This is a genomic window from Parablautia sp. Marseille-Q6255 (assembly GCF_951230155.1).
GTDB lineage: Bacteria > Bacillota > Clostridia > Lachnospirales > Lachnospiraceae > Choladousia.
In genome coordinates this window covers 1-57,671 of the sequence record NZ_CATNVD010000006.1, presented here as the reverse complement: position 1 = coordinate 57,671, position 57,671 = coordinate 1, and the positions used below count along the sequence as shown (strand labels likewise).

Below are 57,671 nucleotides of genomic sequence, written 5' to 3'. Positions count from 1 at the left end.
TTATCTACGATATCCTCATCTTCTACCACAAGCGCAAGCTTTTCTTCCGAGTATGCGTGAAGCTGATTGATCGCTGTATCCAGCGCTTCTACAGTCACATTTGCCATGCTTGCACATACGTCGCGGCACTGTGCCATTGCCAGAGCCGGATTATCCAGGAAGCGGTTATCCAGTGCGCCAAGCTCTGCAAGAGATTTCTCGGTATGGCTTTCCTCGTCCTTTGTATCGCGCACAGTAAGCTTTGCCAGCTTGACCAGCACCTTATTGAATGGAAGCCACAGAAGCGTCGCCAGCACGTTAAATGTCGTATGCACGACCGCAATGCCTGCCGCGTTCGCTGCATCGCCCAGGAAACCAAAGTGTACAAACGCATTGGCTGCATAAAACAGGATCATAAAGATCACTGTACCGATCAGGTTAAAATACAGGTGTACAAACGCCGTACGCTTTGCATTCTTCTTCGCTCCGATCGCAGAGATCAGCGCGGTCACACAGGTACCGATGTTCTGACCCATGATAATCGGGATCGCGGATCCATAGGACACTGCCCCGGTCACACAAAGCGCCTGTAAAATACCGACAGATGCAGAAGAACTCTGGATCACTGCTGTCAGCACAGCGCCGGCGATCAGACCCAATACCGGATTTTCAAACATCAGGAAGAGATTCGTAAATTCCGGCACATCTGCAAGCGGTTTTACTGCAGCGCTCATCGCGTCCATTCCTGTCATCAGCACGGCAAAACCGATCATGATCGTACCGGCGTCTTTTTTCTTATCCTTCTTTGAAAACAGAAGCATCGCCACACCGATGATCGCAAGGATCGGTGAAAACGAAGACGGCTTGAGCATCTGAATAAAGAAATTGTCTCCCTGGATTCCTGAAAGACTCAGGATCCAGGACGTGATCGTTGTACCGATATTCGCGCCCATGATAATGCCGACTGCGCGCTCCAGCGTCATGATACCCGAGTTTACAAAACCTACTACCATTACTGTTGTCGCAGAAGATGACTGGATCACAGCCGTCACGCCCGCTCCAAGCAGTACGCCCTTGAGTGTGCTGGAAGTCAGCTTCTCAAGAATCTTCTCAAGCCTTCCGCCTGATGCCTTTGAAAGTCCTTCACCCATCACATGCATTCCGAACAGGAACAGCGCCAGGCCTCCCACCATCGTCAATACACCAAAAATGTCCATTTTCTTTCCTCCATGGCTTTATCTGCCTATGTAAAAATATTGTAAAATACAGGAGGAATTATAAAGGAACAACGTAAAATCCAAAGACGTTTTATGTAAAATCTAAGTAAAATACCGTGTGCTCCTTATATTTCGTCAGTTTGCTCAGTATTTGTCGAAACCTGCGCCCCATTTTCTGTACACAATTTTCTGCTTTTGTGTGTCAGAAGCCAGCCAGAGCACAGCGCTGTCAGCGGAGCTACGCTCACAAGCCCCATGCTGCCGACGATCGTATCGAGGATCTCCGAGGCTACATACTTATAATTAAAAATATTGTACAGCGGGGTTCCCTGCGCCATAAATACCATCATCAGCGTCACATAGCCGCCAGAATATGCCAGCAGCAGCGTCGTTGTCATGGTGCCCATGGCTGCTCTGCCGACATTCATGCCGGAACGCGCAGCCTCCTTCCAGCCGATCTCCGGCTTCTTGCAGACTACCTCCCAGACCGCGGACGTAATATCAACTGCGAGATCCATGACCGCTCCCGATGCTCCGATAAAGATACTTGCCATAAAGATCTTTGTCAGATTCAGATCTGCAAAACCGCTGTACAAAAGACTCTCGGAGTATGGCATGATCGCGCCGTGGATCTTTAATACGTCCGTAAAGATCACGCCAAGCACTGCCGTCACGATGAGGCCTGCCATCGCACCGCTCACAGCGGCAGCCGTCCTTCTCTCAAATCCATATACGAGGGAAATGATCACCACAGTCAGTATCCCTGTGATCAGCATGCCCGTAATGATCGGATTATATCCATTTAAATAAGTGGGGACAAGCACTTTCCAGATCATCAGCACAGTGATCACAAAAGAAAGGATCGCCCGGATCCCCTGTCTGCCGGCGATCGCTACCAGCACCAGAATGGACAGCGCTGCCAGAGCGATCTCCCATGGAATCCGGTAGTGGTCGATCATATTGACGGACAGAATTTCATCACCGTCATAGCTGACTACTACCTGCGCTTTATCCCCGACGGCAAACAGCTTATCGTTTTCCAGAGAGCCATTTAACATATTGAAGGCATCTGCCTCCTGTCCCTTAAACCTGCCGCCCAAAAGCCGTACGCGGCAGCTCTGTTCCCCGCTTCGCACAAGACCGGTATCAATGATCCGCGACTCGTCTGTTTTCAGTACCTCGGCAGCGCATTTATCCATATCCTGATAGATCTGCGCATCTTCATATCCTGTCGGGATGATCAAAAGAACGATCAGCAAAACGATAGAAACGTATACTGCCGCAAGCTGTCTGGAGCATAATTTTTTTCTGATTTTTTTCGCCATATTCTCTTCTCTGCTTTTCTGATATTTTTTCGGTTCTGTACACAGATCCCCTGTACAGACGCAGGAGGCGGACACCAGCTCCCTTCGTCCGGTGTCCGCCCCATTGCCTGTATCCGGATCAGCCTGTGATCCTCTTATGTGTCTGCTGCTTTACTGAACGCCAAGCAGACCTGCCATTTTGTCGTAAATATCTGTATTGTCATAGTAGCCGGCAAACTGCTCCTGACCGTTCCCCTGCGCAAATACAGCTACCGGAAGTCCTGTATGTGCATAGGATGCAAAATTGATACCGCTCTTGTTATTGAGGATATGGGTCACTGTGACAGAGAGCGGCTCATAGCTGCCGTACAGAAGGTACTCTTCCTGACCGATCTCCTCCTCGCCGGTTCTTGACATCGTTGTCTCATACGCAGCCTTCAGCTTGTCGTATTCATACTGTGTCATGACAAGGCTTCCTGTATCATCAGATTCCGGATGCATATCCTTGCTATCCATTGTCGCCTCTGTCTCCTCCTGCCCTTCTGTTGGCGGAACAAGACCGAAAAGCTCCGTGATATCAGCCATGACCGTATCGAAATCCGTTCCTTCCTCTTTGTACTTTGCAACGTATTCCTCATCAAACTTTGCATAGGAAATTTTCTGGTTGCTCAGATTCGTAAGGAAGGTATCGTAATCTGTGCCTGCAAAGCCGATCGTCAGACCTCCTGTCTCGTGATCGCCCGTTACGAGGATCAGCGTCTCGTCCGGATGCTCGTTGTAAAACTCAACTGCCTGAGCTACCGCATTATCAAGAGCGATCGTATCATTCACTGTAGAGCCCGCATCGTTTGCATGACATGCCCAGTCAATCTTGCCGCCTTCTACCATCATGAAAAATCCAGTTTCATTATCAAGAACCTCGATTCCTTTTTCTACGTAGTCTGCCAGTGCCCATTCTTCCTCTGCACGGTCATTTTCATACGACATGGAATCTCCGTCTGCCAGCGTCTCAGAGATCACGATTGCCTTACCGTCTTCTGCCGTAAGAGCCTCTGCCTCTGCCTGTGTTCTGATCACCTTATAGCCAGCCTCTTGTGCAAGCGTATAGCTGTCCGGCTGATCCTCTTCCTTGCCTGTCGGCTGAAGCAGCGCGCCGCCTGCAAAGTAATCAAACCCGCTCTCGATCATTTCCATAGAAATATCGTAATAGCTGTTCCTGCTCACCTGATGCGCATAGAACGCCGCCGGAGTCGCGTGATTTAAGTTTACAGAGGAAACCACACCGACCTTATAGCCAAGCTGCTCCTTTACCTTCTCTGCGATCGTCTCATACTCCACTGTGCCAGTCTCGTCTACATTGATTGAACCGCTGTATGTCTTATAGCCTGTAGAAATAGACGTTGCTGTAGAAGCAGAATCCGGGCAAAAAGAAGTAGAATCAAATGTCGTGGCAGAGCCTGCTACCGGAAATTCCATCATGGCAAGCTTCTTTGGGCCCTGCAGGATATCTCCCTCTCCTCCCTGCTCCACAGCGCCAAGGTAATCTGCCGTTGCCTGAATCTGCGGATAGCTCATACCGTCTCCGATAAACAAAAAGACGTATTTCGGCACTGCAGGAGCTGCCTCTGAAGCAGACGCCAAAAGTGCCGGAGCTGCTGCGGTAAGTGTCACTGCTGCGGTAAGAAATCCTGCTGCTGCTTTTTTCATTGTATGTTTTTTCATAATCGCTCTCCTATCCTGTCAAACTGTTTACTGTCATTTTTCTCCTGTCTGTTCAGACACTCAGTCCAGTCCGAAGACATCATAGACTTCCTCTCCGTCTCTGTGCCGTCCGGTCAGAGAAAATTCTACCCACTCTGCGATATTCGTTGCGTGGTCCCCGATCCGCTCATAATATTTTGCTATCATCAGCAGGTCAAGTATCTGGTCTGCCGTAAACTGCGGAATATTCTCATTTAATGTCCTGCGCACTTCAAGAAACATCTGATCAAGCGTATCATCGCTTTCGATTACCTCCTGCGCCAGCACAAGATCACGGTTTACATAGGATTCCACACTTTTATTGACCATCTGCATCGTAAATTCTGCCATCTGCGCAATCCTTACTCCCTGGACCGGGACATCCACACTTCCCGTCTGAAGGATCTCCGCAATGTCCGTTGCCTGATCTCCGATCCGCTCCATATCCGTCACCAGTTTAAGCGCTGCCGATATCCTGCGCAGATCCGATGCGATCGGCTGCTGGCGCAGCAAAAGCTGAATGCAGATCGCCTCTACCGCATGTTCCTTCGTATCAATATCTTTTTCCAGAGCGCTGATCTCCTTCACCTGCTGACTGCGGTTCTCACTGGACTTCAGCAGACAGCAGGTTTTCATGATCGCCTTCTCGCAGAGCATTCCGAGCTCCAGCACTTCTCTCTGAAGCTGCTCCAGCTGCTCGATATACCGTTCTCTCATATCACCCGAACCTCCCTGTAATATACTCCTCTGTCTTCTTGTTCTTAGGCATAGAAAACAGAGTCATCGTATCATCATACTCCACGACCTCTCCAAGAAGGAAAAATGCTGTCTTATCTGAGATACGCGCAGCCTGCTGCATATTATGCGTGACCATGACGATCGTATATTTTTCTTTGAGTTCCAGCGCGAGGTCTTCAATCCTCGATGTAGAAATCGGATCAAGCGCAGAGGTCGGTTCATCCATCAAAAGCACCTCCGGTTCTACTGCCAGAGCGCGGGCGATACAAAGCCTCTGCTGCTGCCCGCCCGACATGCCAAGCGCGCTCTTTTTCAGACGATCCTTTACCTCATCCCAGATCGCCGCATCGCGAAGCGCTTTCTCCACAATCGCATCGAGCTTTGCTTTTGAACGGATACCATGTGTCCTCGGTCCGTATGCAATATTGTCATAAATGCTCATCGGGAACGGATTCGGTTTCTGGAATACCATACCTACACGCTTTCTCAAAAGATTGACGTCCATATTTCCATAGATGTCCTCCCCATCCAGAAGCAGTTCCCCCGTGATCTTACACCCTTCTACGAGATCGTTCATTCTGTTTAAGGATTTGAGCAGCGTTGATTTTCCGCATCCGCTCGGTCCGATAAAAGCAGTGATCTTATTCGCCGGGATTTCCAGATTAATGTCCTTCAGCGCATGAAAATCACCATAATACAAATCTGTGTTTCTAATATCTATTTTTCCCATCTTTTATCCTCAATCTCTTTAATTTCCCGTTGAAGCCTTCGATATACGCCGCGCGATCAGCGCAGATACTCCATTGAGCACCAGTACGAATACTAGCAGCACGACTGCTGTCGCATAGGCCTGATCCATATACAGTCCCTCTGTAGAAAGTACATACATATGTACAGCGAGCGACCGTCCGGAACCCATCAGACTGTCCGGTACCTTTGCCACAGAACCTGCCGTGTACAGAAGCGCCGCCGTCTCTCCGACAATCCTTCCTGTCGCAAGCACGACTCCTGAGAGAATACCCGGGATCGCACTCGGCAAAACTACCCGAAAGATCGTACGCAGCTTGCCTGCCCCCAATCCAAAAGAAGCCTCTCTGTACGTATCCGGTACGCCAAGCAGCGCTTCTTCCGTCGTGCGGATGATAAGCGGCAGAATCATGATCACGAGCGTCATAGAACCGGACAGCAAAGACAGTCCCCAGTGGATTGTTGTACAGAAAAACAGCAGTCCGAATAATCCATATATAATAGAAGGAATTCCCTGAAGCGTTTCTGCCGTAATACGGATCAGATTCACCATTTTGCTTCCTTTATTCGCATATTCCACAAGGAATATCGCCGCAAAAATGCCGAGCGGTACTGCAACCAGAAGCGAAAATGCCGTGATGATCAGTGTATTGATAAGCGCCGGAAGCAGCGACACATTGTCTGTATTATACGAAAGCGCGAACAGATCCGGCGTCAGATGACGGACTCCCTTGATCACAATAAAGCTGACAAGAAAGATCAGTACTCCCATTGTAAGAAGCGCTGCAAGCCATACAAGGCTTGCGACAAACGCCGAGCCGGGGTGCCGTTTCCAGAGATTGAGATAAGCTTCGATCCTGCCGGGATTTTTCTTCCCGCCTGTAGTTTTTATTACTTTTTCCCTACTCATAAGCTGATCTCCGTTTCAATGCCGATACGCAAAGATTGATCAGGAGGATAAATACGAACAGGACAACTCCCGTTGCGATCAGTGCGCTCCTGTGAAGGTCTGTCGCATATCCCATCTCCATAACAATATTTGCCGTAAGTGTTCTGATGCCCTTTAAGAGTCCCTGCGGCATCCAGGTCTGGTTTCCTGCTACCATGATCACCGCCATCGTCTCACCGATCGATCTTCCGATCCCCAGTACGATTCCTGCCGCCACACCTGACTTTGCAGCCGGGATCACAGTTCTGAATACGCTGCGTTCGTGTGTCGCGCCAAGTGCGAGCGCTCCCTCGTAATAGCTTGTCGGTACACTGCGAAGCGCAGGCTCTACGACTCCCGTAACGGTCGGCAATATCATGATACCAAGAAGAATGGACGCCGTCAGCATCGTACTTCCGTCTTTTCCGGTCAGATCGCGCATCATCGGAACGATCCATACCAGACCGAAAAATCCATATACAACTGACGGGATACCAGCCATCAGATTTACCATTGCTTTCAAAATCGGATACAGCCTTTTCGGGCAATAAAACGCCAGAAAGATTGCTGTCAAAAGCGCGGTCGGCACTCCGATCACGACAGATCCCGCAGTCACGTAGATGCTGCCGAGGATAAACGGTAAAATACCAAAAATTTTATTGGAAGGCTTCCACTTCTGACCAAACAGAAAATCCGACACACCAATCTCTGTCATTGCCGGAATCCCGTTCGTAAAGAGGAAGATACAGATCAGCGCCACCGCAAGCACTGATGCGCAGGCTGCAACGAAAAACACAGCCTTCATCACGCGCTCTGAAAATTTATGAGTCATTGTCATCCTCCTGACGAGTTTAAACCATCTGCAGCCGCCCTGTATTTGACAGTTTTACCTGTACAGACGGCCGCAGCTCTTTTTCTGAGACGCTGCGTCTTACTGCAGCTCCTCCCATGTTGTGATCTCGCCTGTGTAGATGCCCTTTACCTGCTCTGTTGTCAGATCAGAAAGCTCATTATCTTTGTTTACGATCACTGCAATACCATCCTGTGCAATTACAGTCGGTGTAAGACCTGCCTCAAGCTCGCTGTCCTTGAGTTCACGGGAAGCCATACCGATGTCGCAAAGACCGTCGATTGCATTTGTCATACCTGTTGTAGAATCGCTCTGCTGTACCTCGATCTCCACTTTATCATTTACAGTATTGTAAGCTTCAGCCAGCTTTTCCATAACCGGTGTAACAGAAGAAGAACCGGAAACAACAACCTTTCCTTCTACATCACCGCCTGCGAACGCTTCTGTCTCATCTACTGCAATGTATCCTGCTTCAGAAACAACTTCCTGTCCTTCTGTACTCATGATATAAGCGATAAAATCTGCTGCTGCGTCGCTTACCTCTGCAGTCGTTGCGATATTGAACGGACGTACCACCTTGTAATCACCTGATACGATATTCTCTGCTGTTGCCTCAGCTCCGTCGATCTTTACTGCCTTTACGGTATCTCCAAGAGAACCAAGAGAAATATAACCGATCGCGTTCGGATCCTGCTCAACTGTGCTCATCATTACTGATGTGCTGTTTGTGATCTTTGCTGCCTCTGTTGTATTGTCTACCTTTTCTCCATCAACTTCTTCCTGTACGCCAAACAGTTCGATAAATGCTCCTCTTGTACCGGAACCGTCCTCTCTGGAACAGATCGTGATATCTCCTTCTGCTGCCATTGCTGTCACACCAAGTGCTGCTGTCATCATTGCCGCCATTGCCATTGCTACTGCTTTTTTCATGTTTTTGTTCTCCTTTTCCTCTGCTTCTGTTTACTTTCTACGCGCACACTTCTTTTTTTATTATGTGGCACTTGCTCTCCTGCCACTTGGATATTCTCCTGCGCGATTTCCTGTAACAGCGGATTTCGGTGCGCTATGTGTTTGTCATTCTTTTTTCTCTGACCATTTCCGCCCTGCCGCGATTACAAAAAGCATTCTACAGGTGATATGTAAAATATAAAACATGAGAAAAGTAAATCCTGCGTAAATTGTCCGTAATAAAAACGGAGCGAATGTAAAGCCATTCGCTCCGTCTTTTTCTGACTGTCTTTTGTATTTTGTCCGTATTCTGCGCGCATCCGCAGCCTGTTTCTTTCACTCTGCGCCCGTTTTACAAAACACAGACACTCTTTACATAGTCCCTTTTAGCCCGATCTTATCTGCCATCCTGCCGTTTACTCAAGCGCATAGCCGTTAAAAATCTGTGCGATCGGAGAATCCGCTGACAGGACTACCGTCTTGTCCTCTCCTGTCATAGAGGTTTTCAGTGCGTCAAGGCTTCTTACAAAAGAGTAAAACTCTGTCTTTTCTTCTGTATTATAAGCCTCTGAAAGGATGCGCATATACTCTGCCTCTCCTTCTGCCTCGAGGATCTCTGCCTGCTTCTTCGCTTCCGAAATGCTGATCGCTACCTCTTTATCCGTCGTATTGCGGATCACCTGTGCCTCAGAGTCACCCTCCGCCGTATACGTTGCGGCAATATTATCGCGCTCGGAGATCATACGCTCATAAACAGCTGCCTTATTGTCCTCCGGCAGATCGAGCTGCTTTGTCTCAAACATCATAAGCTCAATCCCGTACTGATCCATACCCTCGTCGATCCTGTCCATCACAAGTGCAGAAAGCTCACCGTCACGGCTCGTGATGACCTCATCCTGTGTCATGCTGCTGATCGCATTTTTCAGCGCATTATACACAGCGGTATTGATACGGCTCTCCGCATTCATCAGTGAACCGTTGAGCGTCTGTGCAAACTTCGTCGGATCTGAAATCCGCCACAGTACATAGCTGTCTGTGATCATGGTCTTTTTGTCACGCGTAATGACCTCTGACGGAACCAGATCATAAAGAAGCGTCTGCTTCGGGAAACTGTCTGCTGTCTGGATAAACGGAACCTTCATGGACAGACCCGGCTTTTCAATAACACGGCTGATCCGTCCAAACTGCCGCACGATACTGTACTCATTCTCCGCCGTCACCACAACGGAAGATGCAAGAAGAATGAGAAGAAGAACTCCGCCAACTGCCGCGATTATTTTCTTTTTCATCTGTACTCCTCCTTATCTTTGTGTACCGCTTCCGGTCTGTGCCGCGGTATCACCGGTCTGCTGTGTCTCACCGGCAGCCTCATCCTGCTGCGGCTGTGTCATCTCGGCAAATGGCTCCAGTGGAAGTACCTTCTGCACGCCATTCCCCTCATCTATGATCACTTTCAGATCCGGAAGTACATCTTCCATTGCTTCAAAGAACATACGCTGCTTTGTGACAGTCGGGTTCTTCTCATATTCCTCATACATGGCATTAAAACGAGCCACCTGAGCTTCTGCTTCATTGATACGCGTCTGCTTCTTCGCCTCTGCATCCTGCACGATCTCGTCCGCCTGTGCCTTTGCAGCCGGAAGCTTCTCATTGCGGTATTTGTTCGCATTATTCAGTGCCGTATCCTTGCCCTGCTTTGCTGTCTCTACCGCCTTAAACGCCTGCATGATCTCCTGTGTCGGCGGCTCAGAATCCTGGATCGTGATATTTACCAGATCCAGACCAATATCCTGTGTCTCCAGCTTGTCGAGGATCATCTCCTTGATCGCTGCCTGGATCTCTGACTTTCCTGTTGTCAGTACGCTGTCCACATCATAGCTTGCGATCACCGTACGGATGCAGCTCTGCGCGATATTTTTCAGGATATCCTCCGGTGAATCTGACGCATACAGATACTTCACCGGATCTGAAATGCGATACTCTACGAAAAAGTCAGCATTGATAAAGTTGTAATCCGAGGTGATCATGACTGCCTCATCATCCACTGTCTCATTGGTCGCCGTATCATAGCCGATCGGGAAGCCCTGGATCGTGGTATTTACCTTATGTACCTGCTGGATCAGAGGCAGCTTAAAATGCAGTCCCTTCTCAGAAACGGCTTTCGCCTCTCCCAGAGTCACAACCACAGCCTCTTCCTGCTCTTCGATCTGATACCACATACCTGTCCCCAGGATCGCTATCACGATCAGTATCCCGATACCGATTGCCACATATTTCGCCCGGGCCAGCGCTTTTCCTTTGTCAAACTTTTTCTCCAAATCGTCCTCCTTCTGCAGAGCCATCGCCTGCTATAATTTTCTGACTCTTTGCAAATTTTGTTTATATTGTAAATATAAACAGTAGGACTACTATACTATACTCGGCACAGTTTTTCAATAGGTGCAAAGCCCGGAAATGCTTAACTTTTTATAAAAAATCCAGCCCCCTCTCACTCTTTCGCCAATACCACAGAAATATCCGCCATATAGGGGAAGCATACACAACTCAGGTCAGAAAGCGGCAACACTTCTTCTGGCAAATTAATGTTAAGGACATCACAAATAAACTGCTTTCTTGCTTCAATACGCTGATAGCATGTTGGAGCAATTCGTTTTACTTCCTCTCTGAGCGCTTTATCCGCAATTACCAGACCATCTTCTACATGAGCACTCATAAATGGTTTCTGTGATGTAACCGTAAAATCACACTGAAATGCCATACCTGATTGAATTTTTACTTTACTGTTTTTCTGGAACGGCGAATTGGTCCACTCATCTGTATGCGTCAAATGCCCCGGATTCAGTCCTATTCCAAATTTCTCAAATCCTAACATGTCTTCTACCATCTGATAGATATCACCGCAGGATGTTCCTATTTTCATCATTTCATACCATTTGATCACACATGCAAAATACGGTTTCAAAAAATTCTTAACATAATCCTTTTGCTCTTCAGGAAGATCTGACTCATCTCTTATGTACATACCACATTTATGAACAAGACTCCCTCTCATTCCATACCCTGCTCCCATTGGCATACCATACTGCAGCTTTACATCATACTTTGGACTATTAAGCCCCGCCGCCACATGGTTCTTTCCAAAATTAATATTTGGATGCATATTCAGCGGTTCTCCATTAAATCTGATTTTTTCCGCAGCTTCTATTTCCCTCATGCCCGGTCTGAGATTTTTCACACAATCATAAATCCCTCTTGAAACTTTTGTCCCAATTACATCAAACTGGACAATTTCCTTCGCACTTACCTGATGTTTCAATCCATACTCACAATCAGTCAGTACATCTGTTGCATTTTCAATCTTTTCAAGCCCAACAATCTTTGCAAGAGTTTCTACTATATAATATGGTACATCCGTAACCAGTTCTGGCAGATCGAACAACTCTTTCTGGTACGTTTTCCATCCGATCAGACCAATGTGAGATTTCACATCAACTCCCGCCTCACAGAAAATATCAGTCAACTTCTTACTCCGCGCATCATTCGGCTGTCCCATCAGACTCAGTGTCTGATACATAGTTACTGTTACATCTGCCTGAAGCTGACTGACATATCCCATGCCTTCATTTCCTACCAAAAGTATTGGTCTCGCTCCTCTTTTCAGAATAAGCAGGGATTCTTCCCACCGCGGATCATAACCTGTGAAATAATAAATATTGGAAAAATGCTCTCTGTCTCCATAAATAATAATAAAATCATATGCCTTTGTCTGTTCCATATTCCAAAGTTTTTGTATTCGTTGCCTATAATCCCAAGCTGTAAGTTCAGGTACTTCCTCATAGGCATACCCGATTGGCTGCTCACAAAGTGTCAGCTCTGTTTTTTTCTCGATAATATTCATACCTTTTCCTCCATTTTGAAAGCAAATTGTTTATTCAAAAGAAACGGACGATAATAACCTGCAAGATCAGACAGCGGAAGTACTTCCTCCTTCAGAGAAATACCAAGCACCTCCTGCATATAGGTCCTCCGTCTGCAAATACGATCCCATACCTGCGGATACTGCTCTTTCAGCTGATCTCTAAGTTCTTTATCTGCCAATGCGATACCATCCTCCGCACCTGCCCTTCCAAATGCTGATGCTCGTGGGATAATGTCTGCCTGAAGCATCATGCCGCTTGTTAATCTGATATCTGAACCAGCGAAAAACGGAGAGGAGAGCCATTCCTCGCTGGATGTTAAATGTCCAGGGTTCAACATCCAGCCATACTGCTCTTTGGGCAAAACTGATTCAATTGCATCATACAACTCTCCTGCAGTAATATCTAAGCCGATTGTTGCGTACCATGTTGCAAGAGCTGCAAAGTATGGTTTAGCACCATACTCGAAATATCCACGTTCTGATACTGGCAGGTCATCCGTACCATTTGCCACATAAGCGGCTCGTGATGTCAGACCTCCTCTTAATCCCATGGTAACCGAAAACCTGTCTCCCCTTACTGTCGGTTTATTTCTCGGCGCAATCACTCCATCGGTAAAACGCTCTCCGGTCGCACAGATTGTCTGCACGTTGACTGGCTGCCCATACGCTGCAAGCGGTTCTGCCAGTGTAAGTTCTGTCTTTCCCACTTCTATTTGCTCCAGACAGGTCATAACACAGTCTGATGCTACTGCTGCTCCAAATTCATAATAAGCCAGTTCATTCGCATTTACCGTCACACGCACTCCATTGCATGGATCAATAAACAGCTTGGTGAGGTTCCTCAGGCTTCCCTGTGAAGTTACCTTTCGTTCTAAGGCATCGATTAAAAAATGAGGCACATCATATATCTGCTCATTTTCTGTAAATATACACGTAAACAATTTCCAACCTACAACGCCTACTTGCATACCTTTTTTAATTCCTGCCTTCTCCAGATATTCCTCCATTTTCTTTTCCTGTAGCATTGGCTGATTCGGAAGTGAAAAATGTGGTACATGAATTGCTCTTGCCGGAATCCTGCAAAATTGTTCCATGGAAAGCATTTCATTTCCAAGCATCAGATACGCTGTTCCATCTATGTGAAGTACAAGCACAGCTTCTTCAAATCGCGGCTCAAAACCAGTGAGGTATGAAAAATTTGCTCCATGCTCCCGATCCGCATAGATAAACAATACATCCACATGAAACTTTTGCATCCTGGCAAGGACATTCTTCCTGCGCTCCTTCACTGTCTTTGCAGTAATAGGAACTGGAAGTTTTATATCCGCATACTGTGGCGGTCTGACTAGCATGTATGCTACCTGTTCTCTGGTATATTTTTTAATTCTTTTCACATATTCTGCTATTTGCATAAAGTATATAACCTTTCAGAGCTCAGTTATTTTGGAACATACTGCAGTGGATATACAGGAGGCTTTATATTATGATATTCCAGGTTTTCCACTAACTGATGTGTCCCTCCCGGTGTCAATGCCAGAATCGCAAGTTTTGCAAGTTTACGCAACTCAGCGAATAAATATCCCTGCTTTACCACTATTACCTGATAGTCATCCATATTCAATCCTGCACCATCTGTAAAATGTCTTACTGAAATAAATGAACCCGCATGACCGCAAAGTACAATATCTACATGCTCTGTCTCAATTGTAACCACGTCTCCTACTTCATCATCTTCGCATCCCATATAACCACGCAGCTTTCCTTTTTTCTTAATCTTTCCTTTTACAAGAACAGCCTTTGTGTTTTCATCATAATCATGGCCAATTGAAATCTCTATCTCATCTCCTTCTTTATGCTCCATACAAACTGCCAGCGCATTTTCATCCCATATCGTTGTCACCAAAATTTTTTTACCGTAGTATTCTCTGAGATTTAAGTACTCACGCAGCATGATTGTATGGTCTCCCACTGCCCCTCCAGTCGTGTTATCTCCAGAATCAGATACATATACTGGCGTCCCTTCAAATCGAACAGAATATCTGGCTGCTTCATGCGGCGAAAGCGGAAGCTGTTCAAAATCAAAACTGTCCCGTAAGCCATACACATAATCTGCCAGTTCCTTTGCCAGAGCTTTACAATAATCTGTATATTCTTCTTTTGATGGTGTCACTGCCACATTCGTTGCAAGTGTCTCACAATCACACCACATCATACCGATCCCAAGTGTCGCGATTGCTACCTCTTGTCTTTCTTCCAGTTTCCATAATTTTTCATAGATTTCACTCAACGGCCAGGTTGCCATAGTCGCTTTCTCCGCATGGATTGCATAAGGCAGTCTGACAAATTGAGGGACGGTCTTTCTTCCCTCCTGTATACATTTTACCATATGCCTTGCTACGGTCTGTTCTGTCACATTCTGATCGGTATGGGGAATCGTTCTGTAATTTCTCACTGCGTTGACCAGTTTGCAGAATTCCGGATGAGTATTCGCATGTGCGTCAAGTGCGATCCCAATGATTACGTCAGGACCTAACAGCTGACGGATTTTTTTCAGAAGATCATATTCACCAGAACCCAAACCTTCGACTTCCATGCTGCCATGCAAATGCAGCATCACGCCATCCACATCCTTATTCTCAGACAGAATCTCCAAAATCCGGTTGGAATAAAAATCATACGCTTCCCGTCTGACAATACCGTTTGGAAGTGTATTACAGTAAATCAACGGCACAAGCTCTGCGTTAGCGTCCTGAAATACCTCACTTGCAAACATACGGTCAATAACCTCTTGCCCTTCCACATACACAAAATCATCCTTTTCCACCATCTTGGGATTGAAAGAATTTGCCTCATGATAAAACATTCCTAATGCAACTTTCATACTTTTTCACCTCATATTCTTAATTTTTATTTTTCTTTTTTATTTAATTTAAATCTAAACTTTGCTTTATTTGTATACAGGTCAATGCAGATTGCCAACAGTAAAATAATTCCTTTAATTACCATCTGTAAATAAGAAGATATATTCATCAGGCTCATTACATTATCAATCGCTGTCAGAATGATGACACCGCAAGCTGCACCAAGAACGGTTCCTACGCCTCCGTTCATGCTGACACCACCAATACATGCTGCCGCCACTGCATCTAGCTCCAGAAGATTACCACCAGTAGAAGCTGCACCTCCCAGGCGCGCCGTCAGAACGATACCGCCAATACCGTACATCAGCCCTTCAAACAGGTATGACTGAAAAATTCTTTTTGATGTATTAATCCCTGCTAGTCTTGCTGCTTCAACATTTCCACCAATTAAATATACATGTCGACCGTATACAGTTTTCGTTGTGATTAAGTGCGCCGCAAATGCTACAACTGTTGCGATCACAACAGCCATCGGGCAGCCACGGTATCCCATAAACATCCAGCTAAGTACTGCCGCTACTGCTGATGCCAAAGCAATATTTTCAATCAGTTTTGTTCTTCCTCCATACCATGCCCCCATTGCCCGATACTTTTTCAGATGACTCACAATAAAAGCAGCTAGAATCACAAGTATAATTGCCACTGATACATACGAGGAAATAAATGTTTCAGAAATCGCTGTAAACTCCGAAGGCATAGGACCTACTGTTGCACAATCTGTTAGCGTATAACCGATGCCCCGGAAAATCTGCTGTGCTGCCAGCGTAACAATAAATGCCGGAAGGCCGAGATAACCAATGAAAAATCCATTGATGCTTCCCATAAATACACCGAGCACCAACGTAACTGGAATGGCTATGTACATACTGATCCCACTTTTTACAATCATCAAAGCACAGATTGTCCCTGCCAGATATACACCGGAACCACCGCTTAAATCAAAGTTTTTCTCAATCAGCAGCATCATAAGGCTGGAAGTGAGGATCATTAAAACAGAAGCCTGCTTTAACAGCATGATCAGGTTTCTCTGTGAACCAAAAGCGTTATCTGTAAGCTGATTAAAAATAATCACAAGTATTCCCAAAGCGGCAATAATTCCCACTTTTTTTAAAATCGCTTTATTTTTTGCTTCCATCCCTATTCCTCCTTATTTCCCACAGTAGCTTCCCATAAAATCTTATTTCTCTGGGCTCTCTTTCCATCTGTTATATTTACAACTTTTCCATGTCGCATAGTCAGAATCCGATCTGAAATTCCCATTACCTCTGATAGATCAGAGGATATAAAAATAATTGCTTTTCCACTTTTAGCTAACTCATCCATAATATGGTAAATCTGTGTTTTTGCTTCCACATCTATCCCCTGAGTCGCTTCATCCAAAATCAAAATCTCTGAATTGGCTGCTATCCACCGACCGAGCACACATTTCTGGGCATTTCCACCACTCATATTACGTACCAATGTTTCCGGGGTAGGTGTTTTAATCGCAAGGCGCTGTATCACATCCTGGATCATCTCTCTTTCTTTCTCATGGTTCAAAACCGAATATCTGGAAAGTTCCGACAAACTTGACATTGTAATGTTGTGACCTACACTTGCAATATCTACAACTCCCTGCCGCTTTCTATCCTCAGGAAGATAACCAATCTTATATTTTACAGCATCACTGGGAGACAATATCCGTATCGGCTTTCCCTTCAATTCCATTTCACATGTCACTGCTCCGTTGTATGCTCCGAGCATTGCAAGAGCTGTCTCACTGCGTCCAGCTCCTACAAGCCCGTAAAGTGAAAGGATTTCACCCTTCCTGACATCAAAGGACACATGATCAACCACTAGCTTATTTTCTGTCCGTGGATCTTTGATCGTGACATTTTTTATAGAAAGAATCACTTCCTCGGGTGTACGATCATGCTCGGGATATACTTCATCCACATCTCGCCCCACCATTAGAGAAACAATACGTTTTTCGTCCATATCTACATTCGGTGCTGTACCTACAATTTCTCCATCTCGCATAACAGTGATAACATCTGAAATTTCTTTCACCTCTTCCAGTCGATGTGAAATATAGATACATGCGATATTTTTCTTCTTCATCTCATCTACCTTCTGAAACAAAATCTTACATTCTTTGTCAGAAAGTGTCGCAGTCGGCTCATCTAGCAGCAATACTTTAACATCGTTATACATGGCTCTCGCGATAACAATCAGCTGCTTTTGTGCAATTCCTATTTCCTTTACTTTTGTCTGCGGGCTGACATGCAGCCCGAACTCATCAATAATCCTCTGCGTTTCACTGTACATTGTACGATAATCCACCATACCATGCTTGACTGGATATTTATCAAGGAACAGATTTTCTGCAACAGACAGCTCTTCCATCATATTCAGATCCTGTGGAATCATAGCAATTCCTTTTTTCTGAGCTTCCAAAATATTTTTAAATTCACACTTCTCTCCATTTAATTCTATCGTCCCCGCAAAAGTATCATACGCATAAACTCCTGCCAGCATTTTCATTAGTGTCGACTTTCCTGCCCCATTACCACCTACGATAGAATGTACTTCCCCCGTTTTTATTTCCAGAGAAGCGTCTGAAACAGCACGAACCCCTGGAAATTCTTTTGTTAAATTTTTCAGGACGAGAATTGTTTTATTTTTTTCCAACTTGTCCACCTCTCTTTTCTCATGACGGGCCGCATATATACAGCCCGCCACATATCCTCTACCTTCTCTGGCTGATTTTCATTACTCCTCTGCCGTAATCTGATCCATCGTAATCCAGCCCTCAGGAGCAATTTCTGTTGCCCATTCTTCCAGATTATCTTTTGTGACTCCTACAATCGGTACAAAAATCTTTGGCACCTCATACTCTCCATTTTTTACCATCTCGTCTGCTTCAATCTCTTCCCCCTTTACAAGTGAGATTGCACACTCTGCAGCCCTCGTTGCGCACTCATCTATCTTAGTCCAGATATCAATACCGATCTTTCCCTGATTAACTGCCTGCATTGCAGCTACTTCACAGTCCATTCCTGTCAGGTAAACATCGCCTGCAATGCCCGCTGATTCAAGTGCGGGAAGAATACCAAGCGTGAGTACATCTGCCGTACATACGATTGCATCAATATCATCATTATTTGCTGAAAGTGCGTTTTCTGCATATTTTAATGCTTTTTCCGCACTGTATGCTTCGCAGTACTGCTCCAGCACAACCTCCACATCTGGATATTCTTTCAACACTTCATCATAGCCTTCCTTCATTCCAAGAACCACACTGGAGGTCGGCTCCCCATGGATAATGGCAATTTTTCCTTTTCCGCCAATCGCATCCATTGCAGACTGCATCTGAAGCTTACCTGCTTCTTTATTATCACGGTCCAGATAAACATCAAGTGGTGCGTCCTGCACAAAATTGTCGTAACATACAACTGGAATTCCTTCTGCTTTTACCTTCTCGACTGTCGATGACATATTGGAGCTGACTGCAATAAAAATCAATGCGTCTATTCCCTGTGTCAGTAGATTATCAATCTGATTTTCCTGTTTTGTCTGATCATAGTTTGCCCACTGAACAAGCGCCTCCCCGCCGGCCGCTTCAATGGTCTCTACCATGAACTTCTCATCGTAATGCCATCTTTGTGCATTTTCATTTGCAAAAGCGATACCAATCTTGAACTCTGGTTCGTCAGCCGATACACCAACCGGAGCCATAACAGAAGTAATCACTGTTGCCGCCGCCAATACTGTTGCTAACCTTCTTTTACTCATACCTTCTACCTCTCTTCTTTTTATTATTAAAGGAATCTTCTCCTTTAATTTCCACATTTTTCCATTTATTTCTTCTGTGATGTTATTAATTACTATGAAAAAAAGTTTAATGAATCTGATATGTAGCTCAGCCTCAAGCTAATGAAGATGCCACACACAAATTCATTAAACTCTATAATTATTCATATGATTCGATAATCTGAAGCACATGCTGCTCATTTGCGGCGCACGCTGCCCCGAGTGCAGCATTGTTCTTCAGCTCTCTTTTCTTTATTACAACTTTTGACGCCAGATTATCATGTATGATGCTTTCCTGTACTTTACTCTGCATCTGCTCAAAAAACACTGGATGTGATGTGATCAGTTCCCCTCCTACCAGCAAGTACTCTGGATTATAAATATAAACCATGTCGGCAATAAATATAGAAAGATATTTTGTATACTGATCTATAATTGGTCTTGTCCATCCTTCTCCTGCATCAATCGCTTTTGCCAGGGCTTCCAAGTTGTCCATCGGGTGCCCACACTTTTTGCACATTTCCAATAACGCCGGGGTTGAGATATAAGTATAAGCACAATCCTTTCTACCACAGACACACTGACGGCCTTCATCTGCAAAATGAGTATGTCCTACTTCCCCAACAGCGTTGTTTCGTCCACGTACCATCTTTCCATCATACATAATAGAAGCTCCGACCCCTGCCCCAATGGATACATATACGCTGTCTGAATTCCGCATATGTGCGAACTGATACGTTGCACCGATCAATGCCATCTTCACATCGTTGTCAATACATGCATCCATGCCAAAAACCTGATACACAAGCAATGCAAGATCCACATCATGCCATCCCATCTGAGATGCAAAATGGCTGTAACCTCTGACGTGATCAACATTTCCTACACATGCTACGCCAAGTGCCTGTACCTTATCTCTCCTGATATGATAGCGCAAAATCAGATGATCCAGCATATCTTTTGCCTTTTTAAGCAACTCTGCAGGATCGTAATAGCGTTCTTCTAACGCCTCCTCAGTTTCCGCCAAAACCTCATCTACGCAATTGATAATACACACTTTTACATAGTCACTGTCGATTGACAGTCCCATACTATAAAATGCGTCAGGATTAATGCTGACCTGAATACCATTACGCCCCACGCCTGTTCCTTTTGAAAAAGCTTCATTCTGGCATACCAGATCCAGATCCAGCAGCTGTCGGATCAAACGTGTGATACTGGTCGGACTCATTTCTGTCTCTTTAGCCAGATCCGCCCGCGAAATCATCTTATGACGATTGTCCCTCAGCAAGCGAAGAACGATTCTGCAATTATTTGATTTTAATCCTGCCTGATGCTGTACTCTTATTGAAGACATCTTTTCTCCTGTGATGTTATTAATTAATCTAACTACAGAGTATCACTATTTCGCTTGCCTGTCAATCACTATTTTTGTATATTTTTATTTTTTTCACACTGTTTTTTCATCCAATAACATAAAACTATCTATTTTATCACTTGTTTTCTTGTCATTTGTGTACATTTTGACTGTGATCTTATTCAGAATACGTCCTGACCACTGGAAAGAAACAAATATACTCCTAACAGACCTATCACGATCCCCACAAGTACTTCGGCTGCTTTCATCATTTCATTATTACGACAGTAAATGAAAGTAGCGATTGTTTACCGATCATTTTTTAATATAAATGGGAAATTTTATTCTGAAACCAATCTTTTTCTCAACCGATCTCCACAATCCTCGTACATATCCGGTCAAGCAGGTCATCACTGTGACTCACAACGACCATGCCGAGGTTTCTGCGCTTCGCTTCCTCCAGCAGGAACGTCCAGATCTGGCTCTGTGTGATCAGATCCAGCATGGTACTGATCTCGTCTGCCAGAAGGATCCTCGTTCTTTTTCCCAGCGCACGCGCAATACAGAAGCGCTGCAGCTCTCCTCCTGAAAGCTCTGCGGGAAAGCGCTGCTTCCACGCCTCCTCGATCCCGAGCTTTGCGGTCATCTCCTGGGGGATGCCATCCCCCTCTTCGAGTACCGTATACATCCGCCTGCGCGGATTGACTGCCTGTTCGGGGTGCTGCCAGACCATCTGCACAGGACAGTAGCCGCGATACTCTGTCACTGGCCTGCCATCCAGAAGGACTTCGCCGCTGTGCGGCTTCTCATATCCTGCCAGAAGCCGGCAGAGCGTTGTCTTTCCAATCCCGCTCTTGCCGCGCAGTCCGACACGCTCCCCTTCTTTTACTTCAAATGATATGTTCTGGAGCACCAGTGGCGCGTTCTCTTTGTATTGAAATGAAACGTTCTTTGCCTGTAATATCATGTCTGTCACTCACTTTCCTGCCATATCCCGCAAACTGTAATCCTCGCTGCCATTTCCGGTGATTTTTTTGTTCACGGTATCTTACTGTGCTTCCTCTGCATGGATACATCGTACCCGTCCGTCCCCGGTCTGACGCCAGGGAATCTTTTCGCTGCATTCCTGTGTGTACTTTGGACAGCGCGGTCCAAATGGACATCCCTGAGGCATTTCTCTGGCATACGGCTGTGTGCCGGGGATCGGCTGAAAACCATGCTTTGGCATCGCATTCCATAATGCTCTGGAATACGGATGATGCAGCGTATCGCACGACTGAAAAGCTAAAGCAGGAACTTCCTCAAGTGTAGAGCCTGCATAAAATACAGCGATGCGATCTGCCGTCTCGACTGCCAGCTCCAGGTCATGCGTGATCAGCAGTACGCCTGCTCCCATATCTGCCAGCTCTCTGAAGTGCTCCATTGCCCGCCGTGTAACAGAAATATGAAGCCCCGGCGTCGGCTCGTCTGCGATCACCAGACGCGGATGCCCCATCAAAGCCGTTGCATTCATAATGCGGCGCGTCATACCTCCGGACAGCTCAAAGGGATACTGCTCCTCCACTTCCTGCTTCAGCTCATACTCGCGAAAAATCTGATGCAGCCTTTCCTTTGAGGCCGCATCCTTTTTACCTTTTCGTATCTGGACTCCTGTCTTCATCAAAGGATCCAGATACGCGGTGCTCTGCGGTACAAGGACGATCTCATCACCGCGGAGCCTTTTTACTCTTTTTTCTGTAAGCGCTTCCCCGTCATAGAGGATTTCTCCTTTTACGGAAGCATTGTACGGCAGGATGCCGAGCACTGCATGTGCAAGCAGACTCTTTCCCGATCCGCTTGAACCGACCACTGCCACGATCTCCCCGGCAGGGACGCACACATCCAGGTCCCGGATCACCTCAAGCTCTGTCTGAGAAAATCCCTTTTCATACTGTTTAAATGATATCTGTAATCCCCTTATTTCCAATATCGGGGGCAACTTTTTTTCCAAAATCATACGCTCCTATCCACAACCGTCTCATTGCAGCTGTTGTGCCTCATTCATGTGCACTATGTGACTTATTCATGCGCACTGTTCGGATCAATCAGCCTGCGCAGATTTTCCCCAAGCAGATAAAACATGATAACAGTTACTACAAGTGCCAGTCCCGGGAACAGCGCAAGCCACCATTTCCCGAGCACAAGATATTTCATACTCTCCGAAAGAATAATGCCGATCGCAGGCTGCTCGCTCGTCAGACCAAAGCCAAGGAATGTGATACTCGCCTCATGAAGGATCGCGTGCGGAAACATCAGTACCAGGCCGACCGCAAACTGCGGCAGCAGATGCGGAAGGATATGACGGTATGCCACATACCACTTTCCCTTGCCCAGCTTTCCGGCAATCTTTACATACGGACTTTCTTTTAACTGCATTACCTCTGCCCGGATCAGCCGTGCAAGGGAGGTCCAGTGTGTAAACGCCACGCCGATGATCACACCTTTTAAGCCCCGTCCTGCTGCCACAGAGATCAGGATCAGCAAAAGCATATGCGGGATCCCCATGATCAGATCAATGACCCAGGTGATCACTCCATCCGCCCGCCGTCCAAGCGTTGCCGCACAGATGCCCAGCACCAGTGCGATCACTGCACTGATCGCCGCTGCAAGCACACCGATCAGGATACTCAGGGAAAGTCCTTTTAATGTCCGGGCAAACATATCGCGCCCCATCCAGTCTGTGCCAAACGGATATTCCAGACATGGCAGCAGATTCTTCCGTGAGAAATCTGTCGCCCGAGCCGCATCCGAGCACTGACTGCCTGCTGCGGCAACAGTGACCAGAAACAGGATCGAAATCACTAAAATAAGCACCGTTGCCTTTCTTCTGTTCCACTGTTTCATTTCCTGTTACCTCCTCTTCGGATCCTCGGATCTACTATTCCGTAGAGGATATTTGCAATCAGGTTGCCGCCAAACACAAACACAGCGCTCACGATCGTGATCGCCATCAAAAGCGGCATATCGCTTCCAAGTCCTGCCGTCACTGCCGCCTGTCCCATACCAGAATAAGAAAATACCTGCTCTACGAGCACAGAGCCTCCAAATATTTCACTGATCGATGCAAACTGCAGCGTGATCGCCGGAAGCAGCACATTTCTAAGCGCATGCCTTCTTACGATCTGCCACGTGCTCTCACCACGCGCCCGCGCGAACAGCACATAATCGCTCTCCATCACGTCGATCATTTTTTCACGTGTATGGAGCGCGATATTAGAAATACCTGTAATCGAGAGTGTGAGTGCCGGAAGGATCGCATGGCGCAGCCGGTCCAGAAATGTCACGCCAGACGCCTCCAGCCCGATCGGCACACTCAGACCGATGGGGAGCACTTTGAGCCACACGCCAAAAATCATCAGCAAAAGAAGCGCCAGCCAGAAAGCCGGTGTGCTGGAGATCACGACACAGTAGCCCTTGATCAGCCGGTCAGGCAGACGGCCGCGGAACACCCCGGCTGCCACGCCAAGGATGAAACCAATGACGCCGGAAAGGATCCATGCTGTCACCATTAAAAACAGAGAATTGCCAAGCTTGACTGCGATCACCTTTGAAACAGGCTGCCGATACTGCAGCGACATTCCAAAGTCTCCTCTGACAAAATCCTTCGCCCATGCCAGATACCGCTTAAGCGGAGGCTCGTCCACGCCCCAGTAGGCTTCCAGCTTCTCAATCTGTTCCTGGCTCATCGAGCCAAGCGCCGCCTGACCGACATTTGCCTGAAGTGGATCGACCGGTGACATGGTCATCAGTATAAATGACACAATGCTGACTGCCACCAGCAAAAACACCATCCGTATTATGTTCTTTCCTATTAATATCCCATACTGCTTCAAAATACGTTTTTAAAGAGGCTGTTGCAAAATGCTTCTTCCGATGCACTCACGCTGCAGCAGCCTCTCTTTTCCTCCCATCATGCAGTCATACTGCAAAGTATCTTTGTCCGATCACATCCAGTGATCAATATGCTTACTCTGTCCACTCCCACTGATCAACATTGTTTACGATCGACCAGCCGTGTCCGTGCGGATGTATTTTCTGCTCTGCTACCTGAAGGCCATCCTTTACAAAATAGAGATGGCTCACATTGCACAGCCAGATCCAGGAACAGTCACCGTCCTGCGTCACTCCGGTCTCTCCGTCAAACTGTGCCTTCTGCCACAGCTCATAGGACTGCTCCAGATCAGAAGTAGAAAGCGCCTCATCCATATACTGATCTACCGTCTCATTGGCATACGGGGAATATTCTGCCAGATCGCTTTCGGGAGCTGTATGATAGATATTGTAAAGCTCCATCGGAGAATGTGCGCCCCAGCCCCACATCAGCGGCTGTGACTGTGCCTTATCGTACGCAACATCCCATCCGGCAGCCTCTGTCGTCACCTCAATGCCAAGCTGTCCGAGCTGATTTGCCATGTCCTCCGCAAGCGCCTGGCGCACAGAATCAGACGGATGATACAGGATCGTAAATGCGGCGCGCACGCCATCCTTCTCGCGGATGCCGTCATCCCCCGTCTTCCATCCAGCTTCGTCCAGAAGCGCCTTTGCCGCCTCCGGGTCGTATGAAACCTCAGATGCTTCATTATACCATGGCATCTGGTCGCAGACACTGTATGCCGGAGTTCCGTAGCCGCCAAGTACATTTTCAATCATTTTTTCCCGGTCAATCCCGATATTGATCGCGCGCCGCACGGCAATATCACTGAGCACGTCATTTCCGATCACCAGACCATCGCGTTCCTCCTCGGGGATCGTCGGAAGATTGATGCCGCGATTGTCCACACTCTCTGCCACAAGCAGGCTGTAGCCCTCCAGCGTCATATCCGCAAAGGTAGACGCTGTATAGGAAACATCCGCATCTCCTGACATCGCTGCTGCCAAAGATGCCTCCTCATCCATAAACAGGACCGTCACCTTTTTCATTTTTACTTCTTCTCCATAATAATCCGGATTTGCCTCCAGGATGATCTGCTGTCCCTGGTCCCACTGGGCAAGCATATAGCGCCCGGAGCCGATCGGATTCATCCCATAGTTCTCATCATATGCGTGCTCCGGCACGATCCCCGTGATCGCCATGGTGTACGGCCACGGAGAAAACGGTCTGGTCATGTGGAATACGACTGTCGTATCATCTACTGCCTCTGCCGACTCAAGCATCGTAAAGTCATTGACAGAGCTATTTTCCTTGCAATTATTATAAGTAAATGCCACATCAGAAGCAGTCAGCGGCTCTCCGTCTGTGAACTTCACATCGTCGCGGATCTTCACCGTCCAGGTCAGTCCGTCCTCAGATACGGAATATTCCGTCGCCAGATCCATCCCGATCGTCAGATCTGGATTTGTCACAAGCAGCGTACTCTGGATCAGCGGCTCATGGACATGCTCCCCGGCTCCCCAGCCGTACGCCGGATCAAATCCCGATGCAGGCTCTGACGCCGCCGTCATCGTCACTACTACTTCGCTCTTCTGCGCCGCATCCTGTTCGGAAGCCTTTGCAGATACTCCTGAAATACTGCCGCAAAGCACCGCAGCAGCACATACGATTGCCGCAAATTTTCTTTTCATACGTTTGTCCTCCCGGTATTTTCTTTTGCTATGACAAAACCAAACAGACGTATGCATCCACCTGTAATCTCACTGAACTTTGTCACATTTTTAACTATATCACAGGAAAAAATGCTCCGCAAGCCACCCGGGGGGATATTATTTTCAGGAAAATCCTGCCTTATCTTTTATTTTTCTGCCGCAGCAGAAAAACTTACAGCATGCATATCTTTTCAGCCGCCTCAGATGCCGTCTCAACAATATAGTCTGCCCCCGCTTCACTGAGTTCTTCCCTCGAACCGTAGCCATACAGCACACCCATACTGTCAAGGCCGTTCTCCTTCGCGCCCAGAATATCGTGTTCACGGTCGCCGACCATCAGCACAGATGCCTTCTGCTCCTGCGTGATCCCAAGCGTCCGAAGCGCATACGAAATGACAGCGCTTTTCTTCTCACGCGTTTCATCCACCGTTGCCCCGCAGACTGCTTCAAAATACGGAGTAAGATGAAAATGCTCTACGACCTGTACCGAAAAGATTTCCGGCTTTGAGGTAGCGATCGCCAGTCGGAAGCCCGCCTCCTTTAAGGTGCGCAGCATATCCTCCACGCCGGGATACAGCTCGCCTTCAAACAGGCCTCCCGCCGAATAATATTCGCGGTAAAGCGAGATCCCCCGCTTCGCCTCTTCTGGCGTACAGCCGCAGAATCTCACAAAGGAGTCCGAAAGCGGCGGCCCGATAAACCGGCGCAGCGTCTCTTCCGGAAGCTCTGGCTTTCCCATTTTGCGAAGCGCATATTTTACTGAGTTCATGATTCCCTGGCCGGACTGCGCAAGCGTCCCATCCAGGTCAAAAAAGATCCAACTGTATTTCATATCATCTTTCCTCCTTTTGCTAAACCGCACGAAAAAGCCTTTACCGGAAATTTTTCCAGCCTTTTCTGTCTTTTCTGCGTAAAGAATCTGCCGTCACTTATCGGCGCAGCGTCTGCGCCAGCAGACTGATATACTCCGGCGTCGTGCCGCAGCAGCCTCCAACGATACGCGCACCGTTCTCTACAAGCCGTTTCATAGAAACAGCAAACTGCTCCGGTCCCATACTGTAATGCGCCTGTCCGTGCTCATCCATAACCGGGATCCCGGCATTCGGCTTGGCGATCACGGGAATGCGCGCCGCGCGGTACATCGAAGCTACGACAGCTTCCAGCTGATCCGGTCCGACAGAGCAGTTGATCCCGACTGCATCTGCCCCCATCTCCTGCAGCGTCTCCACAGCCTCTACTGCACTGCCTCCATACAGCGCGCTACCATCGGCTTCCACAGTCAGCGTGCACATCACAGGAATCTGGGCAACTGACTGTACTGCATCAAGCAGCACGACCGTCTCATCTACATTCATCATCGTCTCCGCCACGATCAGATCCACGCCTGCACTTATCAGTACACGCGCCTGTTCCTGATATACCTCATACAGCTCCTGATAAGAAATATCTCCGCGCGGCTCCAGCAGCTTTCCGGTCGTCGTCATATCGCCTGCCACATATGCCCTCCCCCCGGATGCTTCCTGCGACAGCTCTACAAGCTTTGTATTCAGCCCCGTCAGTCGCTCCTGCAGTCCATGCAGCGCAAGCGAAATCCTGTTTCCCGAAAAAGTCGGCGCATAGAGGATCTGGCTGCCTGCCTCGACGTAAGCGCGCTGCAGTTCCTTCATCACCTCAGGATGCTCCAGGATCCACTGCTCTGCGCATATCCCCACCGGCATGCCTGCATTTCTCAGATTCGAGCCCGTCGCTCCGTCAAGCAGCACGGTTCCCTGCTGTACCAGCTCCTTAAATCCCTGCTTCGTCAGTCTTCCCATCGTGTAACTCCTCTTCCTGTATGTATTTTACTGTCAAGTCAAATGTTTCCGCACACGCACAAAGCGTATACGCCGCCCCCCGCCAGAGCAGAAATTTCAGCCGGGATTTCGTACAGGTATCTGGCTGCTTCCAGTCAAATATAAGGCTCTGCCCGTCTTCCGGCATAAACGGGAGCTGCTGCGCAAAGGAAATGCGGTCTACACCGTATCCGAGTCCTCTCCCATTCCATTTCACAAAGCTCTCCTTGAGTGACCAGAGATATCGAAGCTGACATTCCCGCTGTGCTTCTGTCATATGCTGCAATACTGCAACCTCTGTCTCATGACTTACCTTTTTTGCAAGCCCGTCTCTGTAATCAAACAACCGCTCAATATCCACCCCCACCTCCTGCAGTCCCACCGCGCACGCACATGCGCATGCGCAGTGACTGATATTAAAATGTATCTGGGGATATTTTCCGCTATACGGCTTGCCGTTTGCTCCTGTTTTCCAGTCCAGATCCCGGAGACAGACGCCAAACTCCTGCTTCAGGGCAGCATCCAGCAGCAGGCGCGCCGTCTGCTGTTCCCTGTTCCTGAGCGATGGACAGCGTTCCTGCTGCTTTGTTCTATTATCTGCTTTTTTGTATTCACAAACATAAATCATATCGGATGCCCCCGCACAGTGATCTGTGCCAAGTATACCAATCAGAAGGAATGATGTCAACGCTGACGCAAAGCGATCTGCCGACAGTCTCTTCCGTCTCCTTGCTCTTTTCCATGGAAGATACTGCCTGTTCCTGCTTACCGCTTTTCGTATTCTGTCCCTGTATGCTTTGCAGATCGCTCCCCAAGCGCCTCCCTCAGCTTTTCCAGGGCCTTTTTTTCCAGCCGTGACACATACGAACGGCTGATACCCAGTTCAGAGGCAATCTCCCTTTGTGTTTTCTCCTGTCTGCCGTACAGACCATAGCGATCGCAGATTACCAGAAGCTCTCTGTCACTTAATACATCCTTCATACAGGAATACAGGAGAAAGATATTTTTTTGCAGCTCCAGATTGCCCAGTATATCGACCGGCTCACTCTCCAGCACATCCATCAGTCTCAGCTCGCGCCCCTCCTGATCGACTCCGATCTTCTCGTACATCGAAACTTCCCGCGTCAGCTTTTTACGTGAACGGAACATCATTAGCAGCTCATTTTCAATGCATCGTGCGGCATACGTGGCGAGCCGGTTGTTCTTTTCACTGTCAAAGGTCATCACCGCCTTGATCAGACCGATAATCCCAATAGAGATCAGATCATCCGTATCCTGCTCCGGCGCCTGATACTTCTTGGCAACATGCGCAACCAGCCTTAGATTGTGCTCGATCAGCAGATTTCTGGCCTCAATATCCCCTTCTTTGTATCTTGCCAGATAATACTTCTCTTCTTCCGGAGAAAGCGGCTTTTTAAATGTTTTCAAAAAAGCACCTCTAAGCGGTTTTATTTTATCTTATGATAAGTACCGCCTAAAAGTGCTTTTCCAACTCTCTTTACGCAAACTGACTTCTATACAAGGATGCGTATTTCCCGTTCTTCTCCATCAGCTCCTCATGCGTTCCCGTCTCCAGAATATTTCCTTCCTCCATGTACAGGATGATGTCCGCATCGCGGATCGTGGAGAGCCTGTGGGCAATGACGAAGCTCGTTCGTCCCTTCATCAGCTTTCGCATCGCTTTCTGGATCAGCGCCTCTGTATGTGTATCGACATTGCTTGTCGCCTCGTCGAGGATCAGAATCTCGGGATCGGAGGCGAGGGCACGCGCGATCGTCAGAAGCTGCCGCTCTCCCTGAGAGATATTTTCCGCTCCCTTATTAAGCACCATATCATAGCCGCCCGGAAGCGTTTTGATAAAACTGTGCGCACATGCAGATTTCGCAGATGCAACGATCTCTTCCCGACTCATCTGATCGTCTGCGTATCCGATGTTTTCTGCGATCGTCCCCTCAAAGAGCCACGTATCCTGCAATACCATGCCGAAGCGGTCGCGCAGCTCCTCCCGTGTCATATCGCGGATATCGGTACCGTCTACCGAGATGGAACCGCCGTTTATCTCATAAAAACGCATCAGCAGATTGATCAGCGTTGTTTTGCCCGCTCCGGTCGGTCCGACGATAGCTGCCTTCTGTCCCGAACGAACTTCCACATTCACATTCTTCATCAGCATGCGGTCTGCGCTGTAGCCGAACTGCACATTGCGAAATACGACATTTCCGCTGTGATCCTTTGGAACGACACAGTGCTCGCCGTCCGGTACCTCCTCCGGCGCATCCAGAAGAGAGAAAATACGGCTTCCCGCTGCGGCTGCTGCGCCGAAGCTCCCCGCCATTCCTGCCAGAGAGGAAAACGGCTCTGCAAATTTCCGCGCATATTCCAGCATCGCCTGCACATTTCCCACGGTGATCGTCCCTGCGATCGCGCGGATACAGCCGATGGCGGCGCAGAGTACGTACCCTGCATCGTTTACGAGCGTCGTGATCGGGCTGATCGCTCCTGCCATCGTCTCTGCCTTGCAGGAACTGTCGCGCAGCGTCTCATTCAGTTCTCCAAACTGTGATTCTGCTCTTTCTTCGTACCCAAAAGACTGTACGACCTGCTGACCGTTGTAAAGCTCCTCAATATAACCGTTCAGTCTGCCAAGCAGCTCCTGCTGACGACTGTAGTGGCAGCCGCTCGCCTTCATCACGCCTGCCGCGCTGAGCAAAGACAGCGGCACAAGGATCACCGGAATCAGCGTCAGACTTGGACTGATCTGCAGCATCATGATCAAAATACCGACCGCAGTGATCATCTGCGTCACGATCGACGTCAGATTCTGACTGATCGTATTGTTGATCGTATCGACATCGTTTGTAATTACGCTGAGGATGTCGCCGTGCGTATGTGTATCGTAATAATCCAGTTTCAGGCGGTGCATTTTGGCGTCAATATCGCTTCTGAGCTTTTCCATGACTCCCACTGTGATCTTTACCATACCAAAGCCCTGAAGCAGCGCGAAAAACTGTGAGATCAGGTACAGCGCCACGAGTGAGGCAGTCAGGGAAAGGATCGTCTCCCAGTAAAATACACCGTCGCGAATGCTGTTAAACAAAGTTGTCGTGATCTTTCCGATCAAATACGGCGCCATTACCATAAACAGCGTGCTGATCGCCGCAAAAACCAGAGCAAAAAACAATCGCTGCCGGTACTCCTTCAGGTATCGCAGCATCCGCCTGCATACTGCCGTCTTTTTCATTTAGAAACCGCCTCCTTTCCAAGCTGTAATTCTGCCATCTCGCGGTACAAAGGGCAGGTGCGCAAAAGTTCTCCATGCGTGCCCTGACCGACGATCTGTCCGTCATCTACAACGAGTATCCGGTCCGCATCGAGGATCGTGCTGATCCGCTGCGCTACAAGGATCACCGTGGCATCCCCGGCATGCTCTCTGATATTCTTGCGAAGCTTCTGGTCCGTTTTCATATCGAGAGCCGAAAAGCTGTCATCGAATACATAGATTTCCGGCCGCCTCATCAAAGCCCTCGCGATCGCCATACGCTGCCGCTGCCCTCCGGAAAAATTCGTTCCGCCCTGTGAAACAGGCGCATGGTACTGCTCCGGCTTTTTTTCGATAAACTCATCCGCGCATGCAATCTGAGCTGCCTGCTCCCACTCCTCCCGCATGCCGCTTTCCTTACCGAAATTTAAGTTCGATGCAATATCGCCGGAAAACAGCACATTTTTCTGCGGCACATAACCGATCAGTGCGCGAAGCTCTTCCACGCGGTATTTTTTTGCGTCGACTCCGTCGATCAGGACGGTACCGAACATTGGATCGTACAGACGGGGAATCAATTTCAGAATGCTTGATTTTCCGCGTCCCGTGCCTCCGATGATCGCCGTCACCTCTCCTGGCCGCGATACAAAACTTACATCCTTTAAAATCGGCTCGTCTGCATTTGGATAAGCAAATGTCACATGGTGAAACTCTACGGTAGACCGAAGCGGACGTTTTTCCGCCTCAAAATCACCGTCCTGTATACTGCTTTCTGTATCAAGTACCTCCGCGATCCGCCCGGCACACGCATACGCAGTCGGAAACATCATGATCACCATGGCAAGCATCATCACCGACATCAGCACCATACTGATATACTGGCTGTTCGCCACGAGAGAGCCCACCTCCATCGCGCCGCTCTTTACATAAAACGCCCCGATGCCAAGCACAGCAGCCGTCGTCACACCAAAGATCACATTGATCGCAGGCATCAGAAAGCTTCCGATCTTCCCTGCTGTCATAGCTGTCTGCGTATAGTCGCGGTTCGCCTGCGCAAACCGTCCGCTCGCCTTTTCCTGCTGGTTGAACGCCCGTATCACCCGGACACCTTCTAAGGACTCAAGAAACAGCCGGTTGATCTGGTCGAGTTTCTTTCTAAGCCTGATCGAATATTTCGATGCGATCACTACAATACTACCCACTCCGATCAGCAGCACCGGGATAGCCACCGTTAGCACAAAGCTTACCTGCCCGCCTGTCGCCGCCGAGAAAACGAGTCCTGCAACCGCCATCATCGGCGCAAGAATACCGATACGCAGCAGCAGCGTCAGAAAGTTCTGGACATTCGTGACGTCCGAAGTGCTTCTCGTCACGAGACTTGCCGTTCCGAACCGGTCAAGCTCTGCACTCGAAAGGCTCTGTACCTTTTCAAAAACCGTTTGGCGCAGTTTTGCGGAAAAATCTGTCGCAATGCGGGAGGCCAGCCGGACGGAGCAGATATTGATAAGGCAGGCAAATACTGTAATCCCTGCCATCACCGCTGCCGTAAGCAGGATCAGCCGGTTGTGCGCATCCGCTACCCCATTGTTGATCATCCATGCAAGCAGCGAAGGCAGCAGCATTTCTCCCACTGCCGATAACAGCACCAGCACAGTAAGACCTGACACCTGCCGAGCATTTAATTTGATTCTGGAAAATATTTTCTGCATGGTCATTCGCCTTCCTTCTTTGTGATCCTGATTCTCGAAAGCCGGAAAAACAGCCTTCCAAGCGCGTATTTCTGTAATCGCAGATACTCCCCGGGCGTGACAGAGCCTCCAGAAGTCATGATTTCCATCGCGCCGCTCTGCCCGTCTGTAAAAATCCCGGAAGACGCAAACCCGTTTTTCACATAAAATCTGCGGCGCGCGATCCTCTGCTGACAGTTTTCTGCCCGCGCATCCTCTTTTTCTATCAGCAGCACGATCTTTTTATCCGCAAATATCCTGCATACCTCCTGCAAAATCTCACTGCCCGTACCCCTGCTGCGGATCTTTCCCGATACGGCAAGATAATCGACCATCACCATGCTTTCGTACGGAATGACCGCCGTAAAGCCCAGAACCTGATCCCCCTCCACTGCAGTCAGCAGCTGTACCTTCCCGCGCCTTACGCCACGCCGCAGAGAAGAAAACGGTTTGCGCTCCCGCTTCGGAAATGCCTCCAGATAAATCTCTTTTACTTCCTCCCACTGCTCTTTTTGTATCTGTAATACTTTCATATAGATCCTCCTTGCAAATTCTGTCCTCTCTCTTTTCTTGCATCTTGTTTTTTCTTCTTACGTGGCGTATCATATACTGTACAGCAACTGTACAGTCAAGCAGTTTTTATCATATTTTTAATTTCACAGTTTTTTACAAAACGTAATCTACAGGGAATCTATCTCTTTTGCAGAAAACAGCAGAAATCAACAGAGGTATGTATGGCAGACGAAAAACGAAAAAAATATCTATACTCCACCGGAGAATTTGCAAAACAGAACAATATCAACAAACGGACGCTCCACTATTATAATGACATCGGGCTTTTCCGTCCGGAGGTGACCGATGAAAACGGATATCACTATTATAGCTGCTTCCAGACGATCCAGCTTGAGCTGATCCTGATCCTGCGCAAAATCGGACTCTCGCTCGAAGACATCAAAGCGTACACCGATCCGTCCTCCGAAACCTCCTTTACGGAGGTCATGCACGAAAAAAAGAAGCTGATCGACAGATCTATCGAACAGCTTCTCGAAGCAAAATCTTTTTTACAGCAAAAACTGGACAAACTGGAGCTCGGCCTGTCGGCCGTCCACGGAAAGATCGAAAGGATCACGCTCCCCGCTGCGCGCATCCTCCTCTCCGCACCCATTTCAGGCACATACGAAGAGGCAGATTTCTCTGTGGCCGCCGATTTTTCGCTGCGTCTGAAGCAATTATTCGGCCTTTACGACAACTTCGGAAGCCGGATTTCCACCGAACAGCTCACACTTGGGAACTTTGACCGCTACGACGCATTCTTTGCATACGGCCGCGAGGACGTCGCCGAATATGAAACGATCCGTCCGGCAGGTACCTATCTGCGCGCTTTCTGTTTTGGGGGCTGGGAGCGTCTTCGCGAAATCTACGAATCCATCCTCTCCTACGCCGACCGCCATCAGCTTGCGCTGACCGGATACGCCTACGAGGAGGGGCTAAATGAAATGTCGCTGAAAAAGGAGGAGGATTATATCACAATGATCACGGTTGGCATCAGAAGCCTCCAATAAGGAATGAAATACTGCCTTTTGCAGCAATTAAAAAACAGCCCCACTGCCGAAGCAATGAGGCCATTCTGATACGTTTTTTCTATTCGTGATGCTCTTTGCACTCGTCTGCGTGCTCATGATGGTGGCAGATCGAACCGGTGGAAACAAGCTCTCCGCGCAGATACGTCTCAACGGCTTCTCTCGCATCGCCCTGTATGCCGATGATGACTTCCACGCCGCGCTCGTTGAAGATATCCACGGCTCCGCCGCCCATGCCGCCGGAGATGATCACCTCAGCTCCGTTGTCTGCCAGGAAGTTCGGCAGAAATCCCGGACGGTGTCCCGGATTTGGAACGGACTTCTCAGCCGTGATCTTTCCGTCTGCTGTGTCAAAAAAGATAAAGTTCTCACAGTGTCCAAAATGTCCGGCAACTGCGTTGCCCATAGCTGCTACTGCAATTTTCATAATCGTTTTCTCCTTTCGATTTTGTTATGTTATTGGTAATCAAAAAGCAATTTGATTGCCGTATCATAGATATTTTTCAGCGCATCGCGCGCCGGACAGTCGGTCTGCGCAAGACTTCTGCCCTCATTTACGCATGCTGACGCGCTTTTATCATACGGGATCCTTCCCGCAAACGGCAGCCCCTCCTGCTCGCAAAAGCGCTCTATTTCCTGCGTACACGCGGGGCTGACATCCCATTTGTTTACGCAGACCGCAAGCCTGGCCTGAAACGTCTGCGCCGTCTTTACGAGCCGTTTGAGATCGCTGATACCGGAAAGACTCGGCTCCGCCACGACAAGCACGAGATCCATACCGCTCACTGACGCCATGACGGGACATCCGATGCCCGGCGAGCCGTCTATGATCGCAAGATCAGTATCCGGCGCATTTTTAAGCAGCGCCATCTTTACTTCTGTAACAAGCTTGCCGGAATTACCGCGTCCCATTTTCAGGGAAGCCGTCGAAAATACGGATTCCCCGGGATACAGCGCTCTCCTGCCTGCCACATCTGTGTGCAGCGAGACGGCATCCTGCGGACAGACGTATGCACAGACGCCGCAGCCCTCGCAGGCGTATTCGTTGACGCGGTACGTACCGTCTTCTTCTGTGAGTGCATCAAACCGGCAGTGCTGCTTACATAATCCGCATCCGACGCATCTGTCCGGATCAATCGCCGCCTTGTCGCCGCCCAGGAAATCGGTCACGACAGGCTCCGTCTTTGGCTTCGTCACAAGATGCAGGTTCGGAGCGTCTACGTCACAGTCCGCTACGGCTCTCGCCTGAGCGAAATCGACAAACGCTGCCGCTGTCGTCGTCTTTCCTGTACCGCCTTTTCCACTTAAAATCAGGAGCCGTTTCATCGCGCACCTCCGATCTGTCCTCTGATCTGCACAAGCAGATCTGAAAAGACTTCGCGTATTCCCGCATCCTTTTCCACTGCTATCTTGCCGTCTGCGGTCAGTGCCGCGATCTCCGGGTCATATGCGATCCTTGCAAGCACCGGAATATGCCCGCTTCTGCAAAACTCCTCAAGAGGCTCGTACGGCGCATCCTGCTTATTGATGAGCACGCCGCATTTTTTGTCAAGCAGCGTCACGAGTTCATACACCATCCTGAAATTGTGAAAGCCAAAGGCAGTTGGCTCTGCGATCAGTACACAGTAGTCCGCGTCCATGACACTCTCCATCACACTGCATGCGCTGCCTGGCGGACAGTCGATCACCGTCACGCCCTGCGCCCTCTGGAGCGCCGCCCGGATCACCGGTACGCCGGATGCCTCCCCCGGATTCAGGATACCGGTCACGACGTGCAGATCTTTGTACTGCCCCACCTCCAGTACGCCGACTGGCTTTTCCTTTTCTGTAATGGCACCCTCCGGACATACCAGGCTGCAGCCGCCGCAGCTGTGGCAGACCTCGGAAAATACCATCGGCTTTTCTCTGACGTACATCAGAGCATGAAAGCGGCAAAACTGTACGCATTTCTTGCAGCCGGTACATTTTTCACTGTCAAAATCCGGCAGCAGACAGGAGACCGTCGTCCCCGTCACCTTCTCAGGCTTTAAAAACAGCCGCCCGTTTGGCTCCTCCACATCACAGTCAATGTACGTGGCTTCTCCTGCCGCGGCAGCCAGGTTGACCGCAGCGAATGTCTTTCCTGCGCCGCCTTTCCCGCTTAAACACGCGATCCTCATTGTACGCCCTGATAGCCGCCGTGGAAATGCGTAAGCTCCTCAAGCTCACCCGCCTCCAGCGCGGCCAGATCATCCGCAGCGGCTTTCTTTGCGGATTTCCATATTTTGATGCCTGCCGCCTGAAATACCTCGGCGGCATTCTGCCCGCAGCGCACCGTGACCAGAGCGTCGATGCCGCTGTCTAAAAGAAACTGCGCCGCCTGTATCCCTGCGCCTCCCTGTGCGGATGACGCCGGATTCTCCACAACTATGTCCCTTCCATCCTCACAAAACAGAAAGTAAGGCGCACGCGCCAGCACAATACATACATCCTTCTGATTCTCATCTAATGGAACTGCAACTTTCACTCTTCCACCTCCATCGCTTCTCTTGGACAGCCGCACCGGTGCCTCCTGCAGCCGCCGCAGCCGTAATATGCTTCATCCCCATCGCAGATCTGATAATCTCCTCCCTCGATCCGCAGGGGACGTCCCTCTACCAGCACCGCCGCCAGCTTTTTTCTGGCAGAATTGTAAATCATCTGGACCGTCGTCCTTGCCACCTGCATATACGTGCTGCACTCCTCCTGCGAAAACCCCTGCTGATCGATCAGGCGGATGGCTTCATACTCATCCACTGTCATGATCACAGCTGCTGCGCAGGGGCCTCCGCCTGTCGGATGAAACTCCCTGATCTGCGGAAGCTCACATACCTTTCTGCATTTTCTCGGTCTCGGCAAAAGCTTCACCTCCCGGACAATCCCTTTTCTTTTACAGCTTCAGTATACGTCTGTTATTGTCATATGTCAATAACTTTTTTTGTCATATGTCAAAAATATTTTTTAATATTTCATTCCAAACTTCCCGCATTCATGATACACTATAACTATGAGGTCAGGCATCTTTTTGCCTTACCATCTGGCTCATACAAAGGGAGGGGTACAAATGAAAAACTCAAAAGCAACAAACCAGCCGCGGATCCTGCGATCCATCACCCGCACACTGCCACTGTGGCTTCTGCTCTTTTGCCTGCTGCTGACAGGAAAAACCACTGCGAAGGCTGCCACGCTCGATAACAAGGTATACCTGCGCGGAAACTACGCAACACTCTACCGGGATGTGGACGGTGACGGTGATACCGAAAAGGTTCAGCTAAAAGCCGCATCGCTAAACGACTATTTTTACAAAAATTTCCGTATATACATAGACGGAAAGCTTGCGCTGAAAAAGAATATCAAAGGAGTCAGCGGACTGTCCTTTCGGTATATGTCCTGTTCTCCAAAGAAAAATTATCTCCAGATCATCGCAACAATGGACGGCGGCTTTATGTACATCAATAAGCTCTACGCATTCTCCAATGGAAAGCTCGTTGAGGCTGCCGACCTGGGAAGCGCAGACAATATGATGGCTGAGGTCATCGGCATCAGCAGCAAGGGGCTCTCTGTCAGGTTTTCTGTTCAGCCCTACGATACCGGCCGCGTAGAATGGACCTTTGAATACCGCATAAAAGGCAGGAAATTAAAACGCACCAGCAACACTGCTCCTGTGAAAAGCGCACTGGGGGATTTCTATTACGGTGACAGAGATACCAAAAATTTTAAAAAGAACAAATTTACCACTGTAAGAGGACGTACTTATTACAAGGCTGCAGGTCAAAGCCAGCGTGCATTTCGCACGAAAAAAGGGGACGTTGTAAAAATGCAGAACGTAAAGATCATTGGCAAAAAAATGTATATAAGCTTTAAGAAGGGCAAAAAGACCGGATGGACAGAGGTAAAAGGCTATACACCTGGCGGCGAATGGTACCGTGGTGTTGGCAAGAGACTGGCCGGATAACAAAAAAGACTGTGAAAAATCACAGAACCCAATCAATGATGATCGGAGATTCGGAGATTTTTCGCAGTCTCTTTTTATTTCTGTATTAATGGCTTTTTGGTTCCTGCCTTCTGAGTATATCATACCTCTGCGCCTGCCCCTGGAGATCGACCCAGAGCTTCTGCTTTGGATGCGGCGCGCTCTCCATCGCATTTCCCTCTTCATCACAGATCGCTGCGACCTGGACAAGAAGATCCCTGCCGTCTGGCTTCATAATCTCAATTTTCTCTCCAACGGAAAATTTGTTCCGCTGCTCGATACAGCAAAAGCCATCCTCGCGCGTCTCGCCGACCGTACCCAGATAGGTATATTCCTTTACATAGGTGTTGCTGTCGTATATCTGAGACTCTTCGTTCGGCTTCCCATAGAAAAATCCCGTGGTGAACTGACGGTAGGTACAGTTTGAGATCTGATCGCGGTACCATTCCATATGCTCCTGATACTGCCCCGGATCTCTTTGATAATCGTCGAGCGCTTTTCGATAGGTCCTCGCTACTGTCGCAACATAGAGCGCCGTTTTCATACGCCCTTCTACCTTCAGACTGTCGATGCCGGCTGCGATCAGATCAGGGATATGCTCGATCATGCAAAGATCCCTGGAATTAAAAATATAAGTCCCTCGCTCGTTCTCCTCGACCGGCATATACTCTCCCGGCCGTGTTTCCTCAACAACCGCATATTTCCAGCGGCACGGATGCGTACACGCGCCCCGGTTTGCATCTCTGCCGGTAAAATAATTACTCAGCAGACACCTCCCGGAATAGGAAATACACATAGCTCCATGTACAAAGCTTTCAATTTCCATGTCAGCCGGAATACTGTCACGGATCTCTCGGATCTCGGCAAGAGACAGCTCCCGGGCGGAAACGACCCGCTTCGCCCCAAGCTCCCACCAGAAACGGTAGGTAGCAAGGTTTGTATTATTTGCCTGTGTACTGATATGGCGCTCGATCTCCGGGCAGACCTCCTTTGCGATCATAAACACGCCCGGATCTGCAATGATCAGCGCATCCGGCTGCGGATCCATCCCTCGAAGCTCTTCGAAATACGCCCGCACTCCATCCAGATCGCTGTTATGCGCAAGGATATTCGCGGTCACATAAACCTTTACGCCATGCTCATGCGCAAACCGTATGCCCTGTGCCATCTCTTCCATTGAAAAGTTTTTTGCTTTTGCGCGCAGCCCAAATGCTTCGCCGCCGATATAAACAGCATCTGCTCCAAATATCACGGCTGTCCTGAGCACCTCAAGGCTGCTCGCCGGTATCAATAATTCCGGGTGTCTCATACGTTTCCTTTCCTCTGCTTTCAAAACGGATCTCTTCTGCCTGTTTTACAGTGACGGCCGCCCCGTCTCCGACCGGAAGGATCGAAGTCAGGAGCCCTTCTGTGTGCTTTAATACGTACAGATATTCCCGCATCCGTTTGTAGATCGTACGGTTGCGGCGTTCCACAGCATAGTGCGACTCAATAATATCCCCGTCCTGCAGTACATTGTCAGAAACCAGCACGCCGCCAGTCCTCAGCAGGCGAAGCGCCTCAGGAAGAAAATGAATATACTGTCCCTTCGCCGCATCCATGAAGATCATGTCATACGTTCCGGAAAGCTCCTTCATCACCTCCAGCGCGTCCCCCTCTATCAGAGTAATGCGTCCCTCCATACCGGATGCTGCAAAATTCTTCCTTGCCTGCGGGATCCGCTTTTCGTATTTTTCTATTGTCGTGATCTCGCAGTCCGCATCTGTGTTCTGAGCCATAAGGATCGCAGAAAACCCCACTGCCGTCCCGACCTCAAGGATCCGCTTCGGTCTGTGGATCGCCAGCAGTGTTTTCAAAAAGCTCTGCATACTCTGCCGGATGAGCGGAACGCCGTCTGCAAGCGCTTCCTGCTCCAGCCCGTCAAGAAAGCTGCCGTTTCCACGATCCAGTGAATTCAGGTAAACTGCCATTCTCTCCTGAATGATCATTCTACAAACCAATCCTCTCTGCGATCTCGTCAATATCCAGATCGACTGCTTTTATAATATCAACCGCCGTCTTTTGCAGCAGACGGCAGACAGCCAGCTCCGTATGGAGGAATTCATATACAAGAGGATTTTTTTTGAATTTTTCTCCCTCCCGGCACAGTCTTTGCTGTTCCTCATACTGGTCTATCGGCTCCTGCGAATTCTGTACTGCAAAGACGCCCAGTCGAAACTCATTTACCTCCCTGCGCAGCTGCGGCTCTGTGCGAAGCTTCTCGCGCGCCGCACAAAAGCCTGTATACTCGCTGCTTTGCTGTATCGCCCGGATCAGCTCTTGCGTACACTGCTCTACTCTGTCCATACCCTTACTCAACTTCCATAATGATCGGCAGGATCATCGGACGGCGCTTGGTACGCTTCCACAGAAAGTCGCTGAGCGAATCCCGTATGGAATTTTTGATCTTAGACCAGTCTGTGATGTGGTGGGCATTGCAGTAAGCCATGGCATCCTCCACACAGTTGCGCGCCTCATCCATCAGATCCTCTGCCTCACGCACATAAACAAAGCCTCTTGAAACAATATCCGGTCCCGCCAGAATATGTCCGGTATACTTCTCCAGCGTAAGCACTGCGATGACAATACCGTCCTCTGCCAGATGCTGTCTGTCCCGCAGTACGATATTTCCGACGTCGCCTACGCCAAGACCGTCCACAAGGATCGTCCCTGTCTGGACGTGTCCTGTCACCTTCGCCATATCCTCGTTCATTTCCAGCACATCGCCGGCCTTCAGGATATGAATATGATCCTTTGCAATGCCAAGCCCCTGTGCCAGCTCTGCCTGCGCCTTGAGATGACGATATTCCCCGTGCACCGGAACTGCATACTTCGGCTTTACCAGAGAATACATCAGCTTGATCTCCTCCTGGCAGGCATGTCCTGATGTATGGGCATTCTGGAAAATAACATTTGCCCCCTTCATGGACAGTTCGTTGATCACCTTGGATACTGCCTTTTCATTTCCCGGGATCGGGTTGGAACTGAAGATGACCGTATCTCCGGGCTTGATGGAGATCTTTTTATGCATATTTGCCGCCATGCGGGAAAGCGCCGCCATAGACTCGCCCTGGCTTCCCGTCGTGATCAGCACCATCTGCTCATCCGGGTAATTCTTCATCTGCTCCAGCTCGATCAGCGTATTGTCCGGGATGTTCAGATAGCCCAGCTCTGACGCAGTCTGGATGATATTGACCATGCTCCGTCCCTCTACGACTACCTTACGTCCATGCTTGTAGGCCGAATTGATGATCTGCTGCACACGGTCCACATTCGAAGCAAAGGTCGCAATGATAATACGCCTGTTGCTGTTTTCATCAAAAAGATGGTCGAAAGTCCGTCCGACGGTACGCTCGGAAGCTGTAAAGCCCGGACGCTCGGCATTTGTACTGTCGCACATCAGAGCCAGCACGCCCTTTTTCCCGATCTCTGCAAAGCGCTGCAGATCGATCGCATCGCCGAATACCGGCGTGTAATCCACCTTAAAGTCTCCTGTGTGCACGACAATCCCTGCCGGAGAATATATCGCCAGAGCGACTGCATCCTGGATACTGTGGTTTGTCTTGATAAATTCAATACGGAATTCACCCAGATTGATCGACTGCCCCGGCTTTACGACCTTGCGCTTTGTCGAACGCATCAGATTATGCTCCGTCAGCTTGCGCTCGATCAGTCCCATCGTCAGCTTTGTCGCATACAGCGGCACGTTCATTTCCTTCAAAATATAGGGAAGCGCACCGATGTGGTCCTCATGCCCATGTGTGAATACGATTCCCTTCACCCGGTCAATATTTTCCTTTAAATAGGTCACGTCCGGGATCACGAGATCAATGCCAAGCATATCGTCCTCCGGAAACGCCAGACCGCAGTCTACCACTACAATGCTGTTGTTGAATTCAAATGCCGTCATATTCATACCGATCAGGCCAAGTCCTCCGATCGGTATCACCTTCAGATTTTCTGTACTAGTTACTTTTTTCTTCAATCTGCACCTCCATACCAATAACGGAATACACCTGCATTTCGTTAAACTAAGTTAAATCCTGTTTTTATTTTTCTTTTGCTATTTCCTCAGAGCTCAATATCCACGTCCTCTAAAAGCTCTGCAAAAATCCTGGACACCGCTTCCAGCTCCCCGTCATCTTCTACAAACACATAGCTTGCCTCAGCGTCTCCGTCTTCTGATGTATCTTTTAAAATATACGCCTCCGCCTCATCTTCCTGCGACTCTGTCACAAGGAGATAAGAGACTCCCGCGATCCTTGTTTCTTCCAATACAAAGAACCCGACCGTTTCTGTTTCTCCGACCGGGGTAAATTCGATCTTCTTATTCATGTTCTGTCCTCGCCCGGCTGTCCAGATATCCCTGCAGGATATATACAGCCGCTATCATATCTACGTATTCTTTGCGGTCCTCCCGGCGAACTCCGCTCTCTATCAGCGTACGGTTCGCTGCCACCGTAGTCAGACGCTCGTCCCACATGATGACAGGAAGACCCGTCCTTCTTTCCAGCATCTCTTTAAACGCCAGCGATTTTTCCGCCCGCTCTCCGACCGTATTATTCATGTTTTTCGGGTAACCTAAAACAATACAGGTCACCTCGTATTCCTTCACAAGCTCCTCGATCCTGGCAAGTGTCCTGCGAAGCTTATTTTCTGATGTACGCCTGATGATCTCTACGCCCTGCGCAGTAAGTCCCAGAGGGTCGCTCACCGCTACCCCCACTGTCTTAGAGCCGAAATCAAGTCCCATAATGCGGATCTTCTGTGTCACTGCTGCCATGATTTATTCTTGATGTATTCCCGGAGCAGCTCCTCTACCAGCTCATCACGCTCCACCTTCATAATCATACTGCGCGCATTCTTATGACTCGTGATATATGTCGGATCACCGGACATAATGTATCCCACGATCTGGTTGACCGGATTGTAGCCTTTCTCTGCCATTGCATTGTACACAACGTCAAGCACCAGCTTTACACGAACCTCCGGATCTGTATTAAAATTAAAATACTGTGTGTTATTAATGTCTGCCATACTTCTCACGTCCTTATATCTACCGTATCTTCTTGTAAACCTATTCTAATATAACTCCCAACATATTGCAATCTTTTTCGGACAATCGTTTCCGACATATATTTACTGCCATCATCCTTCGCTTTCGCGTTCCAGCAAAAATACGTGTGCGTCGATCTCCCTGCCAAGGCGGCCAAAGAGCCGTACATTTTCGTAATCCTCATCTGCCGGAACAGCGGCCTTCATATATTCCTTCGTATATCCGATAAAGTACTGCGCTCCATTTATCTGCTGCTTTTCCTCGAAAAGCACTTCTTTTTGCCTGCCTGCGTGAAGCTGCTCAAACCTGCGCCGGTTCTCCTCCCCAAGCGCGATCAGAGATTCACTGCGCTCACTCTTTATCTGCTCTGCAATCTGATCCGGCATAGCTGCCGCACGTGTACCGTGCCGCTTTGAATACTTAAAAATATGCGTCTCATACAGGCACAGCTCCTCGAGAAAGGCTTTTGTCTCCTCAAACTCCTCCTGTGTCTCTCCCGGAAATCCTACGATCACATCTGTCGTGATCGCCGGATCCGTAAAATGGGACCGCAAAATCCTGCACTTTTCCCGGAACTCATCTGCAGTATAGCGGCGGTTCATACGGATCAGTGTCTGCGTGCAGCCGCTTTGCAGAGACAGATGGAAGTGCGGACACAGCTTTGGCAGTCCGGCAAGCGTCTGTGCAAAAGCTTCCGTAATGATCCCGGGTTCCAGAGAACCCAGACGTATCCGGCTGATCCCTTCTGTCTCATGCACCATCTGGATCAGCTCCAGAAGCGACGTCCCCAGATCCGTTCCGTAGGAGCTCAGATGGATCCCGGTCAGCACGACCTCCTGGCATCCATTTGACGCAAGAGCCTGTACCTCCCTTTGCACATCATCCATCGCCCGGCTCCTGACACGTCCTCTCGCATACGGGATAATGCAGTAGCTGCAGAACTGATTGCAGCCATCCTGCACCTTTATATACGCACGCGTATGCTCCTGTGTTCTGGAAACAAAGAGCTGTTCATATTCCTTTGTGTGGTTGATATCTATCTTCTCTGATCCTCTTGCCTCGTCAAATTCAGCAAGCGCCCGGATCAGGTCTTTTTTGCAGTTATTTCCCAGCACGATGTCGATCATCGGATCATCCTCCACCGGGTTCTGCGCGGTCTGCACATAGCAGCCGGCTGCCACCACCACTGCCTGTGGATTCATTTTTCTCGCCCTGTGCAGCATCTGCCGGGACTTCCGGTCAGCTATATTGGTCACTGTGCATGTATTGATCACGTAAACATCTGCTCCCGGCGCAAAAGGTACGATCTCGTAGCCGGCTTCCTCCAGCATCTGGCGCATCGCCTCTGTCTCATATGCGTTTACCTTGCAGCCCAGATTGTGCAGCGCCGCCTTTCTTGTTTTATTCATGTAACCTCCATATTTCACAATTGAATCTCACCGCCTGCGCGTTCGTGTGCTCTGCCTGCCATTTATTACGAAACAAACCACCTGATCTTTGGCGGTTTGCATCTTGACTTTTGATTCCCTAACCGTTAAGATTGTGTTGTAAACAACCAAACAACGCTCAGGAGGGTATGATAATTATGAAAACAGTTCAGATTTCTTTAAATTCAATTGATAAAGTAAAATCTTTTGTGAACGATATCACAAAATTCAACAATGATTTTGATCTCGTCTCCGGAAGATACGTAATCGATGCAAAATCCATCATGGGTATCTTCAGCCTCGATCTTTCCAAGGCAATTGATCTGAATATCCATGCAGAGGACAACATTGATGAGATCATGGAAATCCTCTCCCCGTACATGATCTGAACGCAGACGTGCGCAAAACAGCATATTCCATGCATGTCATACATACTGCATACGGATCCAAACCACAGCTTTGCCGACAGGTGTTCCGGCAAAGCTGTATTTTTTTGCTCTACTCAATGCAGATCTTCTCTGTCGTCTCGATCGCCGTGCGCACCAGATCGTCTATCTTTTCACTCAGCTTCTGTTCTGAACGCTTAATGGCGTTCAGATTTGGCTTCGTCACCGGATGCTTCGCCACGAAAATCGTACAGCAGTCCTCATACGGCAGGATCGACGTCTCATATGTGTCGATCTTCTCTGCCACATCCACGATCTCCTGCTTGTCAAAGCCGATCAGCGGCCGGAACACCGGCATCGTACATACCTCATTGGTCGCTGCCAGGCTCTGTACTGTCTGACTTGCCACCTGACCAATACTCTCTCCCGTGATCAGCGCCAGATCTCCCGCTTCTTTCGCAAAATGCTCTGCGATCTTCATCATATAACGGCGCATAATGATCGTCAGCTCATCATGCGGGCATTTGTCATAAATGTAGAGCTGGATATCGGTGAAATTCACGATATGCAGATTGATCGGGCCGGAATATTTTGCCACCTGTCTGGCCAGATCTACGACTTTTTGTTTTGCCCGCTCACTTGTATAGGGCGGCGCATGGAAATACGTTGCATCAAGCTTGACGCCGCGCTTGCAGATCATATATCCTGCGACCGGACTGTCTATCCCGCCGGACAGCAGAAGCATTGCCTTTCCGTTTGTACCGACCGGCATCCCTCCTGGTCCTGGTATGATCTTGGAGTAAATATAGATTTTTTCGCGGATCTCTACATGCAGCATGATCTCCGGCTCATGTACATCTACCCGCATGCCCGGAAATGCCTCAAGGATCCTGCCGCCCAGCTCGCAGTTGACCTCCATTGACTCGATCGGGTAGCTTTTGCGCGCGCGCCTCGTCACTACCTTAAAGGTCTGGCTGTCAATATCATAGACATTCTGCAAAAACTCGATCACATCATCGCCAAGCGCCTCCAGGCCTCGCTCCTCGACTTTCATGACCGGACAGATCCCGACAATACCAAACACGCATTTGAGCGCGCCGACTGTTTCTTCAAAATCATATGCAGACAGGCAGTCCACATAGATCCTTCCCTGCATCTTATATACATGAAATTCGCCTTCTACCTTTTTAAGTGCATGTATGATCTGATGCACAAGCGCATCCTCAAACAGATGACGGTTTTTTCCTTTGATCGCGATCTCACCGTACTTAATCAACAATGTCTTAAACATACTCTTTTTCCTTCTCTCTAAAATGGATCAAAACAGGGAGCGCCTCCTGAATTAACGCCGCGCATATCTGCGCAGCACCGGAAGCAGATCGTCCAGTGTCTCCAGGCAGTAGTCAATCTCCTCTGGCGTTGTAAAGCGGCTGAAGCTAAAACGCAGCGTCGACTCCAGCAGCTCCGGGCGAAGATGCAGCTCCTTTAACACGGGGCTGACCGGAAGCTTTTTATTGGAAGAACACGCAGAACCTGCCGAGACATAAATCTCCCTGTCCTCCAGTGCATGCAGCAGCACCTCACTGCGCACGCCCGGAAACGCGGCGCTTACAATATGCGGCGCACTCTCCTGCCCTTCTTCAGAATGGATCACCACTGCGGGCAGCTCTGATGTCTCCCCGTCCGAAAGCCTTTCTGAAAGCTGATGCAGTCCGTCCATCATGCGTTTTTTCAGGCAAAGCAGATGCTCTGTGCTCTCCTCAAGATACTCATACGCCTCCTTTGCCGCCTGCGCAAGCCCCGCAGCCCCCGGTACATTATCCGTGCCGGAACGCATCCCCTTTTGCTGGCCGCCGCCAAGCAGGAACGGATTCAGCTTTGCTTTTTCATTTACATACAGAAAACCGACGCCCTTTGGTCCATGGATCTTGTGTGCGCTGACGGAAAGCAGATCCACGCCAAGCCGTTTTGGATAAACCGCCAGCTTTCCATATGCCTGCACTGCATCTGTGTGGAACAGAATGCGGGGATTGTATTTTTTGACCAGCTTTGCCGCCTGCGCAACAGGCTCCACGGTCCCGACCTCATTATTTACATACATGATCGACACCAGGATCGTATCGTCGCACAGCGCCTGCTCCAGGTCCTCCAGACTGATCCGCCCTCTCGCATCTACCGGAAGATAGGTCACCCGGAACCCCTGCTCCTCCAGATACTGCATCGGCGCAAGCACAGCCGGATGCTCCACTGCTGTCGTGATCAGGTGCATCCCTGCTCTGCGGTTCGCCAGTGCGGCTCCCCGGATCGCCCAGTTGTTGGATTCCGTAGCGCCTGAGGTAAAGTAGATCTCTTTTTCATTTACCTTCAGCGTCCTCGCGATCGTCTCCCGTGCTTCCCGCAGATACCGCTCCGCCTCCACACCTTTCATATGCTTGGATGAGGGATTGCCATAATCCTCCATCATGGTACGCACCACTGCATCGCACACGCTCTGTGTGCAGCGTGTCGTCGCCGAATTATCCAGATATGCCTCCACCTGTCACTCCTCCTTGCCTTAATAAGCCCCTGTCATCCTTACGCCTCTCGCAGAGAGCCCAGACCGCAAAAGCCCTTTGCCGTCAGGCATTCCTCTACCTCTGTAATGTCGTTTGTGTGGAACACCATGACCGGACTGCCCGACTCACGGTTAAACGATAAATACATGTAGTTGACGTTGATATTGCTCTCATCAAGCGCTGTGAGCAGGCGGTTTAACTCTCCTACCCGATCCTGGATCTCAATGCCGAGCACATCTGTCAGCTTGCACATATATCCTTTTTCAGAAAGTGACTGCAGCGCCTTTTGCGGCTGCGACACTACCATCCGTACAATCCCGTACTCCGCACTGTCATTATTGACAGAACCCAGGATGTTGATGTCCTGCTGCTGCATCAGCTCTGTGATCTCGCGCATGGCTCCCTTTTTGTTTTCTGTATATATTGAAATCTGGCTTAACATACGTCTCTCCTCATGTTGTTTCTCACTATGTGACACGGCAATTCTACCACAACCTGCCCACTATTGCCAATACCGTTTTTTCTGTTCTTCATCAAGGTCCTCAACAAACAGCTTTTTAAAATTGAGAAATTCCTCCAGATCCATCAGAATATGGTACAAAAGAGCGCGGTTTTCAAACTCTGCATGGCTTTGCGGAAGCGGCTCCTCCTGCATCGTATCCACGAGAGCTGTAAGTCTGCCGATCTGCTCGTCCGGTACATTGCGTTCCAGCACGTGCTCTGCCAGATATTCCATATATCCGGCGATCACCTTTGCCTGTATCGGAAGCTCTCTCATTTTCTTCATTTCATCATGAAGACTGAGCAGTACGACACACTGGCGCATTCTCATCTCAAAATAGTCAATATAATAGGCCGGATGTGACGCGAATGTATTGCCCTGATATTCATTGGCATCTGCAATACAGCCCTCAAGCCTTGCCTCCAGCGCCTTCAGGCTGTCCCAGACGTTTCGGTAACGCGCCCCTCCGGTCAGATACGCCGCCATCTCACAGAGGATCGTCTGCAGCTCCTGCTCCACTGACCGCATATTCTGGATGATCCTGCTGCGGCGGCTATTATTGTTATGGAAGAGATTCAGGATCATGGCAATCGAAATCCCGAGCACCACCAGCATCAGTTCATTCAAAAAAAATGCCGGACTAAAATCCATCTGTGTCACAAAATGCGCTCCTATCACTGCGTTGACGGAGACGGTTGCCCTCCAGTCAAATACTTCTGCAAGCAAAACCGTCAGGAAGATATAAACACCGTATCCTACCCAGTCCCCGCTGCCTGCAACCTCCAGGATCAGATACGCCAGGATCGCTGACAGCACATACGTGAATACGCGCTGCCATGCAAGCCGCAGCGTCCCCCACTTTGTCGTCACGATCGTAAGAAGCGCGATCGTGCCTGCCGAGGTCGCAAACTGCAACCCCAAAAGCTCTGCAATATAAATCGCCGCGCTGCTCCCGACGGCGATCTTCGCCGTCTGCAGCACTGCCGTCCTTGTCAGTTTTCTTTTTTGCGCCACTGTCTGATTTCCTTTCTTATGGTCTTACCTGCCCCTCCAGATGGAACATCAGAATGGACAGTACCGTCATCCCGGCCGTCTCTGTCCGCAGGATCCGCCTGCCAAGTGTCACCGCAGAAGCGCCAGCCTGCCGCGCCAGCGCGACCTCTGCTTCATCAAAGCCTCCCTCCGGCCCGATAAATACAGCGGCCGCATCGCCTGCCTGAATATCTGCAAAGATCCGCCGTGTCTCTTCCATCCCTTCGGCAAGCTCATAGGGGATCATCATTTTTGTGCAGATTTCCTTTGCATATGAAACTGCCTGGGAGAATGTCATGACATTTTTCACCTCCGGCACGATCATACGCTTTGACTGCTTTGCCGCGCTCTCAGAGATCGCGTTCCATCGCCTGCACTTAGACTCCGCCTTTTTCGCATCCAGCTTTACTACCGCGCGTTTTGTGGCTACCGGAATGATCTCATAGACTCCAAGCTCGACTGCCTTCTGGATGATCAGCTCCATCTTGTCGCCCTTGGGAAGTCCCTGAAACAGGTACAGCTTTGCCGGAAGCTCCGTGTCTGCCTCCTGAGCCCACATGATCTTCGCCACGACGCACTCCTCCGAGAGGGAGGTAATCGCACAGCGATACTGTGTCGCGCTCTCCCCGCTGCTGACGCTGATCTGCTCTCCTTCTTCCATGCGCAGCACATTTCGGATATGGTTGACGTCGCTGCCAGTGATCGTGATCTCGTTTGCTCCGATCTGTTCCGGCTCTACAAAAAAATGATACATAAACCTGCCCTCCGCTTACTTATTTACACCTCTGTCCGTTTCTATTCTCTCCCGGACTTCGTTTCACCCGTTTTGCGCGCGGTCACGGATACCCAGTCATTTTGGTGCGTCACCTCAACGATCTCCAGTCCTGCAGCCTGCACTGCCTCTACCACATCCTTTTCTTTTTCATCAATGATACCGGATGTAATATAAATACCGCCCGTTTTCATCTGGTTCAAAATGACCGGCGTAAGCGGGATCAGCACATCTGCCAGAATATTCGCTACTACGATATCATACTTCTCATAGCCGACGGCATCCTGTACTGCCTTATCATCAATAATGTTGCCGATCATCACGTCCATCGCGCCATCCGGGATATCATTTACTTCGAGGTTCTCTTTTGTCGCCGTGATCGCACACGGATCCAGGTCTGTGCCGACCGCATGGCGTGCACCAAGCTTTAATGCCGCGATCGAGAGGATCCCGCTGCCTGTGCCAACGTCGAGAAGCTCCGTCTCCTCTGTCACAAATTTTTTGAGCTGGCGCATACAAAGCTGCGTCGTCTCATGCATTCCTGTTCCAAATGCAGTACCTGGATCAATGTGGATGATCATCTTGTCCCTGTCCTCTTCCTTCACCTCTTCCCAGGAAGGAATGATCAGAATATCATCTACATAAAACTGATGGAAATACTCCTTCCAGTTGTTGATCCAGTCCTTGTCCTCTGTCTGACTCTCAGTGATCGTCCCCTCGCCAATGTCAAGGAAGTCACGCAGACTGTCGAGCTCCTCCTTCACACGCGCAAGGACTGCCTCCTTGTCCGCATCCTCCTCCAGATAAAAATTCAGATACGCGATCCCGTCATCCTCCGGTCCGTCCGGCAGGATATCCACAAACATCTGCTGCTTGTCCGCCTCCGTAAGCGGCACCTTGTCCTCAATCTCGACTCCTTCTACTCCGGCATCCGCCAGAGAGGAGATCACAATATCCTCTACCTCAGTTCTTGTCTTTAAAGTAAATTTATTCCATTTCATACGTTTCCTGCACTCCTTTCTTATGCCAGTCTCCTGTGATCCTTCCTGCACACGGTCAGAAAGGATTGAAATCCAACAAGGACTGCCGCCTTCCGGCTGCAGCCCTGTACCACATCAGTCTTCAAATGTTTCTTTCAGCTTATCCATGAAGCCCTTTTTCTTCGGTTTTTCCTTCTTCTCTGCGCCGTCGGCAGTCTGGTTTAAGCTGTTTCCGCTCTCCCGATCAAACTCGCGAAGCGCCTGCTTTGCAGCCTCGGAAAGCTTTGTCGGCACCTCGATGACCAGCGTCACATAATGGTCGCCGCGCACATTCTTATTGCGAAGCGACGGCACGCCCTTCCCCTTGAAACGCACCTTGGTATCGGTCTGGGTACCCGGCTTGACTGTATATACGATATCTCCGTCCACTGTACTGATACGGATATCGCCGCCCAGCGCTGCCTGGGCAAATGTCATCGGCACAGTCGAGTAGATGTTCATATCCTGCCTCTGGAAGATCGGATGTCTGCCAACGACTACTTCCACGAGCAGATCTCCTCTTGGTCCGCCATTTGTCCCCGGCTCTCCCTTTTCCCGGATACGGATGCTCTGTCCATTGTCGATGCCGGCCGGGATGGTCACCTTGATCTTCTTTTTGCTTGAGGTATATCCCGTACCGTAGCAGTCCGGACATTTTTCCTTGACGATCTTTCCTGTGCCGTGGCACTCCGGACAGGTCTGCACATTCTGTACCGTACCGAACAGTGACTGCTGGGTAAAGATCACCTGACCCTTTCCTCCGCATTTCGGACAGGTCTCCGGTGAGGTGCCGGGCTTTGCGCCCGTACCGTGACACGTTGTACACTCATCCTTGAGTGTAAGCTCAATCTCCTTCTCACACCCCGAAATAGCCTCCTCGAATGTGATCCGCACGCTCGTACGCAGATTAGCTCCCTGCATCGGTCCCCGGGAAGCGCCGCCGCGCCGTCTGCTGCCGCCGAAGAGATCACCGAAAATATCGCCGAAAATGTCGCCCATATCTCCGCTGAAGTTAAATCCGTCAAAGCCGCCAAAGCCGCCCGGACCTCCCTGTTCAAATGCCGCATGACCGAACTGATCGTACTGTCTTCTCTTCTCCGGATCACTTAAAACTGCATATGCCTCCGAAGCTTCTTTGAATTTTTTCTCCGCCTCGGCGTCCCCCGGGTTCATATCCGGATGGTATTTCTTTGCAAGAGCCCGGTACGCCTTTTTCAGCGCTGCGTCATCAGCGCTCCTGTCTACGCCGAGCACCTCGTAATAATCTCTTTTATTCTCCGCCATCTGTACCACCTTACTCAACGATGCCCCTGAAGGAAAATCCCCCAGGGGTTCGTATGTTTTCAATATGATATATCTGCCTGTGAACAAGTTCACGGCACCGCATCTGCTACAAGCCGTGCTGCAAGCTCGTATTTACTGCGCAAATCCTCGCTCGCGGGCGTTCGCCCTATCGTCAGCCTCACAGAGACATCTGCCTGTGAACAAGTTCACGGCATCGCATCTGCTGCAAGCCGTGCTGCAAGCTCGTATTTGCTGCGCAAATCCTCGCTCGCGGGCGTTCGCCCTATCGTCAGCCTCACAGAGACATCTGCCTGTGAACAAGTTCACGGCATCTGTCTCTGTGAGGTTGACGGCACGGCTCATTGCTTTCGCGCATTATACTTCTCTGTAATCTCCGTCTACGACATCGTCATCCTGCGGTGCGCTTCCTGCGCCTGCATTCTGGCTCATGTCCGGACCTGCGCCTGCTGCTCCGGCTGCACCCTGTGCCTGCTCATAAACCTTTGCAAACAGCTTCTGTGCGCTCTCCATCAGTTTTTCCTTACCTGCCTTAAGATCTGCGATCTGCGCATCTGTCATATCCTCCGGATTTGTCTTTGCCACGAGATCCTTCAGTGCATTCAGGTCTGCCTCTACTGTTGTCTTATCTGCTGCATCGATCTTGTCGCCAACCTCCTGCAGAGCCTTCTCTGTCTGGAATACCATAGCGTCCGCATCATTTCTTGTATCGATCGCATCTTTTCTCTTCTTATCCTGAGCCTCATACTCAGCAGCTTCTTTTACTGCCTTGTCGATCTCATCATCCGACATATTGGAACCGGATGTGATCGTGATATGCTGCTCCTTGCCTGTTCCAAGATCCTTTGCAGATACATTGACGATACCGTTTGCATCAATATCAAAGGTAACCTCGATCTGCGGCACACCTCTTCTTGCTGGCGGGATCCCGTCAAGACGGAACTGTCCGAGTGATTTGTTGTCCTTTGCAAACTGTCTCTCACCCTGTACTACGTGAATGTCTACAGCTGTCTGGTTGTCTGCCGCTGTAGAGAATACCTGGCTCTTCTTGGTCGGGATCGTTGTGTTTCTCTCAATCAGCTTTGTAGCGACGCCGCCAAGTGTCTCGATAGACAGAGACAGCGGAGTAACATCCAGGAGAAGGATATCGCCTGCGCCTGCATCGCCTGCAAGCTTACCGCCCTGAATGGAAGCGCCGAGTGCTACACACTCATCCGGGTTGAGGCTCTTGTTCGGCTCATGACCCGTCAGCTGTTTTACCTTATCCTGTACAGCCGGGATACGTGTGGAACCACCGACTAAAAGTACCTTTGAAAGCTCGCTTGCAGAAAGTCCCGCATCTCTTAATGCGTTCTGAACCGGGATGATCGTCCTCTCTACGAGATCATGGGTCAGCTCATCAAATTTTGCTCTTGTCAGATCCATTTCAAAATGCTTCGGACCTGTCTCATTTGCTGTGATGAACGGCAGGTTGATATTTGTTGTCGTAGAGGAAGAAAGCTCTTTCTTTGCCTTCTCTGCCGCTTCTCTGAGTCTCTGCAGAGCCATCTTGTCTCCGGAAAGGTCAATACCCTCTTTTGACTTGAAGTCTGCGATCATATAATCTGTGATCTTCTGGTCAAAGTCATCTCCGCCGAGCTTGTTGTCACCGTTCGTTGCAAGTACTTCGATAACGCCCTCACCGATCTCAATGATCGATACATCAAACGTACCGCCGCCCAGGTCGTATACCATGATTTTCTGCTCTTTTTCATTGTCAAGGCCGTATGCGAGCGCTGCCGCTGTCGGCTCGTTGATGATACGCTTTACATCAAGGCCTGCGATCTTTCCTGCATCCTTGGTAGCCTGACGCTGTGCATCGTTGAAATAAGCCGGAACTGTGATAACTGCCTCTGTCACCTTTTCACCGAGGTAGTTCTCAGCATCTGCTTTGAGCTTCTGCAGCGTCATTGCTGAAATTTCCTGCGGAGAGTATTTCTTTCCGTCAATCTCTACTCTGTAGTCACTGCCCATATGTCTCTTGATCGAAGCGATCGTACGGTCTGCGTTCGTCACTGCCTGACGCTTTGCCGGCTCTCCGACAAGACGCTCTCCTGTTTTTGTAAATGCCACGATGGACGGAGTTGTTCTGGAACCTTCCGTATTCGTGATCACAACCGGCTTACCGCCTTCCATAACTGCCACACAACTGTTTGTTGTTCCTAAATCAATACCAATGATCTTGCTCATAATAGCTCCTCCTTACCTATTTGCGTTTCTTCTGTATTTGTCATGTGCCTGCGGCACTGTTCTGAATATATATAAACAGCATTTTGTGACGCGCTAGTTTGCGACTTTCACCATGCTGTGTCTTACGACACTGTCCCGGTACAGATATCCTTTCTGGAATTCCTCCACAATGATATTCTCACCTGCCTCCTCATCCTCCACATGCATTACTGCGTTATGGAAGTTCGGATCAAATTCCTTTCCGACTGCCTCGATCGGCTTTACTCCGATCGACTCAAGCGTCGTCATCATCTGGCGGTATACCTTATCCATACCATCCGCAAATGGATCTGCCTTCTGTTCCTCTGTCAGCGCCGCAAACCCGCGCTCAAAGTTGTCGATCGTCGGCAGGATCTTTTCGATCACGCTCTTTGCCCCCACCTCATACATGGCTGCCTTTTCCTTCTCCGAACGCTTGCGGAAATTATCAAACTCTGCCATCTGGCGCTGTACCCGGTCCGTCAGCTCTTCGATCTGCTGATCCTTTTTGTCCTTTTTCTTTTTTCCAAAGAAGCCTTTCAGCTTTGATTCCTCTGCTTCTTCTCCAGTCTCCGGCTGCTCCTGCGCCATCTCCTGCTCACAGCCATCCTCTGCGACCTGCTCATATTCTGCGTCCATCACGTCTTCCTGTGTCTCCACAGATTCTTCTGTCCTGTCCGCAGTTTCCTCTACCATGTCGTCTTTTTTATTTTCATCCATTGGCCTTTTCCACCTTTCTGCTATTTCTTGAAGATCTGGTCGAGCTGTACCATCAGCGTCTTCAGCGTGCTGATCACATTATCGTAATCCATACGCTTTGGCCCTATGACACCTATCCGGCCATACATCCCATCGCCTATCTCATAGGTGGCTGTAACAACACTGCAGTCCTGCATCGACGCCACCGGCGCTTCCTGTCCGATATAAACCTGGATCCCTGTTTCCTCGCTGCTCTCAGAACTGATCATATCTACCAGATCCTTTTTTTCCTCGAAAGCGCTGATCAGCTCACTTGCCTTCTCGCTGCTGGAAAGCTCCGGATACTTGAAAATATTGGTCGCACCGCTCGTATAGATCTCTACATCATTTGCGGACTGTATCGTCTCGGCGACCGCATCAAGCACCTGATTGATCACATCACTGTGGATCCCTGCCTGCTCTTTTAGCCTGGAGATCGTCGCAAGATTGATCTCCTCCATCGTCAGACCGTTCAGTGCTGTATTCAAAAGTATGTTCATCTCGAGAACTGTCTGCGGATCCAGCCCGTGTTCGATCTGGATCATCTTATTTTTGACTACATTCCCCTGCGTCACGATGACCGCCAGGATCTGCGATTCATTTACGATAGAGAGCTGAATAAATTTAAGCTTTGTCTGATGGTACTGCGGTCCTGATATCATAGCCGCGTAGTTGGTGTTATTCGCAAGTACACGGGCAAGCTGCTTTAAAACCAGCTCCATCTTATCCTGCCGCTGGATCATCATCTCCTTCATTTCTGTGACTTCCCGATCCTTTTCCGTCATCATGTGATCGACGTACAGACGGTAGCCTGCATCCGAAGGGATCCGTCCTGCCGAAGTATGCGGCTGAAGGATCAGCCCCATCTCTTCCAGATCAGACATCTCATTTCGTATGGTAGCGGAACTGAGGTTCAGGTCAGCATATTTGGAAATCGTCCTGGAGCCGACCGGCTCGCCCGTTTCCAGATAAGTTTTAATGATAGCTTTTAATATAGTCCATTTTCTATCATCGAGCTGCATCTGAATCCTTCCTTTCTGCTATCTTGTTAGCACTCTCTTGCTTTGAGTGCTAACACCTTACGTTGTTACTATAATACCCAGTTCTTTTTTTGTCAATACCATTTTTCATTTTTTCGTATTTTCTTTTTGCTTTTCTTTTTGCATATCCTGTCGAATCCTCCCGTTGGATTCAATTTGACATTTCACTCAATTGTGCTATAGTAGAAATCAGTTAGACACTTCTATTTGATAATCAGAAAGGACATATTATATGAAGAAAGGGACTACAGCCGCAATCGTATCTGCTGTTGCCGGGCTTGTTTTTTTAAGCGCACTGACTGTTTATCTGACATGGCAGCATAAAGCAGACGTATTTCCATCCGGCGAAACGCAGACACAGGAGGAGGCGGATGCTGTTCTGGCCACCCTGCATGAGACGCAGATATCAGACACTGCTTCTGCTGCAGCTGATACGGAGAAAAAAGAGGACGAGCTCTTCGTCATATGGGTCGGTGATTCCCGCACGATCGGTATGCAAAATGCCATGGACAACGATGATCTCTACATCGGAGCCTCCGGGGAAGGCTACAACTGGCTTGCCGAATCCGGGCTTCCCCAGGTAAAGGACGCGATCGCCGCATATCCCGGGGCTCCTGTTGTTTTCAACTTTGGCGTAAATGATTACGATAATCTGGATCGCTACATAGAGCTGTACACCTCCCTGACCAAACAGTATCCCGACACGCACTTTTATTTTCTTTCCGTGAATCCGATCGATCCGGCAGTATGCAAAAACATCACCAATGAGGAGATCGCAGATTTTAACAGTCACCTGAAGCAGTGCTTTCCAGAGACGTATATCGACAGCTTTACTTATCTGATGGCAAATGAGGTGGCGACGATCGACGGGATCCATTACTGCGAAGAGGATTATCGTCTGATCCATACATTTGCGGCCGAACAGATCGCCACGCTCGAAGATACCAGCAAAAGCTCATGATCTTAGTCAAGACCACCGGCTTAGCCGGTGGCTTGCACTGCCCCTATAAGGGGCTATTACCTGCTTGCGCCCGGAAGGCGCACTGAAGGTCTGCCAACTGCACCACATTCACAGCTGCCCCTAAAGGGGCTTTTTCATTGCTTC

At 49.2% G+C, this 57,671-nt stretch carries 56 protein-coding genes (1 of these 56 running past the window's edge); 4 read left to right on the top strand and 52 right to left on the bottom strand.

Annotated features, from left to right (window positions below; translation table 11 throughout):
- From QOX44_RS05810 to QOX44_RS05670, 29 genes are all read right to left on the bottom strand, one after another.
- Positions 1–1,196: the 5' portion of a Na/Pi cotransporter family protein gene (locus QOX44_RS05810; RefSeq protein WP_283682031.1), read on the bottom strand. The gene continues 634 nt to the left of window position 1, outside the view; the window shows 1,196 of its 1,830 coding nt (coding positions 1–1,196); its start codon is at positions 1,194–1,196; its stop codon lies off the left edge, out of view.
- Positions 1,197–1,321: 125 nt separating this feature from the next.
- Complete coding sequence (locus QOX44_RS05805; RefSeq protein WP_283682029.1) at positions 1,322–2,521, bottom strand: YibE/F family protein; 1,200 nt, start codon at positions 2,519–2,521, stop codon at positions 1,322–1,324.
- Positions 2,522–2,671: 150 nt separating this feature from the next.
- Positions 2,672–4,222: an alkaline phosphatase gene (locus QOX44_RS05800; RefSeq protein ID WP_283682027.1), complete on the bottom strand. Its 1,551-nt coding sequence runs from the start codon at positions 4,220–4,222 to the stop codon at positions 2,672–2,674.
- 60 nt (positions 4,223–4,282) lie between these two features.
- Positions 4,283–4,957 (bottom strand): phosphate signaling complex protein PhoU, encoded by a 675-nt coding sequence (phoU, locus tag QOX44_RS05795; RefSeq protein WP_283682026.1) that lies wholly within the window; start codon positions 4,955–4,957, stop codon positions 4,283–4,285.
- Position 4,958: 1 nt separating this feature from the next.
- Positions 4,959–5,708, bottom strand: a complete 750-nt coding sequence (gene pstB, locus QOX44_RS05790; RefSeq protein WP_283682025.1) for a phosphate ABC transporter ATP-binding protein PstB — start codon at positions 5,706–5,708, stop codon at positions 4,959–4,961.
- A gap of 18 nt (positions 5,709–5,726) precedes the next feature.
- The gene (pstA, locus tag QOX44_RS05785) at positions 5,727–6,635 is read right to left on the bottom strand and encodes a phosphate ABC transporter permease PstA (RefSeq protein WP_283682023.1); all 909 of its coding nucleotides are present in this window, start codon (positions 6,633–6,635) and stop codon (positions 5,727–5,729) included.
- Positions 6,628–7,485 carry a phosphate ABC transporter permease subunit PstC gene (pstC, locus tag QOX44_RS05780; protein WP_283682022.1) on the bottom strand — a complete coding sequence of 286 codons (858 nt, stop codon included), beginning with the start codon at positions 7,483–7,485 and terminating at the stop codon, positions 6,628–6,630. Before pstC ends, pstA begins: the two co-directional genes overlap by 8 nt.
- Positions 7,486–7,584: 99 nt before the next feature.
- The gene (locus QOX44_RS05775) at positions 7,585–8,433 is read right to left on the bottom strand and encodes a substrate-binding domain-containing protein (protein WP_283682021.1); all 849 of its coding nucleotides are present in this window, start codon (positions 8,431–8,433) and stop codon (positions 7,585–7,587) included.
- A 434-nt stretch (positions 8,434–8,867) separates the two neighbouring features.
- On the bottom strand, positions 8,868–9,740 hold the full coding sequence (hflC, locus tag QOX44_RS05770) for a protease modulator HflC (protein ID WP_283682020.1): 873 nt from the start codon (positions 9,738–9,740) through the stop codon (positions 8,868–8,870).
- 12 nt (positions 9,741–9,752) lie between these two features.
- The gene (gene hflK / locus QOX44_RS05765) at positions 9,753–10,769 is read right to left on the bottom strand and encodes an FtsH protease activity modulator HflK (protein WP_283682018.1); all 1,017 of its coding nucleotides are present in this window, start codon (positions 10,767–10,769) and stop codon (positions 9,753–9,755) included.
- Positions 10,770–10,939: 170 nt separating this feature from the next.
- Entirely contained in the window at positions 10,940–12,349 is a 1,410-nt protein-coding gene (locus tag QOX44_RS05760; RefSeq protein WP_283682017.1) for a M24 family metallopeptidase, read from the bottom strand.
- A complete protein-coding gene (locus QOX44_RS05755; RefSeq protein WP_283682015.1) occupies positions 12,346–13,764 on the bottom strand; it encodes a Xaa-Pro aminopeptidase in 1,419 nt (472 codons plus the stop codon). Before QOX44_RS05755 ends, QOX44_RS05760 begins: the two co-directional genes overlap by 4 nt.
- Before the next feature lie 44 nt (positions 13,765–13,808).
- Positions 13,809–15,251 (bottom strand): M81 family metallopeptidase, encoded by a 1,443-nt coding sequence (locus QOX44_RS05750; protein WP_283682013.1) that lies wholly within the window; start codon positions 15,249–15,251, stop codon positions 13,809–13,811.
- Between the two features lie 26 nt (positions 15,252–15,277).
- Positions 15,278–16,426, bottom strand: a complete 1,149-nt coding sequence (locus QOX44_RS05745) for a sugar ABC transporter permease (RefSeq protein WP_283682011.1) — start codon at positions 16,424–16,426, stop codon at positions 15,278–15,280.
- Between the two features lie 2 nt (positions 16,427–16,428).
- Positions 16,429–17,961 carry a sugar ABC transporter ATP-binding protein gene (locus QOX44_RS05740; protein ID WP_283682009.1) on the bottom strand — a complete coding sequence of 511 codons (1,533 nt, stop codon included), beginning with the start codon at positions 17,959–17,961 and terminating at the stop codon, positions 16,429–16,431.
- An 81-nt stretch (positions 17,962–18,042) separates the two neighbouring features.
- Positions 18,043–19,065, bottom strand: a complete 1,023-nt coding sequence (locus QOX44_RS05735; protein WP_283682007.1) for a substrate-binding domain-containing protein — start codon at positions 19,063–19,065, stop codon at positions 18,043–18,045.
- A 178-nt stretch (positions 19,066–19,243) separates the two neighbouring features.
- Complete coding sequence (locus QOX44_RS05730) at positions 19,244–20,440, bottom strand: ROK family transcriptional regulator (protein ID WP_283682005.1); 1,197 nt, start codon at positions 20,438–20,440, stop codon at positions 19,244–19,246.
- Between the two features lie 364 nt (positions 20,441–20,804).
- Positions 20,805–21,407, bottom strand: coding sequence for an ABC transporter ATP-binding protein (locus QOX44_RS05725; protein ID WP_283682174.1), 603 nt, complete (start codon positions 21,405–21,407; stop codon positions 20,805–20,807).
- 81 nt (positions 21,408–21,488) lie between these two features.
- Positions 21,489–22,430, bottom strand: coding sequence for an ABC transporter ATP-binding protein (locus tag QOX44_RS05720; RefSeq protein ID WP_283682003.1), 942 nt, complete (start codon positions 22,428–22,430; stop codon positions 21,489–21,491).
- Positions 22,431–22,498: 68 nt separating this feature from the next.
- The gene (locus tag QOX44_RS05715; RefSeq protein WP_283682001.1) at positions 22,499–23,323 is read right to left on the bottom strand and encodes an ABC transporter permease; all 825 of its coding nucleotides are present in this window, start codon (positions 23,321–23,323) and stop codon (positions 22,499–22,501) included.
- Positions 23,320–24,270 (bottom strand): ABC transporter permease, encoded by a 951-nt coding sequence (locus tag QOX44_RS05710; protein WP_331488334.1) that lies wholly within the window; start codon positions 24,268–24,270, stop codon positions 23,320–23,322. The genes QOX44_RS05715 and QOX44_RS05710 overlap by 4 nt, the downstream gene beginning before the upstream one ends.
- 175 nt (positions 24,271–24,445) lie before the next feature.
- Positions 24,446–26,041, bottom strand: coding sequence for an ABC transporter substrate-binding protein (locus tag QOX44_RS05705; protein ID WP_283682000.1), 1,596 nt, complete (start codon positions 26,039–26,041; stop codon positions 24,446–24,448).
- A gap of 193 nt (positions 26,042–26,234) precedes the next feature.
- Positions 26,235–26,894 (bottom strand): HAD family hydrolase, encoded by a 660-nt coding sequence (locus QOX44_RS05700; protein ID WP_283681999.1) that lies wholly within the window; start codon positions 26,892–26,894, stop codon positions 26,235–26,237.
- 97 nt (positions 26,895–26,991) lie between these two features.
- The gene (locus QOX44_RS05695) at positions 26,992–27,876 is read right to left on the bottom strand and encodes a homocysteine S-methyltransferase family protein (protein WP_331488333.1); all 885 of its coding nucleotides are present in this window, start codon (positions 27,874–27,876) and stop codon (positions 26,992–26,994) included.
- Positions 27,848–28,522 carry a 4'-phosphopantetheinyl transferase family protein gene (locus tag QOX44_RS05690; RefSeq protein WP_283681997.1) on the bottom strand — a complete coding sequence of 225 codons (675 nt, stop codon included), beginning with the start codon at positions 28,520–28,522 and terminating at the stop codon, positions 27,848–27,850. The genes QOX44_RS05695 and QOX44_RS05690 overlap by 29 nt, the downstream gene beginning before the upstream one ends.
- Positions 28,523–28,659: 137 nt before the next feature.
- A complete protein-coding gene (sigK, locus tag QOX44_RS05685; RefSeq protein ID WP_283681996.1) occupies positions 28,660–29,322 on the bottom strand; it encodes an RNA polymerase sporulation sigma factor SigK in 663 nt (220 codons plus the stop codon).
- 70 nt (positions 29,323–29,392) lie between these two features.
- Positions 29,393–31,135, bottom strand: a complete 1,743-nt coding sequence (locus QOX44_RS05680; protein WP_283681994.1) for an ABC transporter ATP-binding protein — start codon at positions 31,133–31,135, stop codon at positions 29,393–29,395.
- Entirely contained in the window at positions 31,132–32,862 is a 1,731-nt protein-coding gene (locus tag QOX44_RS05675; protein WP_283681992.1) for an ABC transporter ATP-binding protein, read from the bottom strand. Before QOX44_RS05675 ends, QOX44_RS05680 begins: the two co-directional genes overlap by 4 nt.
- Before the next feature lie 2 nt (positions 32,863–32,864).
- Entirely contained in the window at positions 32,865–33,413 is a 549-nt protein-coding gene (locus tag QOX44_RS05670) for a GNAT family N-acetyltransferase (protein ID WP_283681990.1), read from the bottom strand.
- Positions 33,414–33,614: 201 nt separating this feature from the next.
- Here QOX44_RS05670 and QOX44_RS05665 point away from each other — a divergent pair, with 201 nt between their 5' ends.
- Positions 33,615–34,442 carry a MerR family transcriptional regulator gene (locus QOX44_RS05665; protein WP_283681989.1) on the top strand — a complete coding sequence of 276 codons (828 nt, stop codon included), beginning with the start codon at positions 33,615–33,617 and terminating at the stop codon, positions 34,440–34,442.
- Between the two features lie 79 nt (positions 34,443–34,521).
- On the opposite strand, the gene QOX44_RS05660 is transcribed toward QOX44_RS05665, so the two are convergent.
- From QOX44_RS05660 to QOX44_RS05640, 5 genes are read right to left on the bottom strand one after another with little or no spacing between them, the layout of a single operon-like run.
- The gene (locus tag QOX44_RS05660; RefSeq protein WP_331488332.1) at positions 34,522–34,887 is read right to left on the bottom strand and encodes a NifB/NifX family molybdenum-iron cluster-binding protein; all 366 of its coding nucleotides are present in this window, start codon (positions 34,885–34,887) and stop codon (positions 34,522–34,524) included.
- Positions 34,888–34,916: 29 nt separating this feature from the next.
- Positions 34,917–35,786 (bottom strand): nucleotide-binding protein, encoded by an 870-nt coding sequence (locus tag QOX44_RS05655; RefSeq protein ID WP_283681987.1) that lies wholly within the window; start codon positions 35,784–35,786, stop codon positions 34,917–34,919.
- Positions 35,783–36,619, bottom strand: a complete 837-nt coding sequence (locus QOX44_RS05650; protein ID WP_283681985.1) for a 4Fe-4S binding protein — start codon at positions 36,617–36,619, stop codon at positions 35,783–35,785. The genes QOX44_RS05655 and QOX44_RS05650 overlap by 4 nt, the downstream gene beginning before the upstream one ends.
- Positions 36,616–36,966, bottom strand: a complete 351-nt coding sequence (locus QOX44_RS05645; RefSeq protein WP_283681984.1) for a NifB/NifX family molybdenum-iron cluster-binding protein — start codon at positions 36,964–36,966, stop codon at positions 36,616–36,618. The genes QOX44_RS05650 and QOX44_RS05645 overlap by 4 nt, the downstream gene beginning before the upstream one ends.
- Entirely contained in the window at positions 36,963–37,337 is a 375-nt protein-coding gene (locus QOX44_RS05640; RefSeq protein WP_283681981.1) for a DUF134 domain-containing protein, read from the bottom strand. The genes QOX44_RS05645 and QOX44_RS05640 overlap by 4 nt, the downstream gene beginning before the upstream one ends.
- Before the next feature lie 205 nt (positions 37,338–37,542).
- Between QOX44_RS05640 and QOX44_RS05635 the strand changes: the two genes are divergently transcribed.
- On the top strand, positions 37,543–38,433 hold the full coding sequence (locus QOX44_RS05635) for a hypothetical protein (protein ID WP_283681979.1): 891 nt from the start codon (positions 37,543–37,545) through the stop codon (positions 38,431–38,433).
- Between the two features lie 85 nt (positions 38,434–38,518).
- On the opposite strand, the gene QOX44_RS05630 is transcribed toward QOX44_RS05635, so the two are convergent.
- The 8 genes from QOX44_RS05630 to mtaB form a co-directional block, all read right to left on the bottom strand.
- Positions 38,519–39,760, bottom strand: coding sequence for a peptidase U32 family protein (locus QOX44_RS05630; RefSeq protein WP_283681978.1), 1,242 nt, complete (start codon positions 39,758–39,760; stop codon positions 38,519–38,521).
- Positions 39,720–40,439, bottom strand: coding sequence for an O-methyltransferase (locus tag QOX44_RS05625; protein WP_283681976.1), 720 nt, complete (start codon positions 40,437–40,439; stop codon positions 39,720–39,722). The genes QOX44_RS05630 and QOX44_RS05625 overlap by 41 nt, the downstream gene beginning before the upstream one ends.
- 1 nt (position 40,440) lies before the next feature.
- Entirely contained in the window at positions 40,441–40,797 is a 357-nt protein-coding gene (locus QOX44_RS05620) for a YlbF family regulator (RefSeq protein WP_283681974.1), read from the bottom strand.
- Between the two features lie 4 nt (positions 40,798–40,801).
- Positions 40,802–42,475, bottom strand: coding sequence for a ribonuclease J (locus tag QOX44_RS05615; protein ID WP_283681972.1), 1,674 nt, complete (start codon positions 42,473–42,475; stop codon positions 40,802–40,804).
- A gap of 86 nt (positions 42,476–42,561) precedes the next feature.
- A complete protein-coding gene (locus QOX44_RS05610; RefSeq protein ID WP_283681970.1) occupies positions 42,562–42,825 on the bottom strand; it encodes a DUF1292 domain-containing protein in 264 nt (87 codons plus the stop codon).
- Positions 42,818–43,252 carry a Holliday junction resolvase RuvX gene (ruvX, locus tag QOX44_RS05605; protein ID WP_283682170.1) on the bottom strand — a complete coding sequence of 145 codons (435 nt, stop codon included), beginning with the start codon at positions 43,250–43,252 and terminating at the stop codon, positions 42,818–42,820. The genes QOX44_RS05610 and ruvX overlap by 8 nt, the downstream gene beginning before the upstream one ends.
- Positions 43,253–43,260: 8 nt before the next feature.
- A complete protein-coding gene (locus QOX44_RS05600; RefSeq protein WP_283681969.1) occupies positions 43,261–43,527 on the bottom strand; it encodes an IreB family regulatory phosphoprotein in 267 nt (88 codons plus the stop codon).
- A gap of 111 nt (positions 43,528–43,638) precedes the next feature.
- Positions 43,639–44,955: a tRNA (N(6)-L-threonylcarbamoyladenosine(37)-C(2))-methylthiotransferase MtaB gene (mtaB, locus tag QOX44_RS05595; RefSeq protein WP_283681967.1), complete on the bottom strand. Its 1,317-nt coding sequence runs from the start codon at positions 44,953–44,955 to the stop codon at positions 43,639–43,641.
- 176 nt (positions 44,956–45,131) lie between these two features.
- Between mtaB and QOX44_RS05590 the strand changes: the two genes are divergently transcribed.
- Positions 45,132–45,362 (top strand): HPr family phosphocarrier protein, encoded by a 231-nt coding sequence (locus QOX44_RS05590; protein ID WP_283681966.1) that lies wholly within the window; start codon positions 45,132–45,134, stop codon positions 45,360–45,362.
- A 109-nt stretch (positions 45,363–45,471) separates the two neighbouring features.
- Here the strand turns inward: QOX44_RS05590 and thiI are convergent, their stop codons facing one another.
- The 10 genes from thiI to hrcA all read right to left on the bottom strand — a co-directional run bounded on the left by thiI (position 45,472) and on the right by hrcA (position 56,548).
- The gene (gene thiI / locus QOX44_RS05585; protein WP_283681965.1) at positions 45,472–46,650 is read right to left on the bottom strand and encodes a tRNA uracil 4-sulfurtransferase ThiI; all 1,179 of its coding nucleotides are present in this window, start codon (positions 46,648–46,650) and stop codon (positions 45,472–45,474) included.
- Positions 46,651–46,701: 51 nt separating this feature from the next.
- On the bottom strand, positions 46,702–47,895 hold the full coding sequence (locus tag QOX44_RS05580; protein ID WP_283681964.1) for a cysteine desulfurase family protein: 1,194 nt from the start codon (positions 47,893–47,895) through the stop codon (positions 46,702–46,704).
- A gap of 38 nt (positions 47,896–47,933) precedes the next feature.
- A complete protein-coding gene (locus tag QOX44_RS05575) occupies positions 47,934–48,356 on the bottom strand; it encodes an amino acid-binding protein (protein WP_283681962.1) in 423 nt (140 codons plus the stop codon).
- A gap of 60 nt (positions 48,357–48,416) precedes the next feature.
- A complete protein-coding gene (locus QOX44_RS05570) occupies positions 48,417–49,430 on the bottom strand; it encodes an aromatic acid exporter family protein (RefSeq protein ID WP_283681960.1) in 1,014 nt (337 codons plus the stop codon).
- A gap of 16 nt (positions 49,431–49,446) precedes the next feature.
- Entirely contained in the window at positions 49,447–50,202 is a 756-nt protein-coding gene (locus QOX44_RS05565) for a 16S rRNA (uracil(1498)-N(3))-methyltransferase (protein ID WP_283681959.1), read from the bottom strand.
- Between the two features lie 41 nt (positions 50,203–50,243).
- Positions 50,244–51,221, bottom strand: a complete 978-nt coding sequence (gene prmA / locus QOX44_RS05560) for a 50S ribosomal protein L11 methyltransferase (RefSeq protein WP_283681958.1) — start codon at positions 51,219–51,221, stop codon at positions 50,244–50,246.
- 114 nt (positions 51,222–51,335) lie between these two features.
- Complete coding sequence (gene dnaJ, locus QOX44_RS05555; RefSeq protein WP_283681956.1) at positions 51,336–52,523, bottom strand: molecular chaperone DnaJ; 1,188 nt, start codon at positions 52,521–52,523, stop codon at positions 51,336–51,338.
- A gap of 375 nt (positions 52,524–52,898) precedes the next feature.
- Entirely contained in the window at positions 52,899–54,770 is a 1,872-nt protein-coding gene (gene dnaK / locus QOX44_RS05550; RefSeq protein WP_283681954.1) for a molecular chaperone DnaK, read from the bottom strand.
- A gap of 93 nt (positions 54,771–54,863) precedes the next feature.
- The gene (gene grpE / locus QOX44_RS05545) at positions 54,864–55,508 is read right to left on the bottom strand and encodes a nucleotide exchange factor GrpE (protein WP_283681952.1); all 645 of its coding nucleotides are present in this window, start codon (positions 55,506–55,508) and stop codon (positions 54,864–54,866) included.
- A 20-nt stretch (positions 55,509–55,528) separates the two neighbouring features.
- Entirely contained in the window at positions 55,529–56,548 is a 1,020-nt protein-coding gene (gene hrcA, locus QOX44_RS05540; protein WP_283681950.1) for a heat-inducible transcriptional repressor HrcA, read from the bottom strand.
- Positions 56,549–56,798: 250 nt separating this feature from the next.
- Between hrcA and QOX44_RS05535 the strand changes: the two genes are divergently transcribed.
- Positions 56,799–57,527, top strand: a complete 729-nt coding sequence (locus QOX44_RS05535) for an SGNH/GDSL hydrolase family protein (RefSeq protein ID WP_283681948.1) — start codon at positions 56,799–56,801, stop codon at positions 57,525–57,527.
- Positions 57,528–57,671: the final 144 nt, after the last annotated feature.

What these genes read in the sequence shown, in the direction of transcription:
- QOX44_RS05675 (WP_283681992.1), bottom strand. Translation starts at nt 32,862, where the DNA reads ATGCAGAAAATATTTTCCAGAATCAAATTAAATGCTCGGCAGGTGTCA.
- QOX44_RS05650 (WP_283681985.1), bottom strand. Translation starts at nt 36,619, where the DNA reads ATGAGGATCGCGTGTTTAAGCGGGAAAGGCGGCGCAGGAAAGACATTC.
- pstC (WP_283682022.1), bottom strand. Translation starts at nt 7,485, where the DNA reads ATGACTCATAAATTTTCAGAGCGCGTGATGAAGGCTGTGTTTTTCGTT.
- QOX44_RS05630 (WP_283681978.1), bottom strand. Translation starts at nt 39,760, where the DNA reads ATGAGACACCCGGAATTATTGATACCGGCGAGCAGCCTTGAGGTGCTC.
- QOX44_RS05695 (WP_331488333.1), bottom strand. Translation starts at nt 27,876, where the DNA reads ATGGGAAGACTGACGAAGCAGGGATTTAAGGAGCTGGTACAGCAGGGA.
- phoU (WP_283682026.1), bottom strand. Translation starts at nt 4,957, where the DNA reads ATGAGAGAACGGTATATCGAGCAGCTGGAGCAGCTTCAGAGAGAAGTG.
- hflC (WP_283682020.1), bottom strand. Translation starts at nt 9,740, where the DNA reads ATGAAAAAGAAAATAATCGCGGCAGTTGGCGGAGTTCTTCTTCTCATT.
- pstB (WP_283682025.1), bottom strand. Translation starts at nt 5,708, where the DNA reads ATGGGAAAAATAGATATTAGAAACACAGATTTGTATTATGGTGATTTT.
- QOX44_RS05590 (WP_283681966.1), top strand. Translation starts at nt 45,132, where the DNA reads ATGAAAACAGTTCAGATTTCTTTAAATTCAATTGATAAAGTAAAATCT.
- QOX44_RS05575 (WP_283681962.1), bottom strand. Translation starts at nt 48,356, where the DNA reads ATGTTAAGCCAGATTTCAATATATACAGAAAACAAAAAGGGAGCCATG.
- QOX44_RS05635 (WP_283681979.1), top strand. Translation starts at nt 37,543, where the DNA reads ATGAAAAACTCAAAAGCAACAAACCAGCCGCGGATCCTGCGATCCATC.
- grpE (WP_283681952.1), bottom strand. Translation starts at nt 55,508, where the DNA reads ATGGATGAAAATAAAAAAGACGACATGGTAGAGGAAACTGCGGACAGG.
- QOX44_RS05715 (WP_283682001.1), bottom strand. Translation starts at nt 23,323, where the DNA reads ATGAAACAGTGGAACAGAAGAAAGGCAACGGTGCTTATTTTAGTGATT.
- mtaB (WP_283681967.1), bottom strand. Translation starts at nt 44,955, where the DNA reads ATGAATAAAACAAGAAAGGCGGCGCTGCACAATCTGGGCTGCAAGGTA.
- dnaK (WP_283681954.1), bottom strand. Translation starts at nt 54,770, where the DNA reads ATGAGCAAGATCATTGGTATTGATTTAGGAACAACAAACAGTTGTGTG.
- QOX44_RS05710 (WP_331488334.1), bottom strand. Translation starts at nt 24,270, where the DNA reads ATGGTGTTTTTGCTGGTGGCAGTCAGCATTGTGTCATTTATACTGATG.
- QOX44_RS05700 (WP_283681999.1), bottom strand. Translation starts at nt 26,894, where the DNA reads ATGAAATACAGTTGGATCTTTTTTGACCTGGATGGGACGCTTGCGCAG.
- QOX44_RS05805 (WP_283682029.1), bottom strand. Translation starts at nt 2,521, where the DNA reads ATGGCGAAAAAAATCAGAAAAAAATTATGCTCCAGACAGCTTGCGGCA.
- QOX44_RS05565 (WP_283681959.1), bottom strand. Translation starts at nt 50,202, where the DNA reads ATGTATCATTTTTTTGTAGAGCCGGAACAGATCGGAGCAAACGAGATC.
- pstA (WP_283682023.1), bottom strand. Translation starts at nt 6,635, where the DNA reads ATGAGTAGGGAAAAAGTAATAAAAACTACAGGCGGGAAGAAAAATCCC.
- prmA (WP_283681958.1), bottom strand. Translation starts at nt 51,221, where the DNA reads ATGAAATGGAATAAATTTACTTTAAAGACAAGAACTGAGGTAGAGGAT.
- QOX44_RS05655 (WP_283681987.1), bottom strand. Translation starts at nt 35,786, where the DNA reads ATGAAACGGCTCCTGATTTTAAGTGGAAAAGGCGGTACAGGAAAGACG.
- QOX44_RS05735 (WP_283682007.1), bottom strand. Translation starts at nt 19,065, where the DNA reads ATGAGTAAAAGAAGGTTAGCAACAGTATTGGCGGCGGCAACAGTGATT.
- QOX44_RS05745 (WP_283682011.1), bottom strand. Translation starts at nt 16,426, where the DNA reads ATGGAAGCAAAAAATAAAGCGATTTTAAAAAAAGTGGGAATTATTGCC.
- thiI (WP_283681965.1), bottom strand. Translation starts at nt 46,650, where the DNA reads ATGTTTAAGACATTGTTGATTAAGTACGGTGAGATCGCGATCAAAGGA.
- QOX44_RS05725 (WP_283682174.1), bottom strand. Translation starts at nt 21,407, where the DNA reads ATGATATTACAGGCAAAGAACGTTTCATTTCAATACAAAGAGAACGCG.
- QOX44_RS05760 (WP_283682017.1), bottom strand. Translation starts at nt 12,349, where the DNA reads ATGAATATTATCGAGAAAAAAACAGAGCTGACACTTTGTGAGCAGCCA.
- QOX44_RS05705 (WP_283682000.1), bottom strand. Translation starts at nt 26,041, where the DNA reads ATGAAAAGAAAATTTGCGGCAATCGTATGTGCTGCTGCGGTGCTTTGC.
- QOX44_RS05775 (WP_283682021.1), bottom strand. Translation starts at nt 8,433, where the DNA reads ATGAAAAAAGCAGTAGCAATGGCAATGGCGGCAATGATGACAGCAGCA.
- QOX44_RS05625 (WP_283681976.1), bottom strand. Translation starts at nt 40,439, where the DNA reads ATGATCATTCAGGAGAGAATGGCAGTTTACCTGAATTCACTGGATCGT.
- QOX44_RS05665 (WP_283681989.1), top strand. Translation starts at nt 33,615, where the DNA reads ATGGCAGACGAAAAACGAAAAAAATATCTATACTCCACCGGAGAATTT.
- dnaJ (WP_283681956.1), bottom strand. Translation starts at nt 52,523, where the DNA reads ATGGCGGAGAATAAAAGAGATTATTACGAGGTGCTCGGCGTAGACAGG.
- QOX44_RS05670 (WP_283681990.1), bottom strand. Translation starts at nt 33,413, where the DNA reads ATGAAAGTATTACAGATACAAAAAGAGCAGTGGGAGGAAGTAAAAGAG.
- QOX44_RS05800 (WP_283682027.1), bottom strand. Translation starts at nt 4,222, where the DNA reads ATGAAAAAACATACAATGAAAAAAGCAGCAGCAGGATTTCTTACCGCA.
- QOX44_RS05600 (WP_283681969.1), bottom strand. Translation starts at nt 43,527, where the DNA reads ATGGCAGACATTAATAACACACAGTATTTTAATTTTAATACAGATCCG.
- QOX44_RS05680 (WP_283681994.1), bottom strand. Translation starts at nt 31,135, where the DNA reads ATGAAAAAGACGGCAGTATGCAGGCGGATGCTGCGATACCTGAAGGAG.
- QOX44_RS05750 (WP_283682013.1), bottom strand. Translation starts at nt 15,251, where the DNA reads ATGAAAGTTGCATTAGGAATGTTTTATCATGAGGCAAATTCTTTCAAT.
- QOX44_RS05610 (WP_283681970.1), bottom strand. Translation starts at nt 42,825, where the DNA reads ATGAATAAGAAGATCGAATTTACCCCGGTCGGAGAAACAGAAACGGTC.
- QOX44_RS05660 (WP_331488332.1), bottom strand. Translation starts at nt 34,887, where the DNA reads ATGAAAATTGCAGTAGCAGCTATGGGCAACGCAGTTGCCGGACATTTT.
- QOX44_RS05690 (WP_283681997.1), bottom strand. Translation starts at nt 28,522, where the DNA reads ATGATTTATGTTTGTGAATACAAAAAAGCAGATAATAGAACAAAGCAG.
- QOX44_RS05620 (WP_283681974.1), bottom strand. Translation starts at nt 40,797, where the DNA reads ATGGACAGAGTAGAGCAGTGTACGCAAGAGCTGATCCGGGCGATACAG.
- QOX44_RS05730 (WP_283682005.1), bottom strand. Translation starts at nt 20,440, where the DNA reads ATGTCTTCAATAAGAGTACAGCATCAGGCAGGATTAAAATCAAATAAT.
- hrcA (WP_283681950.1), bottom strand. Translation starts at nt 56,548, where the DNA reads ATGCAGCTCGATGATAGAAAATGGACTATATTAAAAGCTATCATTAAA.
- QOX44_RS05535 (WP_283681948.1), top strand. Translation starts at nt 56,799, where the DNA reads ATGAAGAAAGGGACTACAGCCGCAATCGTATCTGCTGTTGCCGGGCTT.